Annotated in this window: 46 protein-coding genes (2 of these 46 cut by a window edge); 30 read left to right on the top strand and 16 right to left on the bottom strand. The window is 71.9% G+C overall.

Annotation, left to right across the window (positions count from 1 at the left end; genetic code table 11):
• Positions 1–581, top strand: the end of a protein-coding gene (locus tag ACZ6QO_RS07910; protein ID WP_465848744.1) for an AMP-binding protein. Its footprint begins 1,072 nt before the window's first position; 581 of the gene's 1,653 nt are visible here — the last part of the coding sequence; the start codon falls outside the window, past its left edge; the stop codon is at positions 579–581.
• 11 nt (positions 582–592) lie between these two features.
• Complete coding sequence (locus tag ACZ6QO_RS07915; RefSeq protein WP_465848746.1) at positions 593–1,396, top strand: thioesterase II family protein; 804 nt, start codon at positions 593–595, stop codon at positions 1,394–1,396.
• A gap of 15 nt (positions 1,397–1,411) precedes the next feature.
• Here the strand turns inward: ACZ6QO_RS07915 and ACZ6QO_RS07920 are convergent, their stop codons facing one another.
• The 5 genes from ACZ6QO_RS07920 to ACZ6QO_RS07940 form a co-directional block, all read right to left on the bottom strand.
• A complete protein-coding gene (locus tag ACZ6QO_RS07920; protein ID WP_465848747.1) occupies positions 1,412–1,843 on the bottom strand; it encodes a MerR family transcriptional regulator in 432 nt (143 codons plus the stop codon).
• A 23-nt stretch (positions 1,844–1,866) separates the two neighbouring features.
• Entirely contained in the window at positions 1,867–2,115 is a 249-nt protein-coding gene (locus tag ACZ6QO_RS07925) for a hypothetical protein (RefSeq protein ID WP_465848748.1), read from the bottom strand.
• The gene (gene merB, locus ACZ6QO_RS07930) at positions 2,115–2,831 is read right to left on the bottom strand and encodes an organomercurial lyase (RefSeq protein ID WP_465848750.1); all 717 of its coding nucleotides are present in this window, start codon (positions 2,829–2,831) and stop codon (positions 2,115–2,117) included. Before merB ends, ACZ6QO_RS07925 begins: the two co-directional genes overlap by 1 nt.
• Before the next feature lie 64 nt (positions 2,832–2,895).
• Entirely contained in the window at positions 2,896–4,257 is a 1,362-nt protein-coding gene (locus tag ACZ6QO_RS07935) for an APC family permease (RefSeq protein ID WP_465848752.1), read from the bottom strand.
• 534 nt (positions 4,258–4,791) lie between these two features.
• On the bottom strand, positions 4,792–5,409 hold the full coding sequence (locus ACZ6QO_RS07940) for a MerR family transcriptional regulator (RefSeq protein WP_465848753.1): 618 nt from the start codon (positions 5,407–5,409) through the stop codon (positions 4,792–4,794).
• Positions 5,410–5,578: 169 nt separating this feature from the next.
• Here ACZ6QO_RS07940 and ACZ6QO_RS07945 point away from each other — a divergent pair, with 169 nt between their 5' ends.
• From ACZ6QO_RS07945 to ACZ6QO_RS07970, 6 genes are all read left to right on the top strand, one after another.
• A complete protein-coding gene (locus tag ACZ6QO_RS07945; protein ID WP_465848755.1) occupies positions 5,579–6,316 on the top strand; it encodes a class I SAM-dependent methyltransferase in 738 nt (245 codons plus the stop codon).
• A 97-nt stretch (positions 6,317–6,413) separates the two neighbouring features.
• Complete coding sequence (gene fdxA, locus ACZ6QO_RS07950; protein ID WP_465849174.1) at positions 6,414–6,734, top strand: ferredoxin; 321 nt, start codon at positions 6,414–6,416, stop codon at positions 6,732–6,734.
• Between the two features lie 206 nt (positions 6,735–6,940).
• Positions 6,941–7,270, top strand: coding sequence for a PadR family transcriptional regulator (locus ACZ6QO_RS07955; protein ID WP_465848756.1), 330 nt, complete (start codon positions 6,941–6,943; stop codon positions 7,268–7,270).
• A 2-nt stretch (positions 7,271–7,272) separates the two neighbouring features.
• The gene (locus ACZ6QO_RS07960; RefSeq protein ID WP_465849176.1) at positions 7,273–7,680 is read left to right on the top strand and encodes a DUF1048 domain-containing protein; all 408 of its coding nucleotides are present in this window, start codon (positions 7,273–7,275) and stop codon (positions 7,678–7,680) included.
• Positions 7,680–8,501: an ABC transporter ATP-binding protein gene (locus tag ACZ6QO_RS07965; protein ID WP_465848758.1), complete on the top strand. Its 822-nt coding sequence runs from the start codon at positions 7,680–7,682 to the stop codon at positions 8,499–8,501. Before ACZ6QO_RS07960 ends, ACZ6QO_RS07965 begins: the two co-directional genes overlap by 1 nt.
• Positions 8,498–9,259 (top strand): ABC transporter permease, encoded by a 762-nt coding sequence (locus ACZ6QO_RS07970; protein ID WP_465848760.1) that lies wholly within the window; start codon positions 8,498–8,500, stop codon positions 9,257–9,259. Before ACZ6QO_RS07965 ends, ACZ6QO_RS07970 begins: the two co-directional genes overlap by 4 nt.
• On the opposite strand, the gene ACZ6QO_RS07975 is transcribed toward ACZ6QO_RS07970, so the two are convergent.
• The 3 genes from ACZ6QO_RS07975 to ACZ6QO_RS07985 are packed head-to-tail and all read right to left on the bottom strand — an operon-like array spanning position 9,256 to position 12,676.
• Positions 9,256–9,378: a hypothetical protein gene (locus tag ACZ6QO_RS07975; RefSeq protein ID WP_465848762.1), complete on the bottom strand. Its 123-nt coding sequence runs from the start codon at positions 9,376–9,378 to the stop codon at positions 9,256–9,258. The two genes, ACZ6QO_RS07970 and ACZ6QO_RS07975, sit on opposite strands and share 4 nt — an antisense overlap.
• Positions 9,379–9,430: 52 nt before the next feature.
• Positions 9,431–10,705 (bottom strand): PP2C family protein-serine/threonine phosphatase, encoded by a 1,275-nt coding sequence (locus tag ACZ6QO_RS07980; RefSeq protein WP_465848764.1) that lies wholly within the window; start codon positions 10,703–10,705, stop codon positions 9,431–9,433.
• Between the two features lie 48 nt (positions 10,706–10,753).
• On the bottom strand, positions 10,754–12,676 hold the full coding sequence (locus tag ACZ6QO_RS07985) for a multicopper oxidase family protein (protein WP_465848766.1): 1,923 nt from the start codon (positions 12,674–12,676) through the stop codon (positions 10,754–10,756).
• A gap of 348 nt (positions 12,677–13,024) precedes the next feature.
• Here ACZ6QO_RS07985 and ACZ6QO_RS07990 point away from each other — a divergent pair, with 348 nt between their 5' ends.
• Complete coding sequence (locus ACZ6QO_RS07990; protein WP_465848768.1) at positions 13,025–15,577, top strand: cation-translocating P-type ATPase; 2,553 nt, start codon at positions 13,025–13,027, stop codon at positions 15,575–15,577.
• 54 nt (positions 15,578–15,631) lie between these two features.
• Here the strand turns inward: ACZ6QO_RS07990 and ACZ6QO_RS07995 are convergent, their stop codons facing one another.
• The 5 genes from ACZ6QO_RS07995 to ACZ6QO_RS08015 all read right to left on the bottom strand — a co-directional run bounded on the left by ACZ6QO_RS07995 (position 15,632) and on the right by ACZ6QO_RS08015 (position 21,823).
• Positions 15,632–17,020, bottom strand: coding sequence for an alpha/beta hydrolase family protein (locus ACZ6QO_RS07995; RefSeq protein ID WP_465848770.1), 1,389 nt, complete (start codon positions 17,018–17,020; stop codon positions 15,632–15,634).
• Between the two features lie 183 nt (positions 17,021–17,203).
• Entirely contained in the window at positions 17,204–18,409 is a 1,206-nt protein-coding gene (locus ACZ6QO_RS08000; RefSeq protein WP_465848771.1) for a cytochrome P450, read from the bottom strand.
• 33 nt (positions 18,410–18,442) lie between these two features.
• Positions 18,443–19,984, bottom strand: a complete 1,542-nt coding sequence (phnE, locus tag ACZ6QO_RS08005) for a phosphonate ABC transporter, permease protein PhnE (RefSeq protein ID WP_465849178.1) — start codon at positions 19,982–19,984, stop codon at positions 18,443–18,445.
• Entirely contained in the window at positions 19,966–20,838 is an 873-nt protein-coding gene (locus ACZ6QO_RS08010; protein ID WP_465848773.1) for a phosphonate ABC transporter ATP-binding protein, read from the bottom strand. Before ACZ6QO_RS08010 ends, phnE begins: the two co-directional genes overlap by 19 nt.
• Complete coding sequence (locus ACZ6QO_RS08015; RefSeq protein WP_465848775.1) at positions 20,831–21,823, bottom strand: phosphate/phosphite/phosphonate ABC transporter substrate-binding protein; 993 nt, start codon at positions 21,821–21,823, stop codon at positions 20,831–20,833. The genes ACZ6QO_RS08010 and ACZ6QO_RS08015 overlap by 8 nt, the downstream gene beginning before the upstream one ends.
• Positions 21,824–21,956: 133 nt before the next feature.
• Between ACZ6QO_RS08015 and ACZ6QO_RS08020 the strand changes: the two genes are divergently transcribed.
• From ACZ6QO_RS08020 to ACZ6QO_RS08085, 14 genes are all read left to right on the top strand, one after another.
• Complete coding sequence (locus tag ACZ6QO_RS08020) at positions 21,957–23,423, top strand: hypothetical protein (protein WP_465848777.1); 1,467 nt, start codon at positions 21,957–21,959, stop codon at positions 23,421–23,423.
• Positions 23,424–23,596: 173 nt separating this feature from the next.
• Positions 23,597–24,628, top strand: a complete 1,032-nt coding sequence (locus ACZ6QO_RS08025) for a PaaX family transcriptional regulator (protein ID WP_465848778.1) — start codon at positions 23,597–23,599, stop codon at positions 24,626–24,628.
• A 192-nt stretch (positions 24,629–24,820) separates the two neighbouring features.
• Entirely contained in the window at positions 24,821–25,744 is a 924-nt protein-coding gene (locus ACZ6QO_RS08030; protein WP_465848780.1) for a PaaX family transcriptional regulator, read from the top strand.
• Between the two features lie 170 nt (positions 25,745–25,914).
• The gene (locus ACZ6QO_RS08035) at positions 25,915–26,808 is read left to right on the top strand and encodes a transporter substrate-binding domain-containing protein (protein WP_465848781.1); all 894 of its coding nucleotides are present in this window, start codon (positions 25,915–25,917) and stop codon (positions 26,806–26,808) included.
• Positions 26,805–27,644, top strand: a complete 840-nt coding sequence (locus ACZ6QO_RS08040; RefSeq protein WP_465848783.1) for an amino acid ABC transporter permease — start codon at positions 26,805–26,807, stop codon at positions 27,642–27,644. The genes ACZ6QO_RS08035 and ACZ6QO_RS08040 overlap by 4 nt, the downstream gene beginning before the upstream one ends.
• A 2-nt stretch (positions 27,645–27,646) precedes the next feature.
• On the top strand, positions 27,647–28,462 hold the full coding sequence (locus ACZ6QO_RS08045; protein ID WP_465848785.1) for an amino acid ABC transporter ATP-binding protein: 816 nt from the start codon (positions 27,647–27,649) through the stop codon (positions 28,460–28,462).
• Entirely contained in the window at positions 28,459–29,580 is a 1,122-nt protein-coding gene (locus tag ACZ6QO_RS08050; RefSeq protein ID WP_465848787.1) for a CapA family protein, read from the top strand. Before ACZ6QO_RS08045 ends, ACZ6QO_RS08050 begins: the two co-directional genes overlap by 4 nt.
• Positions 29,573–30,811 (top strand): CaiB/BaiF CoA transferase family protein, encoded by a 1,239-nt coding sequence (locus tag ACZ6QO_RS08055; protein ID WP_465848789.1) that lies wholly within the window; start codon positions 29,573–29,575, stop codon positions 30,809–30,811. Before ACZ6QO_RS08050 ends, ACZ6QO_RS08055 begins: the two co-directional genes overlap by 8 nt.
• Before the next feature lies 1 nt (position 30,812).
• On the top strand, positions 30,813–31,889 hold the full coding sequence (locus tag ACZ6QO_RS08060) for a 2-hydroxyacyl-CoA dehydratase (protein WP_465848791.1): 1,077 nt from the start codon (positions 30,813–30,815) through the stop codon (positions 31,887–31,889).
• Positions 31,877–33,124: a 2-hydroxyacyl-CoA dehydratase gene (locus tag ACZ6QO_RS08065; protein WP_465848793.1), complete on the top strand. Its 1,248-nt coding sequence runs from the start codon at positions 31,877–31,879 to the stop codon at positions 33,122–33,124. The genes ACZ6QO_RS08060 and ACZ6QO_RS08065 overlap by 13 nt, the downstream gene beginning before the upstream one ends.
• A 127-nt stretch (positions 33,125–33,251) precedes the next feature.
• Positions 33,252–34,184: an SDR family oxidoreductase gene (locus ACZ6QO_RS08070; RefSeq protein ID WP_465848795.1), complete on the top strand. Its 933-nt coding sequence runs from the start codon at positions 33,252–33,254 to the stop codon at positions 34,182–34,184.
• Between the two features lie 5 nt (positions 34,185–34,189).
• Positions 34,190–35,080 carry an amidohydrolase family protein gene (locus ACZ6QO_RS08075; protein WP_465849180.1) on the top strand — a complete coding sequence of 297 codons (891 nt, stop codon included), beginning with the start codon at positions 34,190–34,192 and terminating at the stop codon, positions 35,078–35,080.
• Positions 35,077–35,535 (top strand): MaoC family dehydratase, encoded by a 459-nt coding sequence (locus ACZ6QO_RS08080; protein WP_465848796.1) that lies wholly within the window; start codon positions 35,077–35,079, stop codon positions 35,533–35,535. The genes ACZ6QO_RS08075 and ACZ6QO_RS08080 overlap by 4 nt, the downstream gene beginning before the upstream one ends.
• A gap of 38 nt (positions 35,536–35,573) precedes the next feature.
• A complete protein-coding gene (locus ACZ6QO_RS08085) occupies positions 35,574–37,118 on the top strand; it encodes an acyl-CoA synthetase (protein WP_465848797.1) in 1,545 nt (514 codons plus the stop codon).
• Positions 37,119–37,194: 76 nt separating this feature from the next.
• Here the strand turns inward: ACZ6QO_RS08085 and xynC are convergent, their stop codons facing one another.
• A complete protein-coding gene (gene xynC / locus ACZ6QO_RS08090) occupies positions 37,195–38,901 on the bottom strand; it encodes a glucuronoarabinoxylan endo-1,4-beta-xylanase XynC (protein WP_465848799.1) in 1,707 nt (568 codons plus the stop codon).
• Positions 38,902–39,443: 542 nt separating this feature from the next.
• Between xynC and ACZ6QO_RS08095 the strand changes: the two genes are divergently transcribed.
• The 7 genes from ACZ6QO_RS08095 (at position 39,444) to ACZ6QO_RS08125 (ending at position 53,164) form a co-directional block, all read left to right on the top strand.
• Entirely contained in the window at positions 39,444–40,376 is a 933-nt protein-coding gene (locus ACZ6QO_RS08095; protein ID WP_465848800.1) for an ABC transporter ATP-binding protein, read from the top strand.
• Complete coding sequence (locus ACZ6QO_RS08100; RefSeq protein WP_465848802.1) at positions 40,373–41,077, top strand: ABC transporter ATP-binding protein; 705 nt, start codon at positions 40,373–40,375, stop codon at positions 41,075–41,077. The genes ACZ6QO_RS08095 and ACZ6QO_RS08100 overlap by 4 nt, the downstream gene beginning before the upstream one ends.
• 34 nt (positions 41,078–41,111) lie before the next feature.
• Positions 41,112–44,390, top strand: coding sequence for an FtsX-like permease family protein (locus ACZ6QO_RS08105; protein WP_465848804.1), 3,279 nt, complete (start codon positions 41,112–41,114; stop codon positions 44,388–44,390).
• Complete coding sequence (locus tag ACZ6QO_RS08110; RefSeq protein ID WP_465848806.1) at positions 44,387–47,176, top strand: FtsX-like permease family protein; 2,790 nt, start codon at positions 44,387–44,389, stop codon at positions 47,174–47,176. The genes ACZ6QO_RS08105 and ACZ6QO_RS08110 overlap by 4 nt, the downstream gene beginning before the upstream one ends.
• A 558-nt stretch (positions 47,177–47,734) precedes the next feature.
• Entirely contained in the window at positions 47,735–49,195 is a 1,461-nt protein-coding gene (locus ACZ6QO_RS08115) for an arabinofuranosidase catalytic domain-containing protein (RefSeq protein ID WP_465848807.1), read from the top strand.
• Positions 49,196–49,417: 222 nt separating this feature from the next.
• Positions 49,418–50,794: a pectate lyase family protein gene (locus tag ACZ6QO_RS08120; protein ID WP_465848809.1), complete on the top strand. Its 1,377-nt coding sequence runs from the start codon at positions 49,418–49,420 to the stop codon at positions 50,792–50,794.
• Positions 50,795–51,184: 390 nt separating this feature from the next.
• On the top strand, positions 51,185–53,164 hold the full coding sequence (locus ACZ6QO_RS08125) for an alpha-L-fucosidase (RefSeq protein ID WP_465848810.1): 1,980 nt from the start codon (positions 51,185–51,187) through the stop codon (positions 53,162–53,164).
• 251 nt (positions 53,165–53,415) lie between these two features.
• On the opposite strand, the gene ACZ6QO_RS08130 is transcribed toward ACZ6QO_RS08125, so the two are convergent.
• Both ACZ6QO_RS08130 and ACZ6QO_RS08135 read right to left on the bottom strand, forming a co-directional pair.
• Entirely contained in the window at positions 53,416–56,262 is a 2,847-nt protein-coding gene (locus tag ACZ6QO_RS08130) for a glycosyl hydrolase family 95 catalytic domain-containing protein (RefSeq protein WP_465848812.1), read from the bottom strand.
• 190 nt (positions 56,263–56,452) lie between these two features.
• A protein-coding gene (locus tag ACZ6QO_RS08135) for a PQQ-dependent sugar dehydrogenase (RefSeq protein WP_465848814.1) crosses the window boundary here: on the bottom strand, positions 56,453–57,671 show its 3' portion. It continues 1,211 nt past the right edge of the window; 1,219 of the gene's 2,430 nt are visible here — the last part of the coding sequence; its start codon lies off the right edge, out of view; the stop codon is at positions 56,453–56,455.

Below are 57,671 nucleotides of genomic sequence, written 5' to 3' on the forward strand. Positions count from 1 at the left end.
ACTGCGGGACGCCGGTCCTGGACACCACCGTGACCATCACCGATGACGCGGGAAGGCCGCTGCCCGAGGGCCGGGTCGGGTCCATCAGGGTGCGGGGGCCGGGAGTCGTGCCGCAGTACTGGACGCCCGACGGCGGTCCGCACCCGACGCCGATCCTCGACAGCGGTCAGCGGCTCATCACCGGTGACCTGGGCTTCTGCATCGACGGCCGCCTCTACGTCTGCGGCAGGCAGAAGGACATGATCATTGTCGGCGGGCGGAACCTGTATCCCGAGGACTTCGAGTTCACCACGGAACGCATCCCGGGCATCCGGCTGGGCAACGTCATGGCCTTCTCGCTGCCCAGCAGCGAGGACATGGTCGTGGTGGCCGAGACCTCGTTGCGCGACGCCGCCGCACAGGACCTCGCGCTCACCGTACGGGACACCCTGGCCAGCCAGTTGTCCTACACCCCGCGCGACGTGGTGCTGGTGGCGCCCCGCACGCTTCCCAAGACGACGTCCGGGAAGCGGCAGCGGCAGGTGTGCCGGGACCAGTACATGAAGGATTCGCTGGCCGTACGCGCGACCGCCGGCGCGTGAGGGACGCGGAGATGCCGGCAGGCGGGCAGGAGCTCGACTCCGTGGGGCGGAGCGGTCGTGCGGCGCGGGGCGACTGGCTGCTCGACGCGGGCGCGTCCGCCTCGCTGCCCGTCCTGGTCATGTTCCCGCACGCCGGAGCCGGCGCCGCCGCCTACCGGCGACTGGCGCTCTCCCTGCGTGAGACCGTGCGGCCGCTCATCGTCCGCCTTCCCGGCCGGGAGACCCGGCTCGGCGAACCCCTGTTCACCGACGTCCGTCCGCTGATCCGCGCACTGGCGCCCGTCCTGCGCTCGCGGCTCGGCGGCGACTTCGTCCTCTACGGGCACAGCATGGGAGCGCTGATCGCATTCGAGATGGCACGGTTGTTCTCCTTGGCGTACAACATGCCCCCGAGGCGCCTGATCGTCTCGGGCATGGAGGCGCCGCATGAGTGCGTCCGTGGCCGGGGCCGGCACTCGCTGTCCGACCAGACGCTCTGGGACGTCGTCAGCGACATGGGCGGACTCGCACCGGAGATCGCCGGCGACCGGGACATGCGGCAGATGCTGCTACCGGCGTTGCGCGCCGACTTCCAGCTCACCGACGAGTACGTCTTCCGCGCCACACCGCTGCTCAGCTGTCCGATCAGCGCCTATGCCGGCCGGTCCGACCGGGAGCACGCCGCCGGCGCGATGCTGGGCTGGGCCCGGCACACCGCGGGCGATTTCCAGCACACCGTCCTGGAGGGAGGTCACTTCTTCAACCTCGACGACCGTTCCGGCTTCGACGAGTCGCTGCGGCGGCTGCTCACCCCTGATCGGTCGAGCCCCCCTTGATCGGCCCCTGATCGGTCAGGCCGTCGCCGCGGCAGGCGGCTTCCACACTCCGGGCTCGGGATCCGGGCATTCCTGGCTCGGCAGCTGGTTCACCATGTGTTCGAGGTCGGCGAGCAGCGACGACAACCGCTCGATCTCGGTGTGCACCTCGTCCATGCGCTTGCGCAGCAGGACGGCCGCGTCCCCGCACGGACAGGTGCCGGTGTCCCTGATGCTGAGCAGGTCGGCGATGTCGCTCAGTCGCAGCCCCAGCCGTTGCGTGCCCTGGATGAACCGCAGGCGGTCCACCGCGTCCACCCCGTAGCGGCGGTATCCGGCACCGCTGCGAGGCGGGGCGGGCAACAGGCCCACTCGCTCGTAATAGCGGACGGTGTCCGGCGTGGAGCCCGCCGTGCGGGCCAGCGCCGCCACCGTCATTCCCACCGAACCGGGCTGCGTGGATCCCATACTTCTGGAGTCTACGTCGCGGCTCACGATTTACGCCTCACGCTCCTGTGGTAGTCCTTGCCCCGTAGCAGGGCCGGCAGGATGAACACCACGGCCGCCAGCACGATGACCGAGATCTCGACCGGCACCGCCCAGCCGCCCAGCGCCGGGGCCGGCCCACCGCCCACCACGCCCGCGGCGAACAGCAGAGGCGCGGCGCAGCCGACCCCGCACGCGAGGCCGGCCACGGCTCTGGCGACACGTCTTCCGGCGGCCGTCTTCCGCTCGGCCATCAGTGACGGTGGTGGTCCGGTTCGAACGGGCCCTCCGCGTCCGGACCGAGCAGCGGCCCGAACTCGTTGCCCGCGATCGCTATGGCCTCGGCCTGGCTCAGCACCTTGCCCGTGTGTTCGGGGTGGGCGGTCAGATGGCGTTCGGCCAGGGCTCTGGAGGCGTGGAACTCGGTGTGCTGGCAGGCGTAGGCGATGGGCCCGTCGCACTGCGCGGCGGCGAGCAGGACGACGGTCCCTGTGGGGTGCCACGACCACTGCCGGCCATCCCACCTCACCTGGATCTCCTCGCCGGTCAGGGGATCGTGGGAGGTGATGGTCGCGTTCACCCGGCCCATGATCGGGATGCCCAGCGCGTCGACGGCGCACATGGCGGCCAGCCTGGGACCCCCGTCCACGGTGACGCGGTGCGGCGATGTCCGAGCGGACAGCGGATAGGCGATGACGACGTTCTCATGCCGGGAATCCAGGTGGACGAGATCCGCGACCGTGAGCTCGTCGACCACGTACTCGAAATCGAGCCCGGCGTCGCGCGCCAGGTCTCGCACATCGTCCGCGGACGGCGCGCGTCCTGTGCTGAGAAAGCGGCGGAGGATCCGCCGATGTACCTCGCGCAACTCCGGTGGCAACTTGGCCTGGCTGACCGCGATCCCGCCCCTGGCGACCGCGTCGATGCCCTCGGGAAGCACCGTGCTGAACGAGATGACCGGGTCGCCCATGGCGATCTCCTCTCTAGGGGGACGTCGCGTGCCGCGGTCGGAACGGGCACGCGACGCCCGCGCGTCACAGTGGCGTTACCGCCGGGTCCGTCATCGGTGCGACCGCGCCTCGTACGGCGAGGCGCCGGGTGACGAAGGAGATCGGCACGATGAGCAGGCTGACGCAGAGCCCGATGACGGTCACCGACCAGCCCCACTGCAGGCCGCCGAAGACCAGCATCACCAGATTCACCGCCGAGAGCGCCACGGCCACGACGACGAAGAGCTTCCCCAGCCTGAAGCTGCCGGGACGACCTCCCGGATGCCGGCGCAGGACGAGGTACGCGATGGGCATCAGGACGAACACGATCAGGTACCCGAAGTTCGCGGCGGCCACGACGTTCACCACATCGGTGCCGAACACCAGCAGCATGATCCCGATGACGACCGCGTCCCAGGCGATGGACCCCACCGGCGCCCCGCGCTTGTTGATCTTGGCGAATGGGGCGGGCAGATGGCCGTCCTGCGACATCTGGTAGATCGTTCGGGAAGACCCGATGATGAACGTCTCCGCGCCGAGAATGAGGACCGCGGTCAGTCCCAGCTCCACCAGCAACCTGCCGGCCGGCCCCAGGAGGAGGTCGCCGGCGTTGGCGAAGACCTGGAACGGATCGCCCTGTATCCCATCGACCCCGACGAGTCCGAACAGAGCGATGGGCACCGCGGAGAAGGCGACGAAACAGATGATCGCCGACACCGACATCACGCGCTTCATCACCCGTTCCGGCCGCTTGATCTCCGCGCAGACGGTCGACGCCATCTCCGCCGCGTAGGAGGACCACGTGGCGACGAACGCCCATTTCGCGATCAAGGCCAGGTGGTCCGACAGACCGTCCCCGGCGGTGGCCGGCATCTTCGGCGGAAGAACCTGGGCGAGGTCGAACGCCCGCGGCTGGAGCGCCGGCCCGAGCACGATCACGGCGATGACGGCGATGGCCACGACGGCCAGGACGCCGTTGATCACGGTCGACAGCCTGAGGCCCATCGCGGTGACGATGTAGAGCGCCGCGCCGATGGCGAACGCCAGCACCACCGGGGGGACCATCGGAAGGATCAGGTCACTGAGAAAGGTCGCCGCCAGGATGAGGTTCACCGCGATCCCCGGCGTCCAGGCGAACCAGTAACACCATGCGGACAGCGCGCCCAGCGTCGGCGATCCGGCGGGGCGCACACGGAAGGCGTACTGGGCCGTTCCGCCCGCGCGTTCCGGGAACCGCGCGGTTAGTTCGGCGACCAGGAGGCACTGCGCTCCTCCGATGGCGGCCGTCGCCACCCATACCCAGATGGACACATTTCCGATTTCCGTGGCCATGGCCCCGAGAGAGACCACCACCATGAGGGCGCCACCCGTGGCGACGAGAACGGCGGTCAGCCACGACGACGTCACGGGCAGGCGGCTGCGTCCGGGAAATACCGAGATGGCGGAGACTTCCGGACCGGGGCCCGGCAATGCTGCGGAATCATTGCGTAACAATGTCGCACTCCAGTCGATGTTCGTCAGGCACGGCGGCCCGGGATCGACGGCTGTGAACAGCGAGATGATGCGCTGAGGCCGGAAAGGAGAATTGGAAGACCCCTGCCGGCGGACGGCGAATTACCGCCCGTGCGCTAATATTGCCCGGCCTGCAGACGACTCAGTCCGGCACAATCGATGCTGGAGACTGTCCCGTGACGGCGACAAAGGCGCGATAGATCATCAAGATAGAACAGCGCCACGAGTTCCGCAATGGCACGACGCGAGGGCGTCCGACATTTGTTTGAACCCCGTTAAGTCGAGCCGACTCCCGGGTCGACCGGTCACTCAAAGTGAGCGCCCGAGGATCGGGACACCCGATAGACGTACCGGCTACGGCTCATAACGGCGGCCGGCACGGCCGCACACCCTTGGAGTTTCCCAGGGTGCGGACACCTCTGGATGAGGTCAGGCTCCCTGCTGCCAGCTGTGGACCGCCAGGCAGCCGCTGTGCCGGTCATGGTCCGGCGAACCGGCGGCGAGATGTCCCCCGGGTCCCATCTGCGGACAGTCGCACAGCGCCGGACAATCGCATCCGAGAGCGCAGTCGATCAGATCGATCAGCCCCATGAGCTGCTTGATCTGCTTTTCCACCTCGTACTTCTTCGTCAACGCGACCCTGCGCCACGCCCCGTCCAGCGCGAGGTTGCCGTTCAGCAACTCGGCTATTTCGGTCAGGCTGAAGCCGATCTTCTGACAGACCTTGATAACGGACAGCCGGTGCAGTACCGAGGCGGGATAGTGCCGGCGCCCGCCTATCTTCGTACCTGCCGCGATCAGCTCGCACCGTTCGTAGTAGCGAAGAGCCGAGGTCGCCATCCCGGACAGTCTGCCGATCTCGCCAATTGGCATCAACCGATCGTTCACCGATCCCCCAGGGGTTGACTTGAAGCCAACTTCAACGGCAAGACTACTCTCCGTCCAGGAAGACATCCAGTCTCTATCGGGAGAAACGGAGTACACCGCATCGGCGAGCGTGGCGCGGGCGCCGCTGTTCGTCATGCGCGATTCCAGTTCGGAGGCCATGCGAAGCGAACATTCAACCCGGCGCCCGTGATGACGGAGGAGACACGCATCATCGGACGCCCAGGCCGCACACGGTGGAAAGACGCGACGACACCTGACAAAGAAACCCTGCTCGTGCCCCCTGTTCCATGAAGAGGTAGCAATTCAGCGACTATCGCGGAGAAGTGACATGGCAAATGTTCTGAGAAAAGCCTACGACGCCACCTGGGGTAGGTACGTCTTCGCCGGACTGTACGACGCCTTCTTGTCCAAGGTAGAGAGGTACGGTCTCGCGCAGAAGCGAGCGGAGATGCTCGCCCCCGCGTACGGCCGGACGATCGAACTGGGAACGGGTACCGGCCTCAACCTGGCGCACTACCCGGACGCGGTCACCGAACTGGTCCTGACCGAGCCATACCCCCCGATGGTCGCGAAACTCGAAGAGAAGGTCCGCGACTACCCCAAGCGCGTCCAGGTGACCGTCGCCGGCGCGGAACGGCTGCCGTATCCGGACGCCAGCTTCGACACGGTGGCCGCCGCCATGATCCTCTGCACGGTGCGCGACCCCGACGTCGTGCTGAAGGAGATCGAACGGGTGCTCAAGCCCGGCGGGCAGTACCTCTTCCTGGAGCACGTGCGCAACCGGGACCCGCGAATCGCGCGACGTCAGGACATCGTCCAGCTCGGCTGGTACTGGTTCGGCAACGAGTGCCACTGCAACCGGCCCACCATCGACACCCTGAACAAGTCGTCGCTGGACATCGTCGAGCTCAAAGAGGACAAGATGCCCGGCGCCTGGAAGTTCATCGAGGCGATGGCCATCGGCCGCGCCGTGCGGCGGACGGAGCCGGCCGTGGACGCCGGTGCCACGGCCACCGTCGGGAGCACGGTGAAGTCCGGCTCCAAGGATGACCACTGCGAGTGCTGATCTGCCCGTGGGCGGCCGCGATCTTCAAGCGCGCGGCCGTCCACGCTGTGATATCGAGACGTCGGCCGTCGCACGAAGCCAGGAAGCGAAGCGTCCCGTGACCTACATAATCGCCCAGCCTTGTATTGATGTGATGGACAAGGCATGCATCGAAGAGTGTCCCGTCGACTGCATCTACGAAGGGGATCGGATGCTGTACATCCATCCCGAAGAGTGCGTCGACTGCGGTGCGTGCGAGCCGGTCTGCCCGGTCGAGGCCATCTTCTACGAGGACGATGTCCCCGACCAGTGGAAGGACTACATCAAGGCCAACGTCGACTTCTTCGACGAGCTGGGTTCACCGGGCGGCGCATCGAAGGTCGGCAAGGTGAGCGCCGACCCGCAGTGGATCAAAGACCTCCCTCCCCAGGCGGAGTGAGGCACTTCAGACCGGTGACCCCCCGGCCCGTCGTCGCCGGGGAGGTCACCGTTCCGGTTCATGCCCCCTGAAAGAACCGTCCTGCCGATGGTGGCGCCCTGCTCGCTGCCGACGCGCGCCTTAGGTATTCGGTGTTGCTAGGTACCGGTAGTCAGTGTTACTTTGTACCGGTAGCTAGCGACACGGAGTACCTGGAAGGGGTGTTCGTGGGCAAGCAGCTGACGGAGATGCTCAAGGGAACGCTGGAGGGCATCGTCCTGGCGATCCTGGGCGCACGGCCCGCGTACGGCTACGAGATCACGGCGTGGCTGCGCGACCAGGGCTTCTCCGACATCGCCGAGGGCACCATCTACGCGCTGCTGGTAAGGGTCGAGCAGCGCGGCCTGGTCGATGTGCGGAAGGTCCCGTCCGAGAAGGGGCCGCCGCGCAAGGTGTACTCCCTCAACGCTCAAGGGCGGGAGTACCTCGACGAGTTCTGGACGAATTGGAGCTTTCTGGCCGAGAGGCTCGAACAGCTTCGCGAAGGGGGCGAGTGACCATGGCCATGGACGAGCAGAAGAGCCGCTATCCGCGGTATCTGGAGGTGCTCACGGGGTCGCTGGAGGACAAGCGGCGCTACCGGCGGTACAAGGCGCGCATAAAGCGGCTGCCCGAGAACTACCGCATGGCGGTCGAAGGGCTGGAGCGCTACCTGATGCACTTCGGGCCCGCGGACGGCGCCGGCGCGCTGTCGATGTACGAGGACCTCGCCGACCTGTTCGAGCAGAGCGCGGCGGACGGGATCCCGATCCGCGACATCTTCGGGCAGGACCCCGTGGAGTTCGTCGAGGCGTTCATGGCCAACTATCCGCTCGGGCAGTACCGGACCCGCGAGCGGAACCGTTTCTCCAGCACGATCGCGCGAGCGGCCGGCGAGGACACCGCACGAGAAGACGGGACGGCGTGATGACGACACGGCAGGGCCCGGCGATCCAGGTGCAGGGTCTGGAGAAGTCGTACAAGGAACTGCGGGTGCTGCGCGGCGTGGACTTCGAGGTGGCGCGGGGCGGCATCTTCGCCCTGCTCGGGTCGAACGGGGCGGGCAAGACCACGGTCGTGCGAATCCTGTCCACGCTGCTCAGGGCGGACGCGGGGACGGCCCGCGTCAACGGGTTCGACGTCGCCGCGCAGGCCGCGGAGGTGCGGGAGTCGGTCAGCCTCACCGGGCAGTTCGCGGCCGTGGACGAGATCCTCACCGGGCGGGAGAACCTCGTGCTGGTCGCCCGGCTGCGGCACCTGAGGAACCCGGGCGAGATCGCCGATGGCCTGCTGGAGCGCTTCTCGCTGACCGATGCCGGCGCGCGCAGGGTGGCGACGTACTCGGGCGGCATGCGCCGCCGCCTGGACATCGCGATGAGCCTCATCGGCGATCCGCCGGTGATCTTCCTGGACGAGCCGACCACCGGGCTCGACCCCCAGGGGCGCATCGAGGTGTGGCAGGCGGTCAGGGAACTCGCCGGCCAGGGGACGACGGTGCTGCTCACGACGCAGTACCTGGAGGAGGCCGAGCACCTCGCCGACCGCATCGCGATCCTGCACCAGGGGCGGATCATCGTGAACGGCACCCTGGCCGAGCTCAAGCGGCTGCTCCCGCCCGTCAAGGTCGAGTACGTCGAGAAGCAGCCGACCCTGGAGGACGTCTTCCTCACGCTGGTCGGCGCCGGCGACGGGAACGGCGACGCCCGCAATGACCGAAATGTCGGCACAAAGAGTAAGGAACCGCGATGAGCAGGCATTTCCTCGGCGACACCGCCGTGCTGCTGGGGCGATCCCTGCGGCACGTCACCCGCAGCGTGGACACCATCATCACGACCACGATCATGCCGATCGCCATGATGCTGATCTTCGTCTTCGTGTTCGGCGGCGCGATCGACACAGGGTCGGACTCGTATGTGAACTACCTGCTGCCCGGCATCCTGCTCATCACGGTGGCCTCGGGCATCGCCTACACGGCGGTCCGGCTGCTCATGGACATGAAGGGCGGCATCTTCGAACGGTTCCAGTCGATGCCGATCGCACGGTCGTCGGTGCTGTGGGCGCACGTGCTGACCTCGCTGGTCGCCAACGTGATCTCGCTGGTGGTCGTCGTGCTCGTCGCCGTGCTCATGGGGTTCCGCTCGGGGGCCGGAGTGCTCGCCTGGCTGTCGGTCGCCGGCATCCTGATCGTGTTCACCCTGGCGTTGACCTGGCTCGCCGTCATCCCCGGCCTCACCGCCAAGTCCGTGGACGGCGCGAGCGCGTTCTCCTACCCGCTCATCTTCCTGCCGTTCCTCAGCTCGGCGTTCGTGCCGACCGCCACCATGCCCGGCCCGGTGCGCGCCTTCGCCGAGCACCAGCCGGTGACCTCCATCGTCAACGCCATCCGTGCCCTGTTCACCGGGCAGCCGGTCGGCACGGGCATCTGGACGGCCCTGGCCTGGTGCGGCGGCCTCCTCATCGTCGCCTACGCCTTCGCCATGGCCACCTACCGCCGCAAGATCTCCTAGGACGCGACCTGGATGATCGTCTTTCCGGGGGCGCGGCGGGGGCCGTGCGGGTACGGCACGTCGGTCAGGCCGAGGCCACCGGCACCCGCGTCGCGGTCTCGCACGGTGATCGCTCGCATGCTCGGATCCTCTCATCAGGACGGCCGGCTCCCCCGCGACGAACCGCCGCGGCTACCGTCGCCGCGAGTGCTCGGTCTCCACCCGCCGGGGCGGTGCGTCGTCCCCGTCACCGGTCTCTCCGCGCCACTCGATCAAAAGGAGAGTGGCGTCGTCGCTCGTCCGGCCGCGCCGTTCCTTCTTGAGCACCTGGGACAGCCACCGCACCGCCTCCCGGGCCCCCTTCCCCGTCCGTTCCATCCGCTGGACGCAGTCGATAAGCCGTTCCAGGCCGAACGTCCGTCCGCCCGGCTCGTGCTCCTCGACCACGCCGTCGCTGTAGCACAGCACCCGGTCACGGCGTCGCAGCGTGAACTCGCAGACGTGCGGCGGACGTCCGCCGAACCCGATCGGGAGCGTCGTCGGCCCCTCCAACTGGCCGGCGACCCCGCGGTCGCGGATCAGCAGCGGCGCCGGGTGGCCCGCGTTGACCATCTCCACGCGTCCCGTGGCGACGTTCAGGTGCATCATCTGGCCGGTGACGAACTGATCGAGCCCGAACTGGCCGGCGATCGCCTGGTCCAGGAGCGCGTACTTCTCCGCGAGGCCGACGCCGGCCCGCCGGGCATGCCGGAAGACCCCGACGACGACGGCCGCCATCGTCGCGGCGTGCAGGTCATGCCCCATCGCGTCGAACACGGCGACGTGCAGGACGTCCCCGTTGAGGGCGTAGTCGAAGCTGTCCCCCGCGATGTCGTAGGCCGGCTCCAGCGCTCCGGCCACCTCCACCCGCGGAGCGCACATCGCGAGCGGCGGCAGCAGCGACCACTGCATCTCCGCGGCCACGCCCATCGGTTCACGACGGCGCACCTGGAAGAAGCGGTCCGTGTAGGCATGCTTGCCGGCGATCAGGCCGGCGACCACGACGCCCAGCCGGCGCAGCAACCGCCGGGCGTCGTCGTCGACGGCGTCGAGGGTGCACGCCAGCACGCCCATCTGGCCGCTCCCGTCCAGCAACGGCACGTACACCCGCACGCCGCCGGGCCCCGGCACCTCGACACAGGCGGCCCGCGAGAAGGCGGTTCCAGCGGCGGAGTCGTCGATCGGCTGCGGTTCCGTGGCCGACAGCCCGTCTCCCGGCAGCGGCACCAGCCACTCCTGCGTGTAGTCCTGGAGCAGGATCGCGGCCTCGCGACCGCCGAGTTCGCCGACCTGCCCGGCGGCCAGCGGGCCGATCGACTGGGGCGGTAACCGGTGGGTCAGGTCCAGCAGGTCGCCCAGCAGCCGTTCGCCGAACCCTTCGGAACGGTCCGCACCGCCCTCGCCAGGCGACGCTCTCCCGATTCCCACGGCATCGCCCCCCTTCCCTTCGACGGGCCGCGCTCCCGGCCGGAGATGTCAGCCCCGCACGCGGTAGGGGCGCATCATCTCGTTGTCCTCATGTTCGAGGAGGTGGCAGTGCCACACGAACAGGCCCGCCCGGTCGAACGTCGCCCTGATCCGGGTGATCTCGCGGGGACGGGCGACCACCGTGTCCTTGAGCCCCGTCTCCCACCGCTCAGGGGACCGGGCGTCGCCGTTGAACGGCTGCCGGTCGACGACCTGGAACTGAACCTCGTGGACATGGATGGGATGCGCGTCCATCGTCCGGTTGTGGATCTCCCACACCTCGGTGGCGCCCACCGCGGGGGTCTCGGTGATCGGGGCGGACCACATCATCGCCCTCTCTCCTCCGTCGAGGGTGCCGAGCAACGCCATCGTCGGCGGGCCACCGGCGACGGTCCGCGAGACGTGTTCCAGCAGGGCGACCTTGCGCGTCTTCGTCGCGGGGCCGATAGGAGTGAACGCGGGAAGGGTGAGCCGGTCGGGAGGCTCGCTGAGGTCGCCTTCCACCGGTTCGCGCACGACGAACTTCATCACCTGCCCCGTGGTCGCCGGGTCGGCCGGCGCGGCCCCCGGGTCCCCGCGATACGGTCCGTCGGGGCCTTCGTTGATCAGGTAGAGGCCCGCGCCCTCGGGCATGCGGGCGAAGTCGACGATCACGTCGGCCCGCTCGGCCGGAGCGAGCAGCAGCCTGCCGAGTTCGACGGGCTCCGGCAGGAAGCCGCCGTCCGAGCCGATCTGCCAGAAAGGCAGGGACGGGGCCGCAGGGCGCTTCGCGTCGGGCCGCGTGACGATCTTCAGGTCGAGAACCCGCGCGTTGCAGCCGTTGAGGAAGCGGAACCGGTAACGGCGCGGCTCCACTTCCAGGTACGGCCAGGTGCGGCCGTTGACCATCATGGCGGTGCCGAAGAACTCCGGATTCCAGATCGGCGGCACATCGCTGTGCGGGACGTAGGGTCCCGCGATCCGGTCGAACTCTCTGCGGCTCCCCGGATAGTGGAGCGAGCCGTCGGCCAGGAAGGAACGATCTTGGATGACGATCGGGATCTCGTGGTACCGGGTGCCGGCGGAATCGCCCTGCCGCGGCGCCGGCCCCGGCAGCGCCGGAGCCGGCAGGTCTGCCGGACCGCCGCGCAGCAGGTAGAACCCCGCCAGCCCCGCGTACACGTTGAGCCTGGTCACGCCCAGCGCGTGATCGTGATACCACATCGTGGTGGGGGGCTGGTCGTTGTCGTAGTGGAAGACCGCCGTGCCGGGACGCCAGGACGCGCCGCCCCTGGCTTCGAAGCCGCCGGCGAAGGTCGCGTACATGGAGCCTTCGGTCGCATAGCCGCGAGGAATGTTCCTCGCCCGTGGTAGGAACCAGGCCTCCGGATATCCGTCGCTGTCCTCGTGAGTGCGTCCTCCGTGCAGGTGGGTGACGATCGGCACCGGCCCCTCGTAGCGGCCGGGGGTGGAGGTGAAGGCGGGACGCGAATCGCGGCCGAACGCGCCGCCCGGCGGGTTGGCCCAGTGGAGCGTCGGGTCCACCGGCAGCAGGTGTCGCAGGTGATCGCCACGGCCGTCGGTCAGTTCGTTCATCCACGTCACCACGACGGGCCGGTCGACCGTGGCCTCCACGGTGAGCGCGGGAGAGCTGAAGGTCCACGGGTGCCGGACCGACCCGTACCCCCAGACGGTGGTCGCGGGGCTCCCCGGAGGCAGGATCTGCTGCCGGAACCGCCGGACCCCGATGAGGTACCGATCGGCGGGATCGGCGGTCGTGGAGACGGCGGGCATGACGGAAGGTACGGCGAGCGGAGCGACGTACTTGGCGATCGTCACCGGGTCGAGCAGGCCCGCCGGGGTCGCCGCGTATCCCGGGCCGGAGGGCCGCCCCGCGACCAGGAGGAGGGGGCCCGCCGCCCCGGCCCTCAGGAACTCACGTCTCGTGATCACCTCGGCCTCCTCGGACATCGGACGAACATGTCCAGCCTTGGCCGGTCAAGACGCCGTGCGGCGCCCTGTGACCAGAATCCGCGCTCTCCGCTGCGAGAACGACGGATACCTACATCTACCTGCGAATCTACCCCAAACGCTACTCGCGGCACCGAAGGGCGGCGGCGGCCGGGAGGCCTTCGGCGCTGTCCGTGAGCATGGGGCCAGGTCCGTGGTCCTGTGCCGGCCGCGGGGCCGGACCGTGCCGTCGGAGGGGACCTTCGTCCCTGGGAGAGAGCTCACCGCCGTGTGAAGACTGGCCTTGCGGGCCATGACCCGCTCCGACCAGACCGACCAGGAGGGCCGCACATGGCCAGGGAGGATGTCACCGCGACCGCCGTCGTGTCCGGCCTGTCGTCCGCGGAGGCGGCCGCGCGACTGGAACGGGACGGGGCGAACCTGCTTCCCCGGAGACCGCCCGTCCCGCTGTGGCGGCGCGTCGCCGCCCAGCTCCGCGACCCGCTGATCCTCGTCCTGCTCGTGGCGACGGCGCTGACCCTGGCCACGGGCGACTGGACCGACATGGCCGTGATCCTGCTCGTGATCGTGGTCAACACCTCGGTCGGCGTGACCCAGGAACTCCGCGCCGACCGCGCCATCACCGCCCTGTCGGAGCTGACCGCACCGTCCGCGCGGGTGATCCGCGACGGCGCGCAGACGCAGGTCCCGGCGGCCGGCGTCGTCGTCGGTGACGTCGTGGTGCTGGCCGAGGGGGACATCGTCCCGGCCGACGCCGAGGTGGTGGAGTCGGCCGCGCTGCTCATCGACGAGTCGGCCCTGACGGGCGAGTCCGTCCCGGTGGACAAAGGCACCGGGACGGAGGTGTCCGCGGGGACCGTCGTGGTCCGGGGGCGCGGCCAGGCGGTGGTCACCGCGGTCGGGACGGCGGGCGCGACCGGCCGCATAGCGTCCATGATGGGGGAAGGCGCCGGTCTCACTCCGCTCCAGCGACGGCTGACGGACGTCGGCCGCATGCTGGCCGGCGTCACCGTCCTGCTGTGCGTGATCGTGATGGCCCTCGGCCTCGTCCGCGGCCAGCCGGTCGAGCTGATGGTCGTGACCGCCATCAGCCTCGTGGTGGCGGCCGTGCCCGAATCACTGCCCGCGGTCGTGACCTTGAGCCTCGCGCTGGGCGCCCGCCGCATGGCCGCCCGCGACGCGCTCGTGCGCAGGCTGCCCGCGGTCGAGACCCTCGGCTCGGTGACCGTGCTGGCCACCGACAAGACCGGCACGCTGACCGAGGGCATGATGGTCGTCCGAGCGATCTGGACGCCGGCCGGCGAGGCGAGGCTCACCGGCTCCGGCTACGCCCCCGACGGGCAGATCATCACAGACGGGACGCCGGGCACCGAGGCCTTCACCGAGCTGCTGACCGCGGCGGCACTGTGCAACGACGCGCGACTGGCGCAGGACGCCCGCGGGCGGTGGACGGCGCTGGGCGACCCCACCGAGGCCGCCCTGCTCACCGCCGCCGCCAAACTCGGCCTTGACCGGTCGGGGCTGCACCGGCGGTTCCCCCGAGTCGCCGAGCGTCCCTTCGAGAGCGGCCGCAAGCGCATGACCACCGTGCACCGGCTGCCCGGCGGCGGCGCCTGGCTGATCAGCAAGGGCGCGCCCGAGGTGCTGCTCCGTCCCACCGTCCTGGCCGGCGACCCGGCGCTCCTCGACCGCGCCCGCGAACGCGCCGAGCGGCTCGCGCAGGACGGCCACCGGGTGCTGGCCGTCGCCGGCGCCCGCCTGGACGACGTCCCGGTCACCGTCGAGGAGCGCGGGCTGAGGTTGCTGGGCCTGGTCGCGATCCTGGACCCGCCGCGGCCCGCCGCGGCCGCCGCCATCGCCGCCTGCAGGCGCGCCGGGATCAGACCGGTCCTCATCACCGGCGACCATCCCGGCACCGCCCGCGCCATCGCCACCGACCTCGGCATCGTGGAGGCCGGCGGCCGGGTGGTCGACTGCCGGCACACCCGCGATCCGGGCGAGGACCCGGCCACTGTCTACGCCCGGGCCACGCCCGAGCAGAAACTCGGCATCATCCAGAGCATGCGCCGTCGCGGTGAGACGCTCGCGATGACCGGGGACGGCGTCAACGACGGGCCCGCGCTGAGACGCGCCGACATCGGCGTGGCGATGGGCGAGCGCGGCACGGAGGTCGCCCGCCAGGCGGCCGACCTGGTGCTGGCCGACGACAACCTCGACACCGTGGTCGCCGCCGTCGAAGAGGGCCGCCGGGTCTACACCAACATCCGCCGCTTCCTCGTCTACGGGCTGTCCGGCGGCGCGGCCGAGATCGCCGTCATGCTGCTCGGCCCGTTCGCCGGGCTCGCGCTCCCACTGCTGCCCGCCCAGATCCTGTGGATCAACCTGCTCACCCACGGACTGCCGGGCGTGGCCCTGGGCGGCGAACCCGCCGTTCCCGGCTCCATGGCCAGACCGCCCCGGCCGCCCACCCAGAGCATCCTGGGAGCCGGCCTGTGGCAACGCGTGATCCGGATCGCGGTCGTCCTCACCGCCGTCACCCTGGGCGTCGCCATCTGGGGACACCAGACCGGACGCCCGTGGCAGAGCATGGCCTTCTTCGCCCTCGGCGCCACCCAGCTCGGCGTGGCCATCGGCTCCCGCACCCGGCCCGGCTCGACGGCCAACCCCGCGCTGCTGCTCGCGGTCGCCGGAGCCCTCATCCTCCAACTGGCGGGACTCTACCTTCCGCCGCTCCGCGAACTCCTCAGCACCCAGCCGCTCGCCATGGGCGACCTGCTGATCGTCACCGCCCTGTCCACCCTCGGCTACGCCGCCACCCGCCTCGACCGCACCCTGCACCCCTCTCCGGCCGGGACCGAGCGAGGGCGTCCCTCCGTTCGATGAGCGCGGGACGGGCGGTGGCCGCTCGCGGGACGGGCGGCGGCCGCCGCACGCGGGTCAGGCGGGGTAGGGGCGGTTGAACCGGGGCGGGGCGAACGGGATATAGCGCGGGGCGGGGTCGGCTCCGAGCTCGGCCGCGCGGGCGTTCATCGCCGGGGCGGACGTCGCGGGCCAGTGACCGGTCCGCAGCCGGTCGAACATCGTCACCAGCGCCGCCTCCTGCTCCGCCGGCGAGAAGTCGCAGTGGCCGACGGTGCGGGTGTACGTCTGGCGCAGCATGGAGCCGGATCCCGCGCGGCGCGCCTTCTCCTCGTACGACTGCTGCTGGGCGACGGTGGAGATCTGGTCGCCGGTGGCGGACACGGTCAGCACGGGGATCCGCAGGCGGCCGTCCAGGACGAGGCCGTCGGCGAACCGCTTGACGGCCTCGGGGTCCGCCGCGACGCGGGGCGCGGCGGCCAGGTTCCGCAGGTCGGCCCCGAGCTCCAGGCCCGCCGCCTTGTACAGTTCGCGGACCGCGCGCCCGAGGGCGGGCTCGGCCGAGCGCAACTGCTCGGCGTAGTCGACCCCGGTGTTCCAGGACGGGTTGCCGCCGGCCACCGCCATGAGCTGGCGCCGGCTGCCCATCGCCTGGCCGATGTAGGGCAGGGGCCCGCCGGCGAGGGCGAGGTAGGCGCCCTGTTCCAGCGCGGCGGCGTCCCTGGGGTCCGGAGGCGGCGTCGCCGACCCGTCGGGGTTGCGGCCCCAGGCCGGCAGCTGGCCGATCGCGGCCGCCAGCGCGATGCGGGCCCGCCCCTCAGGGGTCCGCTGCGCCGCGGCCAGCGCGTCGATCCATGCCTTCCTGGCCGACTCGACGTCCTCGGGGATGTCGATGACCGGCAGCCCGGGGGCGACCAGGCGTTCGAGCACGAAGACCGTGTCGAGTTTCTGGTTCCACTGGCCGACGGACCCGCCGAGGCCGCCGCACATCGCGACGGCGGCGTCGAAGGCGTCCGGGTGGGTCTGGGCGACGCCGGCCGCGATGAACCCGCCCATCGAGGCCCCGGAGGCGATCGCCTTGCGGGCCGGGCCGTAGGCGGCCTCGAAGCGGGTCAGCGCCTCGGCCTGGTTGGCGATGGCGTCCCGGAGGCGCCAGCCGGTGATCGCCCGGCTCGTCCCGCCGCGGGCCACGCCGCGGGCCAGCAACCGCGCGGTGAGGGGTTCGCCGGGGCCGGTGCCGGCGAAGTCCAGGGCGACCACCACGGTGCCGTTCCAGTGAGCCGGGACGACGAACTCGTAGGGAGTGCCGTCGTCCAGGGTGCCGCTGACGCAGGTGGGGCGGGCGGGGGAATCCGGCAGGCACGGTGTGCCGCCGGGAGGCGCGGCGGGGGCGGCGACGGCGGTTGCGCTCCCGATGGCGGTGGCCAACGCGAGGGCCAGGCACATGGTCACTCCACGGCGGATCACAGCGACAACCCCTTCGACTCGGTCTTGCAGTTGTCATCGGCGCACGGTCCGCAGCGCCAGGTCGCGAATGGCCGGCGGCGCGACCGGCGGCTGTTGCGAGGCAGATTGCATTCTCTAACGGGGACGATCGTTCAGCTTTCTGTCACAGATGTCAATCCCGATCGCCGGACGGCGGAGCCCGGCTCAGCGGCGGGGAACGAGGCGCAGCGGCGCCGACCTGGGCCCGAACTCCAGCCAGTTGAACATCTCCACCTCGCCGTCCGGTTCGACGCGGGCGGTGGCGTCCAGCAGCCCGCCCAGCGCGGCCGTCAGCTCCAGCCGGGCCATCGCCGCGCCGGGGCACCGGTGCGCGCCCCGGCCGAACGCGAGGTGCCGGTTGGGCCGCCGCGCGAGGTCGAGCCGGTCGGCGTCGTCGAACACCGCCTCGTCCCGGTTCGCCGAGGGAAAGATCATGGTGATCGCCTCACCGGCGCGCACCGTGCGGCCGCCGACCTCGGTGTCCCGGGTGGCGGTGCGGGCGAACACCCGATAAGGGGCGTACAGCCGCAGCAGCTCCTCGATCGCCGCCGGCAGCAGCCCGGGGTCGGCGCGCAGCCGGTCCTGCAGGTCAGGGTCGCGGGACAGGTGCACGGCGGCGCTGCCGAGCACGGCGTGCGGCGCCCCGATGCCGGCCACGATGGTCTGCCGGACGGTGGCCACGACCAGGTCGTACGGGATGGGCCGCTCCGGGTCGCCGGACGCCCGCAGCAGGCTGGTCACCAGGTCCTCGTCCGGGTCGCGCGGGTCGGCGCGGCGGTCCTCGACGATGGCGCGGGCGATCGCGTACAGCTCTTCGCTGGCCGCCATGACCCGGGCCCGGTCCATCTCCTGGATGGCGAAGCTGTACTCGACGCCGATCCGGCGGATGCCCAGCACCTGGTCGACCGGCAGGCCGAGGAAGACCGCGAAGCACTGCGCCGCGTACGGCAGCGCGAACTCCTTGGAGTAGTCGCCGCCGCCGCGGGCCAGCAGCGGCTCCAGCAGCTCGCGCGCCGCCCGCGCGAAGGCCGGTTCGAGCCGCCGTACCACGCTGCGGCGCAGCACCCGGTCCATCGGAGCGCGGTAGATCTCATGCTCGGGCGGGTCGAAGTGCAGCGGCGGCCGGCGCTGGGCGCGCGGCACGTGCGGGACGACGTTCTGCACCGCGGTGCTGAACGTCTCGCTGTCCCTGGCCACCCGCACCACGTCCGAGTAGCGGGTGGCGGCCCAGAAGCCGCCGAAGGCGTCGCTCCACGGCACCGGGCAGCGTCGCCGCAGCTCGGCGTAGACCTCGTGCGAGCTGTCGAAGGTCTCAGGCGCGGCGGGGTCCCAGTCGGAGGCGCGCCCGGGGCCGTCGGCGGTGGTGGTCATGATGAAGTCCCTTCCCGTCATGGTCCGGCCCGCTCACAGCAGGTGCCTGCGCGCGACCCGGGCGAGCGTCTCGATGGCGTACACGACGACGGCGATCGCGATGACGATCGCGGCGGTGGTGTCGTAGCGCAGGGTGGCGATCGACTCCTGCATCAGGTAGCCGACGCCGCCCGCGCCGACGACGCCGAGCACGACCGACTCGCGCAGCGCCAGGTCGGCCACGAACAGGCCGTTGCCGGTGAACGACGGCACGAACTGCGGCCAGATCGCGGCGGCGAACGCCTGCCACCGCCGGGCGCCGACCGAGGTCAGCGCCTCGTGCGGCAGCGGGTCGAGCCCTTCCAGGGAGTCGGCGAAGAACTTGGCCGCCAGCGCCGTGCAGGAGATCCACAGCGCCAGGAAGCCGGCGAACGGGCCGAGCCCCAGCGCGGCCACGAACAGCAGCGCGTACACCAGGTCGGGGATGCCCCTGACCACCACCAGCAGCACCCGGACCACCGCGGACAGCGGCCGCCAGGGGGTGGTGTTCACGGCGGTGAGCAGGGCCAGGAGCAGCCCGCAGGCGGCGCCCGTCGCGGCGGCGCCCAACGCCATGAGCAGGCTCTCCAGCACCGCCATGAGCAGGTCGCCGGAGAACGCGGGCGGCCACATGCCGGTGAGCATGCCGCGCAGGTTCGGCCACGCGCCGGCCAGCCGGCCGGGATCGGGGACCACCGACCACAGCGACCCGAGGAAGACCGCCCCGGCGGCGACGGCGGCGGCCACCCGCAGCACCCGGCCGCGGTCCCAGCCGACGTCGTGCGGGGCGCGCCCGGCGGGCAGCGCGGCCGCGCCCCCCTTCTCCCTCGCGGACCGGCCGGCCGTGATGCGGCGGCGGACCGCCACCGACAGCAGTTCCAGCAGCAGCACCAGGACGACGATCACGCAGATGATCCCCGCCGCCCGGCGGTAGTTCAGGCTGCCCAGCGCGGTCTGCAGCGCCACGCCGATGCCGCCGGCTCCGACGACGCCGAGCACGGCCGAGGCCCGGATGTTGATGTCGAGGCGGTACAGCACGATGGCGGTCAGCGCGGGGAACACGCGGGGCAGCACGCTGGAGACGGCCACCTGCGCCTCGCCGGCCCCGCAGGCGCGGGCCGCCTCGGCGGGGACGGGGTCGGCCTCCTCGACTGCGTCGGCCAGCAGCTTGGCGATCATGCCGACCGAGTGCACGGCGACGGCGAGCACGCCGGCCGGCGGGCCCAGGCCGAAGATCCGGACGAACACGATCGCGAAGGCCAGCGTCGGCACGGCCCTGGTCAGGACGAGCACCACCCGGGCGGCCGACCGCGCCCAGCGGGGGCCGTGGTGGGTGCGCGCGGCGGTCAGGGCCAGCGGCACCGAGGCCAGCGCCGCCAGGCCGGTGCCCGCCACCGCGATGAGCAGCGTCTCGGCGACCATCGAGGCGACGGCGCCCGCGCCGGGCAGGTCCGGCGGCCACATCCGGCGCAGCAGCCGCCCGGTGTCGTCCAGCCCGGCGGCCAGCGAGGACGGGGACAGGCCGATCCACCAGAACGTCACCCAGACGACGGCCACGGCCGCGACGAGCAGCCCCAGCGCGATGAGGACGCGGGCGCTCCACGGCGGCCTCGGCGGGCCCGGGTGGACCGGGGCCCGCGCGGCGGGAGCGGTGCTAACCATCGCGCGTCCCCGCCGTGTCGTAGACACCCCGCAGCCGCTCGGCGGACAGGCCGGCCGCCGCGCAGCGCCACGACCCGGTCGGCGGTGGCGAGCGCGAACTCGATCTGGTGCAGGCTGCACACCACGGAGATGCCGTCCTCGGCGCTGATCCGTTTCAGGGTCTCCAGCACCAGCACGCTCGCCGCCGGGTCGAGCGAGGCGACCGGCTCGTCGGCGAGGATCAGCTCGGGGCTCTGCAGCAGGGTCCGGGCCACCGCGACCCGCTGCTGCTGCCCGCCGGAGAGCGTGTCGCAGCGCTGGAACCGCCGGTCCGCCAGCCCGACCCGGTCCAGGTGCTCCACGGCGCGGGCGCGCAGCGCGCGCGGGTAGCTCATCACCCCGTACCTGGGCAGCCGCAGAGTGGCCAGCGACCCCATCAGCACGTTCTCCAGCGCGGACAGCCGCCCGACGAGGCCGAACTGCTGGAAGACGAACCCGACCCTGGCCCGCAGCGCGCGCAGCCGGCGCCGGGAGCAGGCGGCCGGGTCCTCCCCCAGGGTGCGCACGGTGCCGCTGTCCGGCAGGTGCATGCCGTTGACCAGCCGCAGCAGCGTGGACTTCCCGGCCCCGGACGGGCCGACGAGGGCGACGAACTGCCCCTGCGGGACGTCCAGCGAGATGCCGTCGAGCACGGTGGCGCCGTGGAAGCCCTTGGCGACCTGCGACAGCCGCAGCACGGGGTCGCCGGCCACGGCGGGTTCCTCAGCCACCGGACGTGCAGACCTCGGACTTGGTGATCTCGCAGATGCGCGCGATCGGCTGGTAGGTGGCGTCGGCGGCCTTGACGAACGTCCAGGCGGTGGAGGCGCCGAGGGTGCAGGCCGTGGCGCCGGCGTACTGACCCCAGTTCTTCGGGCCCTTGATCTGGGTGCCCTCGCACAGTCCGGCGGAGGCGGCGCCGGTGGCGGTAAGGCCGGTCACGGTCTTGGCGATCCTGTCGCGGATGTCCTGCGGAAGCCACCTGCCGACCACGACCGGCGGCCCAGGGATGAGCGGCGAGGTCCACACCTTGTTCACCTGCCCCGGCTTGAGCTGGCCGCGGGCGGGGAGCAGCTGGTCGATGAACACGTCGCCGACGAAGGCGATGTCGCAGTCGCCGGCCAGCAGCGAGGCGACCGCCGTGTCGTGCCCGTGGGTGAAGACCTTTTCGACGTCCTTGTCCACATCGACGCCCGCTTCCCGCAGCGAGGCGAGCGGCTGCAGGTAGCCGGTGGTGGAGCCCGGGTCGGTGAAGCAGACGTCCTTGCCCGCGACGTCCTTGAGCGAGGCGATGCTCTTGTCGTCGCCGCGGGTCACCCCGTAGGCGTAGGCGCCGGGTTCGCCGCCCGGGGCGGCCAGCGGGACGGCGACGGGCTCGACGTCGGCCCGGGTGCGGGCCAGGTAGTAGCTGAAGGCCCCGTAGACGGCGACGTCCACCCGCTTGGCGACCTGCGCCTCGACGACGGCCGCGTTGCTGGTGACGGCCTGGAACCGCACCGGGATGCCGAGGTCCTTCTGCAGCGCGGAGACGATCGGCGCGAACGACGCCGCAAGGTCGTCGCTCTGCTCCGAGGGGATGGCGGCGAAGACCAGCTCGTCGGGCCGGCCACCGTCGGCGGGCGCGCTGCGGGCGGCGCCGGGGCCGGCGCCGCAGGCGGACGACACGGCGATCGCGGCACCCGCCGCGATGGTGCCCAGAGCTGACTTTCGGAACATCGAGGCTCCTCATACGCGGGTGGTCGAGCCAAAGTAAGCAGGCCCGAAGTCATTGTCAACAGTTCTGTGACGACCGTAGGATTACTGTCAAACATAATTAACGGCGGAATTCGGATGACCGTTCTCTGAACTGTTGTACATCTCGCGTCGCAGCGGCTTCCCACTCATGGAGGCGAACATCAATCCCCGTTCCACGTCCAATCGGCCGGCCCGTGCCGTGGCGGTGCTCACGGCGACGGCTCTCACGTTCGCCCTCTCCCCTGCCGCCGGCCTGCCGCGCGCCTCGGCGGCGTCCGGGCACAACGGCCCCATCAGCGTCTCCGGCGTCCACCCGAGCGGCGCCACCTACGCGATCGAGGTGCCGCGGGGCTGGAACGGCACCGTGCTGTCCTACAGTCCGGGCTACGGCCAGGGCGCCGGACCGCAGCACCTGCCCGCCGACCTCGGCGGCAACACCGCCGCGCAGGGCTGGCTGCTGGCGCACGGGTACGCCCTGGCCGGCACCCGGCCCTACGGGGACGGCTGGGCCGTCGAGGAGACCCTGCGGGACTCCGGCGACACGCTCGCCGAGTTCGCCAAGGTCGCGGGCAGGCCCGCGACCACCCTGGCCTGGGGCGCCTCGATGGGCGGCGCCATCGCGGCCGGCCTGGCGGAACGCCGGCCCGACCTCATCGACGGCGCGCTGCCGTACTGCGCCTCGGTCGCCGGGCCGGTGGCGATGCTCAACCAGTCGCTCGACGCGGCTTTCGCGTTCAAGACGCTGCTCGCCCCCGGCGAGGACGCCGTGAAGCTCGTCCGGCCGGCCTCGGCCGAGGAGGAGGCGCGGAGCAACGCCGCCGCCCGCGCCGTCCTGGACGCCGCTCAGCAGACGCCGGCCGGCCGGGCCCGCATCGCCCTGGCCGCGTCCTTCGCCCAGGTCTCCACCTGGTCGGCGCCCGGCACCGCGGAACCCGCGCCGCGCGACTGGGCGGCGCAGCAGGCCCAGGAGTACGCGGCGTTCATGCCGACCGTATTCTCCCCTCGCCATCCGCTGGAACAGCGGGCCGGCGGGAACTTCTCCTGGAACACCGGCGTGGACTACCGCCGGCAACTGCACGACTCCGGGCGCTTCGCGCAGGTGCGCGCCCTGTACGACGGCGCCGGGCTGGACCTCGACGACGACCTCGCGGCCCTGGCGGCGGCGCCGCGCGTCTCCGCCGACCCCGGCGCCGTCGCCTACATGGAGGACTACTTCACCCCTCGCGGCGCGCTCGGCGTCCCCGTGCTGACGATGCACGAGCGCGGCGACAACTACCCGACCGTCACCCAGGCCCGCGCCTACTCCGACGTGGTGCGGCGCGCGAGGAAGGGCGAGATGCTGCGCCAGGCGTTCGTCGACCGGCCCGGCCACTGCCGCTACACCGGAGCCGAGCTCGTCGCCGCGGTGCAGACCCTGAGAAGCCGGGTCGTCACCGGCCGCTGGACCGGCGTCGACGCCCACCGGCTCAACACGCTGGCCGCGCGCCTGGCCGCGCGGGACCCGGACCTCGGCGCCGCGGAGTTCGTCCACTACACGCCGGGCCGTTTCCTGCGCCCGCACGTCCCCCGCTCCGGGCGGTGAGGGAACATCCCACGTGACCGCGGTCCCGGCGCGGCGCCGCGGACCGAGATCACCGGTAACACCCCGGACGCCGAGCCCGGTGGCGTAGGATTCACGCAGGTCGAACCCGGTAAGCCCGTTCGTTCCCTGGACGTGGCCGACCGGGGCGCCTACACCGGCCGAGGAGTCTGACGATGGAGGCACGCCGGGTGACCGCGTCGCCCGAGCCCGGCTCCCTGCCCAGGGCCCGGCAGGGGGCCGAACCGCAGCGGCTGCTGACCACGCTGCTGGGTGACTACTGGTTCTGGCGGCAGGAGCACATCCCGTCCGCGGCGCTGGTCCGGCTGCTGGAGGAGTTCGGCATCAGCGCGACCAGCGCCCGCGCCGCCCTGCGGCGGGTCGCCGCGCGAGGGCTGCTGGACAGCTCGCGCAGCGGCCGCACCACCGCGTACGGGCTGCCGCCCCGGGCGTACGACGTGATCGTGGCGCACATGCGGCGGCTGCTGACGTTCGGCGCCGCCATGCCGTACTGGGACGGGCAGTGGACGGTCGTCACGTTCTCGGTGCCCGAGGACCAGCGGGACACCCGCCGGGCGCTGCGCGACGGGCTGCGGCTGCTGCACTTCGGCATGATCTTCGACGCGGTGTGGGTGTCCCCGCACGACAGGACGGGCGAGGTCGTCGAACTCGTGCGGAGGCTCGGCCTGCGCGGGGCGGTGGTGTTCCGGGCGCGCAAGGTCGCCGACGACGAGCTGGACCCCGTGCTCGACCGCGCCTTCGACATCGACGCGCTGCGCGAACGCTACCTGCGCTTCATCGGCGCCCACCGGCCGGTCGCCGAGCGGCTGGCGACCTCGGTCCCGTGCCCCGCCGAGGCGCTGCGGCTGCGCACCGCGATCATGACCGACTGGCGGGTGTTCCCCACGCTCGACCCCGACCTTCCCGCCGAGCTGTTACCCGAGGGCTGGCCGCGCGACGAGGCCAGGCGGCTGTGCATGCGGATCTACGACTCGCTCGGGGAGCCCGCGGAGCGGCGGTTCCGCGAGATCCTCGCCGAGTTCGACCCCGAGCTGGCGCGGCTGGCCGCGCACCACACCTTCGCGCAGGTGTCCGCCCTGGAGTCGCCGGCGACCCGCCGTCACACGAGGTTCGACGAGACGACCGACCGCGACCGGCTGAACCTGCTCGCCGGCCGCCGCGGCGAAGGCCGGCGCGAACAGCGCTGACCCCGGCGCGCCCGCTGGATTCGCGACGCCGTGCACCCGATGGATTCGCGACGCCGGCGGCCCTGACGGCCCGTGGCCCGCGCGTGACGGGACGATAGCGGAGACGTATTCCAGTGCGGTCTGGGAGCGGCCGAGAAAGCATGACATTCTGGTAACGAGCGCGCACTCAAGCGTTGTCAATATACTCTTGCCGTGAATGATCGTGAGAGACCCGAGGCAGAGGACGTCGATTTTCCGCGCTACCAGGTGGGCGCGCCCCCGCAGCACGTGATCACGACGCTTCTCGGCGACTACTGGATCAGCCGGCCCGAGCAGCTGCCGTCCGCGGCCCTGGTGCGGCTGGCCGAGGAGTTCGGCGTCTCCGCCGTGGCCGCCCGGGCCGCGCTCAGCCGCCTGACCAGGCGCGATCTGCTGGAGTCCTCCAAGGTGGGGCGGCGCACCTACTACCGGCTGACCGACCGGGCCGCCGCGGTGATGCTGGAGGGGCGGCAGCGCATCATGTCCTTCGGCCTGGAGCAGGGCGCGTGGGACGGACGATGGGTGATGGCGGCGTTCTCCATCTCCGAGGAGCAGCGCGACCTGCGCCACGCGCTGCGCGCGAGGCTGCGCTGGCTCGGCTTCGCCCCGCTCTACGACGGGCTGTGGGTCTCGCCCACGGCGAACGCCGACAGCGCGGCCGCGGTGCTCGCCGAGCTGGAGATCCCCATGTCGACGATCTTCCGCGCCGAGGCCGTGGACTCCGCCGGCATGCGCGCCCCGCAGGCGGCCTGGGACTTCGACCAGCTCCGGCGCACCTACGAGGAGTTCGTGGCGCAGTACTCGCCCCTGCTGGAACGCGTGCGCAAGGGCGTGGTCGGCGCGTCCGAGGCGCTGGTGGCGCGTACGGGGATCATGGACACCTGGCGGAGGTTCCCCAACCACGACCCCGATCTGCCGGCGGAGCTGCTGCCCGCCGCCTGGCCGCGCGCCGCGGCCAGAGACCTCTTCGTCGAGGTCTACGACACCCTCGGGCCGCTCGCCGAGTTCCGCGTCAAGCAGATCGTCGCGGAGTTCGAGCCCGCGCTGGCCGAGCTGGTCGCCCACCATCGGACCAGCTCCATCCTGGCGCTCACCTGATCGCCGCCGCGACGGGGCGGCGTTCCGGCCCGCCCCTCGCCCGCCTCCGGCCGACCCGCTACCTCCATCTGCACGATCACACCTTGACAGTTGTGCATCCGTAGGTGTGACATTTGTCAGCACGACCGCAAGATTAAGTGCAGCATTATCGGGTCGCGGGAAGGACCACCATGAGATTGCCCAAGACCATCCTTGCGAGTGCGGCGGTGCTGGCCCTCGCCACCGTCGCGGCCTGCGGCGGAGAAGGCGGCGAGACGCAGCGGCCGGCCGGTGCGACGGCCCTCTACGACGCCCTGCCCGACGGCATCAAGGAAGCGGGCGTCATCCGGTTCGCCGGTGACTCGCACCCGCCGTATCGGATCGTCGCCAACGACGGCAAGACCGTCACGGGCATCGACAAGGACCTGCAGGACGCCCTCGGCAAGGTACTGGGGGTCCGCACCGAGATCTCGATCGTCAACGGCCTGCCCGCGGCGCTCTCCGGGATGCTCTCCTCCAGGTACGACGCGTTCAACGGCCCGGTCAAGGACACCCCCGAACGCGAGAAGCAGTTCGACGCGCTCGTGTGGATGGTCACCAGGACCTCCTACCTCATCCCCAAGGAGGGGTCCGCGTCCATCACGAGCTCGGGCGACCTGTGCGGCAAGCGCGTCGCCGGCACCGCGGGCAGCATCACCGAGGACCAGGCCAAGCGCCTGACCGAATGGTGCGCCAAGCAGGGCAGGCCGGCGCTGGAGTTCATCGGCTTCGCCGACACGAACGGCACCATCCTCGCCGCCAAGTCCGGCCGCGCCGACGCCGCGGGCATGACCGAGAGCGCGGCGCTCGACGTGATCGGCAAGGACAAGGACGCCTTCACGTACGTGACGCAGACCGACGAGCAGGGCGCCGGCGTCGACCAGCTCGCGATGCTCGTGCCCAAGTCCGGCAAGCTCGGCCCGGTCATGCTCGACGCGTTCAAGGAGATCTTCAAGAACGGCGAGTACAAGAAGATCATGGACAAGTACGGGCTCCAGAAGGTGGCGGTGGAGGAACCCAAGATGAACACAGCGACGACGCAGTGAGCGTGGCACAGCAGGTCGTGGACGTCGCCGCCGCCCGTCCTCGCGTCCGCCCCCTGCGCTGGGTGGCCGGAGCCGTGCTGCTGGTGCTCGTCGCGCAGTTCGCCTGGTTCCTCGTCACCAACCCGCGGTTCGAATGGGCGGTGGCCGGCCAGTACCTGTTCGACCCGAACATCCTGCGCGGCCTCGGCATGTCACTGCTGCTCACCGTCATCGGGATGGTGCTGGGCAGCGTGCTCGGGGTGCTGCTGGCGGCGGGCAGGCTCAGCGGCTTCTCTCCGGTCGTCTGGGCCTGCACCGTCTACGTCGCGGTCTTCCGCGGCATCCCGCCGCTGGTCCAGCTGATCTTCTGGTTCAACCTCGGGTACCTGCTGCCGCGGATCTCGCTCGGCGTCCCCTTCGGTCCGACGTTCGTCTCGCTGCCGACCAACTCCGTGATCAGCTCGCTGACCGCGGCCATCATCGGGCTCACCCTGCACGAGGCCGCCTACATGGCCGAGATCGTCCGGGCCGGCATCATCGCCGTGGACGGCGGCCAGCGCGACGCGGCCCGCGCGATGGGCTTCACGGCCGGGCAGAGCTTCGTCAGGGTCGTGCTCCCGCAGGCGATGCGGGTGATCGTCCCGCCCACCGGCAGCCAGTTCATCAGCCTGCTCAAGGGCACCTCACTGGTCAGCGTGATCGCGATGGCCGACCTGCTGTACTCGGTGCAGGTGATCTACAACAGGACCTACGAGATCGTCCCGCTGCTGATCGTCGCCTGCGCGTGGTACCTGGCGGTGGTCACCGTTCTGTCGCTCGGCCAGCGGCGCCTGGAGCGGCACTTCGGAAAGGGGTAGCGATGAGCGACACACCGGTCCTGCGCGTCCGTGACGTGCGCAAGCAGTTCGGCGGCAACGTGGTGCTCGACGAGTTCAGCCTCGACGTGCACGAGGGCGAGGTCGTCACGGTGATCGGCCCGTCCGGGTCGGGCAAGTCCACCCTGGTCCGCTGCGTCCACCAACTGGAGAGCATCGACGGCGGGGCCATGTACCTCGACGGGGAACTGCTCGGCTACGAGACCCACCGGGGCCACCTGCGCCCGCTGCCCGACCGGCGCGTGGCCGCCCAGCGCGGCCGCATGGGCATGGTCTTCCAGCAGTTCAACCTGTTCCCGCACTGGAACGTGCTACGCAACGTCACCGAGGCGCAGGTGCTGGTCCACCGCCGTGACCCCGGCGAGGCGCGCGAGGAGGCGCTGAGGCTGCTGGACCGCGTGGGGCTCGCCGACAAGGCGGACGCCCATCCCCGGACGCTCTCGGGCGGCCAGCAGCAGCGCGTCGCCATCGCCCGCGCCCTGGCCACCAACCCGCGGATCATGCTGTTCGACGAGCCCACCAGCGCTCTGGATCCCGAGCTGGTGGACGAGGTGCTGGGCGTCGTGCGCGACCTGGCACGCGGCGGCATGACGATGATCATCGTGACGCACGAGATGAGCTTCGCCCGCGAGGTGGCCGACCGGTGCGTCTTCATGGAGAAGGGCCGGGTGATCGAGGCCGGCACCCCGGAGGAGATCTTCGACAAGCCCGCCTCGCCCCGCCTCCGAGCCTTCCTGTCGCGCTTCTCCGCGGCGCAGAACTCCCACGAAAGCATGCTTGAGGAGGAGACCACCTCTTGAGTCTCACGGTAATGGCCGTCGGCGACCTCATCGTCGACGAGCCCGGCCCCGCGTCCTTCTTCGCCCCGGCCCGCGCGACCCTGGGCCGGGGCGACGTGGTGATCGGCCACGTCGAGGTGCCCCACAGCACGTCCACCGCCCAGGTGAGCACCGACGTCCCCGCCCCGCCCGCCGACCCCGCCGCGCTCTCCGCGGTCGCCGAAGCCGGCTTCCACGTGGTGACGCTCGCGGGCAACCACGTCTACGACGTCGGCGACCAGGGGGTGGCCGACACGATCAAGTACGCGTCCGAGGCCGGGATGGCCACCGCGGGCGCCGGCATGACCCTCGGCGAGGCCCGCCGTCCCGCCGTCGTGGAACGCGACGGCATGCGGATCGGCGTGCTGAGCTACAACTGCGTCGGCCCGCGCGAGTCCTGGGCGACCAGCCGCAAGCCCGGCTGCGCGTACATCAAGGTGCTGACGCACTACGAGCTCGACCACGCCAGCCCCGGCGGGCCGCCCGCCGTCTACACCTTCGCCGACCCCGCCGCGCTGGAGCGGATGGCCGAGGACGTGGCGGCCCTGGCCGCCGAGGCCGACGTCGTGCTGGTGTCACTGCACAAGGGCGTCGGGCACACGCCCGCCGTGCTGGCGATGTACGAGCGGCCGGTCGCCCACGCCGTCATCGACGCGGGCGCGCACGCCGTCTTCGCCCACCACGCCCACATCATGCGGGGCGTCGAGATGTACCGCGGCAGGCCGATCTATCACGGGCTGGGCAACTTCGTGACCGTCACCCGCGCGTTGACGCCCGCGACGGGCGACGAAGGCGAACGGGCCGCGTGGGCGCGCCGCAGAGTCGAGCTGTACGGCTTCGCCCCCGACCCGGACATGCCGTACTACCCCTTCCATCCCGAGAGCCGGAACACCGCCATCGCGGTCTGCCGGTTCGACCGCGACGGCCTGGTCTCGGCGGGCATCGTGCCCTGCCGGATCGACGACGCGGGCCGGCCGGTGCCGCTCGGCGACGACGAGGAAGGGCGGCGGGTCGTGTCGTACATCCAGGACATCACGCGACGGGCGGGCCTGGCGACAGAGTTCCGCTGGGAGGGCGAGGAGGTGGTGCTGCGTGGCTGACCGTCCGCTCGCCGGCCGCACGGTGATCGATCTGACCACCGCGCTGTCCGGCCCGTACGCGACCCTGCTGCTGGCCGGTCTCGGCGCCCGCGTGATCAAGGTGGAGAATCCGCTGACCGGCGGCGACGCCTCGCGCAACAACGCCCCCTACCTCGGCGCCGAGGGGCTGACGCTGGCCCGCCACGGGGACGACGACATGTCGGTGTCGATGCTCCTGCGCGGCCGCAACAAGCAGAGCGTCACGCTCAACCTCAAGCATCCGAAGGCCCGCGAGATCCTGGCCGGTCTGGTGCGGACCGCGGACGTCATGATCGACAACTACAGCGCCGGCGTCATGGCGCGGCTCGGCATCGGCCACGACTGGGCGAGCGCGATCAACCCGCGCATCGTGTGCACGTCGATCAGCGGTTTCGGCGCGCAGGGCGGTCCCGGCTCTGGCAAGGCGATGGACACCATCATCCAGGCGCTCAGCGGCGTGATGATGACCGCGGGCGCGCCCGGCGAGCCGCCCGTCCGCTTCGGGTTGCCGGTGGGCGACCTGGTCGCGCCGCTGTACGCGGTGATCGGCACGCTCGCCGCGGTGCTGCGGGCCGACGCGACCGGCCAGGGCCAGCACGTGGACGTGTCCATGCTGGGGGCGCTGACCTCGATGGTCGCGTGCGAGCCGTTCGACGCCTACGAGAAGCTCGGCCTGCCCATGCGCACGGGGACGACCGTGCCCAGGCTGGCGCCGTTCGGCACCTTCCCCGCCGCGGACGGCTGGTTCGCGCTGTGCGGCCCCACCGACGCGTTCGCCCGCGGCCTGTTCGCGGCGATGGGGCGCGACGAGCTGGCCGCGGACCCGCGGTTCGCCACCCGGGACGCGCGCGTGGCCAACGCCGGCGAGCTGCACGGGCTGGTGGCCTCGTGGGCGGCCGGCCTCCCGCTCGCCGTGCTCCTCGACCTGCTCACCAGGAACGGCGTGCCCGCCGCCGAGGTACGCGACCCCGGCGCCGCCGTGCGCGACCCGCTCGTGCTCGAACGCGAGGAGGTCGTGCCGCTGGAGCATCCGCGCCACGGCCGCCACGAGGACCTGTACGGGACCGGCGTGCCGATCCGCTTCTCCGCCTCCGAGGCGGCGCTCGACCGGCCGGCGCCCGATCTCGGCGAGAACAACGCCGACATCTACGGCGGCCTGCTCGGCTACTCCGGCGACGAGCTCAAGGCGCTGGCCGAGGAAGGGGTGATCTGACATGCCCGCGGCACTGGCCACGCTGGAGGAGGCCTACTCCCGGCGCGGCGCACCCTTCGAGGGCCCGGCGCCGGTCGTCGGCTACGTCGGGGCCGACGTGCCGGTCGAGCTGCTGACCGCCGCGGGGCTCCGCGCGTTCCGCCTCACGGGCGACCCGGAGGCCGATTCCGCGCTCGGCGACCGGTACCTGGGCACCGGGGTGGATCCGGCCGCCCGCTCGGTGCTCGCCCGGCTGCTCGACGGGTCCTTCGGCGACCTCGACCGCGTGGTGGTCTCGCACGACTGCGAGGCGTCCCTGCGGCTGTTCTACGCGCTGCGCGAGCTGCGTCGCGTGCAGCCCGGCACGGCGCTGCCCGAGGCGTACCTGGTGGACATCCTGCACCTGCCGCACCGCACGACCGCCCGTTACAACCGCCGCAGGATCGGCGAGTTCGCCGCCAGGCTCGAAGCCTGGACCGGCCGCCCCCTCCGCCTGGCCGAGGCGGTGGCGGCGCACGACGAGCGGCGCCGCCTGCTGGCCGCCGTCGCCGAGCTGCGCTGGGCGGTGCCCGCCCGCCTGACGGGGCGGCAGTTCCTCGCGGTGGCCAATGCGGCGCTGCCCGTGGCGGAGCACATCGCGCTGCTGGAACGGCTGCTGGCCGAGGCCGGAGAGCTCGCGGAGCACCCCGGGCGGCGGGTCTTCCTCAGCGGCAGCGACCACGACACGCCGCACGTGTACGAGGCCGTCGAGTCCGAGGGCCATGTGATCGTCGGTGAGGACCACTCCTTCGGCGGCCCCCTCTCCGAGGAGCCGGTCGGTGCGGGCGGCCTGGACGCGCTGGCCGAGCACTACCACCACAGCGGCCCGACCGCGCACCGGGCCACGGCGGGCGAGCGCGCCGCGCACGTGGCGACGGCCGTACGGCGCTGCCGGGCCGAGCTTCTGGTCGCCTATTCCAGAGCCGGTGACGAGGCCCCCGCGTGGGACTTCCCCGCGCAGCGCGCGGCGATCGACATCCCGGCCGTCGCGCTGGAGCGCCAGGAGTACGGGCGTGCCGACCTGACCGCCCTGCGGAAGGAAGATCCATGCGCAGTGTGAAATCCCTCGCCACGGCGGCCGAGGCGGGCGCGCACCAGCGCGAATGGTTCGCCGGCCTGCGCCGGCGGGTCGACGCGCGCGAGCCGTTCGCGCTGCTGAACGCGGACGTCCCACACGAGATCTTCCGCACGATGGACATCCCGTACGCGGTCAGCCAGTGGTGGGCGTCGCTGGTGACCGCCAAGCAGCGCTCGGGGCACTACCTGGATCTGGTGCGGGGGCGCGGCTACCCCGACTACTCCGAGCAGTACAACTCGGTCACTCTGGGCTCCGCCTTCGACCCGGAACCGGAGTCCGGGCCGTGGGGCGGCCTGCCCAGGCCGGACATCATCGTCGGCGACGCCTCCGGCGACGTCACCCGCAAGATCTTCGACATCTGGGGCCAGGAGCCCGGGGTCACCTTCTACCCGCTGGAGAGCGCCGCCGAGAACGAGGTCCCGGTCAACTGGTGGGAGCTCATGCCGCACAGGTGGGAGCAGGCCGTCGGCACGGCGAGGCTGGACCTGCTCACCGCGGAGCTGGAGAACCTCGTCAGGTTCCTGGAGACCACCACCGGCAGGCGGTTCCGCGAGTCCCGCCTCCGCGAGGTGATGGCGCTGGTCAACGAGCAGGAGGAGTGGAACAGGAAGACGCGCGACCTCATCGCCCGCGCCCGCCCCGCACCGCTCAGCGTCGTCGACAGCATCCCTAGCGTCATGCTCCCGCAGTGGCACCGCGGCACCGAGTGGGCCAGGGACATCGCCAGGCGCTTCTACGAGGAGGTGCGCGACCGGGTGGACGCCGGCCATGGCGTGTGCGAGGGCGAGCGGGCCCGGCTGATGTGGATCGGCCGCGGCCTCTGGTACGACATGGGCTTCTACCAGCGCTTCCAGGAGAAGTACGGCGCGGTCTTCGTCTGGTCGATGTACCTCGCCATCGCCGCCGACGGCTACGCGCGTTACGGCGACGACCCCATGCGGGCGCTGGCGGCGCGCTTCGCCGCCTTCACCGACCAGCTCTACACCCCGCCGTGGTCCAGCGAGTGGTACGTGAAGGAGGCCCGCCTGCACGGCATCGACGGCGTGGTCCACCTGGTCTCCGACGACCCTCGGGGCAGCTACTTCACCGCCGCCGCGCTGGAGGCGGCCGGGATCCCGGTGATCGAGATCCACGCCGACAACGTCGACACGCGCACCTTCGACGACGAGGTGGCCGAGCGCGTCGGCCGGTGGCTGGAGGACGTCGTCCTGGCCTGATTTTCAGCTTTCCGAAACCGCGATCGCCGCGTGCGCCAGGTGCGCACAAATGCTGAACAGTTTTTTGACGATCGTCAAGAATGTGACTTATATTCGCATCATCGCCGTACAACTCAGGGGGAGCCCCATGGATCTATCCGGCAAGGTCGCCGTTGTCACAGGCGCGGGCCGCGGGCTCGGCCGCGCGTACGCCGAGGCGCTGGCCGCGGCCGGGGCGGCGGTCGTCGTCAACGACGTGGACGGCGAAGCGGCCGCGGCGGTCGTCGACGCCATCACCGCCGGCGGCGGCAGGGCGCGCGGCGTCGCCGCCCCGGTCGGATCCGCCGAGGTGGCCGACCGGCTGGTCGCCACCGCGGTCGAGGAGTTCGGCCGGCTGGACGTGATGGTCACCAACGCGGGCATCCTGCGCGACCGCGTCCTGTGGAAGATGTCGGACGACGACTTCGACGCCGTGATCGACGTGCACCTGCGCGGGACGTTCACCTGCGCGCGGGCCGCGGCGGTGCGGATGCGCGAGCAGGGGACCGGCGGCCGGCTGGTCCTGGTCTCCTCGCCGGCGGGCCAGCGCGGGAACTTCGGCCAGACCAACTACGCGGCGGCCAAGGCCGGCATCGTGGCGATGGCCAGGACCTGGGCGATGGAGCTCGCCAGGGCGGACATCACGGTCAACGCCGTCGTCCCGGTGGCGGCCACGGAGATGACCAGGACCATTCCCGCGTTCGCGCCGATCATCGAGGAGGCGGAGCGCACCGCGAGCCCGTTCCCCGACTGGCTGCGCAAGGACGAGGGGCTGGGCACGGTCGAGGACGTGGCGGGCCTGGTCGTGTTCCTCGCCTCGGACGCCTCCGCCGGCGTGACCGGCCAGGCGATCGGCATCGGCGGCGACCGCCTCGCGCTGTGGTCGCACCCGGCGGAGAAGGCCGTCGCGTTCGCCGACGGAGGCTGGTCGGCCGAGGCCATCGCCGCCTCCTGGCGGTCGGGCGTCGGCGCCGAGCCCGAGACGTACGGGATCCCCGCCCCCAAGGTCCCCGCCCCGGAGGCGCAAGGGGGCCCGGCATGACCGCCATGAACGTCGCCGAGCTGGTCGCGATCGACGTGCACACCCACGCGGAGATCTCCAAGGACGGGCACGGCTCGCTGAGCCCTGAGCTGTTCGGGCCCTCGGAGGACTACTTCAAGGCCCACGGGCACCGGCAGCCGACCATCGCCGAGATGGCCGCGTACTACCGCGAGCGGAAGATGGCCGCGGTGGTGTTCACCGTGGACGCCGAGCACGCCACCGGGCACCCGCGCATCTCGAACGAGGAGGTCGCGGAGAGCTGCGCCGAGCACGCCGACACGCTGATCCCGTTCGCCAGCGTCGACCCCTGGAAGGGCAGGGCGGGCGCGCGCGAGGCGCGGCGGCTGGTCGCGGAGCACGGCGTGCGCGGGTTCAAGTTCCACCCGAGCATCCAGGGCATCGCCCCCAACGACCCGGTGGCCTACCCGCTGTACGAGGCGATCGAGGAGCTGGGCGTCCCCGCGCTGTTCCACACCGGGCAGACCGGCATCGGGGCCGGCGTCCCCGGCGGGGGCGGCATCCGGCTCAAGTACGGCAACCCGATGCTGGTGGACGACGTGGCCGTGGACTTCCCCGAGCTGCGGATCATCCTCGCCCACCCGTCGTTCCCCTGGCAGGACGAGGCGCTGGCCGTCGCCACGCACAAGCCGTACGTCTACATCGACCTGTCGGGGTGGTCGCCGAAGTACTTCCCCCCGCAGCTCGTGCGGTACGCCAACACGCTGCTGAAGGACAAGGTGCTCTTCGGCTCCGACTACCCCGTGATCACCCCGGACCGCTGGCTGGCCGACTTCGGCAAGCTGGAGATCAAGCCCGAGGTCCGCCCGAAGATTCTGAAGGACAACGCCGTACGCCTGCTCGGCCTCGGCGACCAGGAGAGGACGACAGGCGTATGACCACCACGGCGAACGGGCTCGACGAGATCAGGGCGCTGGCCGGCAGGGATCTCGGCCACAGCGGCTGGCTGGAGATCACCCAGGACCGGGTGAACACCTTCGCCGACGCCACCGACGACCACCAGTGGATCCACGTCGACCCCGACCGGGCCAAGGACGGGCCGTTCGGCGGCACCATCGCCCACGGGTACCTGACCCTGGCCCTGGTCATCCCGCTGTTCAACGAACTGCTCGACATCCAGGGCGTGAAGATGAGCGTCAACTACGGCCTGGAGAAGGTCCGCTTCCCCAGCCCGGTGAAGGTGGGCGCCAAGATCCGCATGACCGCCACCGTCGGCGCGGTCGAGGACGTCCCCGGCGACGGCGTGCAGATGCAGCTCGACTGCACCGTCGAGATCGAAGGCGCGAGCAAGCCGGCCTGCGTCGCCCGCGCCATCTACCGGCACTACGCCTGACCCGCGACCGGGCCCGGCTCACAGAAGGTCGAACACCCATGCGCAACGCCGGACTGGGAGGGTGGCCCGCCCGCCGGGCCCAGATGTCGCCGGACCGGACCGCGTTCATCTTCGCGGACCGGTCCGTCACCTACGCCGAGATCCACGAGCGGACGACGCGGCTGGCGTCGCGGCTGCGCGCCGCGGGCGTGCGGGCCGGCGACCGGGTCGCCTACCTCGGCCGCAACCACGTCGCCTTCGCCGAGACGATGTTCGCCGCGCACCTGCTCGGGGCGATCTTCGTGCCGCTGAACTTCCGCCTGGCCGCCCCCGAGATCGGGTACATGCTGGACCACTCGGGCGCCGAGGTCCTGATCTACGCGCCCGAGTGCGCCGAGGTGGTCCGGGCCCTGCCGGACGCCACGGCTCCCCTGCGGGTGGCCCTCGGCGAACCGGGGCCGGGGGAACCGCATTACGACACCTGGCTCGCAGAGGGGGAGACCACCCCGATCGACACGCCCGTGCGGCTGGAGGACACCGCGCTCATCCTCTACACCTCGGGGACGACCGGGCGGCCCAAGGGCGCGACGCTCACCCACGGCAACCTCGTGTGGAACTGTTTCAACCTCCTGCCCGGCGTCGACGTCACCAGCGACGAGGTGACGCTGATCAGCGCGCCGCTCTTCCACGTCGCCGCCCTGAACCAGACCCTGCTGCCGACCTTCCTCAAGGGCGGCCGCTCGGTGATCATGCCGTCGTGGGACGTGGACGAGTGCTACGACCTCATGGAGAAGCACGGTGTCACCTGGATGTTCGGGGTCACCACCATGTTCGCCGCGTTCGCCAGGTCGCCCAGGTGGGCCCGCGCGGACCTGTCGTCGCTGCGCCTCCTCATGGCCGGGGGCGCGGCGGTCCCCGCCGCGCTGATCCGCACCTACCAGGAACGGGGCCTGGTGTTCTGCCAGGGGTACGGGCTCACCGAGACCGCTCCCGGCGCCACCTTCCTGGAGGCCGGCGAGAGCGTGCGCAAGGTGGGCTCTGCGGGGGTGCCGGTGTTCTTCGCCAACGTGCGGGTCGTCCGGCCCGACGGCACGGACGCGGCGGCGGGCGAACCGGGCGAGGTGCTCATCCAGGGGCCGAACGTGACCCCCGGCTACTGGCGCGACCCGGACGCGACCGCGGCCGCGTTCTCCGAGGACGGCTGGTTCCGCTCCGGCGACGTCGCCGTCCTGGACGAGGACGGCCACCTGTACATCGTGGACCGGGTCAAGGACATGTACATCTCGGGCGGGGAGAACGTCTACCCGGCCGAGGTCGAGGCCGTGCTCTTCGAGCATCCGGCCATCGCCGAGGTCGCCGTGATCGGCGTGCCCGACGCCGAGTGGGGCGAGGTGGGCCGCGCGTTCGCGGTGCTGCGCCCCGGCGCGAGCGTCACCGCCGGCGAGCTGCGCGACTGGCTCCGCCCGCGCCTGGCCAAGTACAAGATCCCCTTCTATTTCGACATCACGGACGGCCTGCCGAAGACGGGCTCTGGAAAGATCCAGAAACCCCGGCTGCGGGGCCTCCCGCTGCCGGACGCCGGCGCCTCGGCCGCTTCCCCATGACCGGCCGGTACGGCCCCTCCGGCGCGGGAGGGGCCGCACCCGTCATTCACCGGGGGGCCTTCGGGGAGGTCGCCGGTCAGACCACGGTGCAGGGGACGCCGTTGAGGGTGAAGGCGGTCGGTTCGGCGGTGTTGCCGGTGTGGGTGGCCTGGAAGCCGATGTCGGCGGTGGCCCCGGGGGCGAGCGTGCCGTTGAAGGCGGCGTTGCGGGCGCTCACCTGGCCGCTGGAGGGCGAGTAGGTGGCGTTCCAGCCCGAGGTGATCGACTGGCCGGAGGGCAGGGTGAAGACCAGCGTCCAGCCGTTGATCGTCGAGTTCGTGGTGTTGGTGATGCTGATGGCCGCGGTGAAGCCGTTGTTCCAGGCGTTCATCGTGTAGGAGACCCGGGGGCCCGTCCCGCCGGTCGGCGTCGGCGTGGGCGTCGGGGTCGGGGTGGGGGTGGGAGTGGGCGTCGGGGTGGGCGAGGGCGAGGGGCCCGTGCCCACGCTCGCCACGAAGGTCGTCACGCTTCGGGCGGGGAGTGTGACGTTGAGGGAGCCGTTCGACACGCTGGTGGCCCCCTGGGGCGCGACGTTCCTGCTCGCGTCGGTCACCCAGGACGATGCGGTGGTCACGGCGCTGTTCGCCACGGTGAACTGCTGGCTCACCGCGGAGGTGTTCTTGTTGACGGCGACGATGACGATCTGCGAGTCGCCGCCCTTGTACGCGGAGACGTAGACGTTCGACGCCGGGTTCGCCGTCGCGTCGATCCGCACGTATCCGGGGCGGACGAACCTGGCGAAGTGCGCCATCATCGCGCCGCGCTTGCTGATCTGGCCGTCTTCGCGCATGGGGCCGTAGCTGCGCCGGATGTACCACCAGATGTACGCCTGGAACTCGGCGTCCACCATGGCGTGGTGGATGTGCTCACCCACGTCGAGCGCCTGGGGCCACGAGTCCGCCGAGTCGGTGCTGTTGGGGTAGTAGACCTCGGTCATCCAGAGCTCTTTGCCCGCGCCCTTCTGCTTGAACAGGGGGTAGGGGAAGTTCGAGTACGACGTGCCGTAGAGGTGGGCGCCGATGATGTCGGTGTTGGCGAGCGCCGCCGAGTCGTTGAGGATCGGGTCCGACATGCTCTTCACATACTGGAAGGACTCTGGCGCGATGACCCTGGTGCTGATCGAGCCGGCGTTCTCCCGCAGGAACCGCACCATCTCCGTGGAGGTCCACCATGTCCACTCGGACGCGTAGTCGGGCTCGTTCTGCACCGAGATGCCGTACAGGTTGACCCCGTTGTTCCGCATGTAGGCGGTGAAGTCGTTCAGGTACTGGGCATAGGCGCCGTACGAGCTGTACCGGAGGCGCCTCGCGTTGGTCTGGCCGCCGCGGGTGAAGGTCTCGATCATGCTGCTGGGGGGGTTCCACGGCGAGGCGATGACGCTCGCGCCGAGCTCGACCGCGCGCTTCGCCGTCGCCAGGTCACGGCCCCAGTCCCCCTGGGTCTCGTAGACGGGGATCCGCAGCACGGAGAACCCCAGCCGGCCCTCGCCGGTGCCGAACGCCGTCTCCCGCTGGGCGGCCGTCAGGTCGCCGATCCAGCCCGCGTGGGCCATGCCGCCGAAGCCCCGGATCGTCTGCCGCGGCGCCGACGGGTTGATGACCGCCGTCGCGGCCGCGGCCTCCGTGGCCCCGGCGACCGTCGTCGCGGCCGCGACGACCGACAGAGTCCCCATCGTCGTCAGGACGGCTCTCCGGCTCGGCATCCTGTGCTCGCCGCTCACCGGCTCGTTCCTGTCTTCCGTCATGTCTTCTCCTCTTGGCGGTCGGCCCTTGATCCGCGCCTTCTCGGTCCCGTCGGCCGGTCGGCGCCGATCGCCGGCGTCGCCACTCGGATGGACCTTGATCGTGTCGTCGCCGACACGTTCGGCTTTGATCGACCCTTGCGGTTGTTAGCGCTAACATCACCTCTCGCGGACCCGCACGCTAATGCGACGGAGATGCGGACCGCCCAGGTGGCCGCGCGAAGGGGTGACGCTCCAGCGGAGTGTGGTTCCGCCGTCGGCGGGGGGTCAAGCACGAGACGGGCCCGCGAACCGGCGAACTGTACGAATGCCGCGCCGCACGCTGAAAATTTCAGCTCGGGAACCCGCGGCGGCCGGGCCGCCCACGGCGCTGACCATGCCTGAGCGGCGCGGACGACGGTCCGGGCACGCGGGCACGACCCCCGCCCCGTCCCTGAGGACGCCGCCCTCCCGGAAACCGCCGTCCGTCCTCGCCTTCATCTGAGGCGCACGGGGCTATAGAGTCTGCACGAATTCTCCCTGATTGCCGGGGCCGAAGGAGGGGGATGGCCGCCACACCGCTGTCCCTTCCGCAACCGCCCCCGCGGGCGCCCGAGTTCGGGCGGGACGCGCTCATCGCGTGCGAGAGCCTCGTGCGCATCTACCAGTCCGGGTCGATCGAGGTGCAGGCGCTGCAGGGGCTCGACCTGGTGGTGGACGCCGGCGAGATGGTCGCCGTCGTCGGGGCGTCCGGTTCCGGCAAGTCGACGCTGCTGTCCATCCTCGCCGGCATCGACGCCCCCACCGCCGGCCGGGCGCGCGTCGACCGGTGGGACCTGCTGTCGATGTCCCGCGCCGACCGCGTGCGCTACCGGCGGCACACCGTCGGGTTCGTCCGGCAGCAGACGGCGGCCAACCTCGTGCCCTACCTGACCGCGCGGCAGATGGTCGACCTGCCGATGACGGCGGCCCGCACGCCGGCCCGCGCCCGCCGCGCGCGCGCCACCGAGCTGCTGGACGCCCTCGGCGTCGCCGACTGCGCCGACCGGCGTCCCGCGCAGCTGTCCGGCGGGCAGCAGATGCGCGTCGCCATCGCCGTGGCCCTCGCCAACGAACCCCGCGTCCTGCTGGCGGACGAGCCGACCGGCGAACTGGACACCGCCGCCTCCGCCCAGGTCTTCGAGACGTTACGGGACGTCAACCTGCGGCTCGGGGTCACCGTCGTCATCGTGACCCACGACCCGGAGGTCAGCGGCCAGGTCGAGCGCACCGTGTCGATCCGCGACGGGCGCACCAGCAGCGAGGTGCTGCGCCGCACCACCGCCGACGCCGACGGTGGCGCCCAGGTCGTCGCCGAGGAGTACGCCGTGATGGACCGCGCCGGGCGGATCCAGGTCCCGCGCGACTACCGCGAGGCGCTGGCGCTGACCCGGCGCGTCCGCCTGGCACTGGAGTCCGACCACGTCGCGATCCGCCCCGACCAGGGAGAGCGCTTATGAGCGCGGGACCGGACGGCGCGCCGCTGCTGTCGGTGCGGGGCGTCCACCGCACCTTCGGCGCCGGCCCGGCGGCCGTCCACGCCCTGCGCGAGGTGTCGTTCGACCTGGCCGCCGGCACCATGACCGCCCTCGTCGGCCGGTCGGGCTCCGGCAAGACCACCCTGCTCAACGTCATCGGCGGTCTGGACCGCCCCGACGCCGGCACCGTCCGGCTCGACGGCGACGACATCACCGCCCTCGACGAGGACGGCCTGTCACGCCTGCGGCGCGAGAAGGTCGCCTACGTGTTCCAGACGTTCGGGCTGATCCCGGTGCTGTCGGCCGCCGAGAACGTCGGGGCCCCGCTGCGGCTGGCCCGCGTCCCGCAGCCGGAACGCGAGCGCCGCGTCGAGCTGTTGCTGGAGCTGGTGGGCCTGGCCGGCCACGCCCGGCAGCGTCCGGGCGAGCTGTCGGGAGGCCAGCAGCAGCGGGTGGCGATCGCGAGGGCCCTCGCCGCCTCGCCCCGGCTGCTGATCGCCGACGAGCCGACCGGGCAGCTCGACGCCGAGACCGGTCTGTCGGTGATGGCGCTGCTGCGCGGAGTGGTGGAGTCCGAGGGCGTCACGGTGCTGGTGTCCACGCACGACCCTGTGATGATCGCGCTGGCGGACCGGGTCATCCGGATCTCCGACGGCCGGCTGCACGAACAGGGAGCCGCGTGACCCACCCGCCCCGCCCCGCCGTCTGGAGCGGTCTGTGCTGAGGTTGCTCGGGCGGCGTGCTCGTGTGCAGTGGCCGTTGCTGGCCGCGCTTCTCGCCGTCGTCGTGGCCGGGCCCACTCTGCTCGGCGTCTGCGCTCTTCTGGTCACCCGTACCGCCGAGCGGGCGCTGGAGGTCGCCGCGTCGCGCGCCGACCCCGGCGACGTCGACGTCACCGCCTACACCGTCACCATCCGCGGCGCCGACGCGCGTTCCGTCGTCGACGACACCCGCGACGTGCTCACCTCGGCGCTCGCCCCGTTCGCCGCGACGACGGCCGCGCGCGCGTCGTCGACGATGCGGTCGCTGCCCGGAGCGCGCCCCGGCGGGAACGGCGTTCCGGCGAGCGCCTATCTGTCCGCCGTGGAGAACCTGCCGGCCCGCGCCCGGCTGACCGCCGGCCGCTGGCCGCGCGCCGCGTCCGGCGCCGCCCGGCCCGCCGCGCCGCTGGAGGCCCTCGTCCTGGAGCCCACCGCGCGGCTGCTCGGCCTCACTCCCGGCAGCCGCGTCCGCCTCGGCGCTGAGCTGTCCGTCGACGCGCGCCCACCGGTCGAGCTGACCGTCGTCGGCGTCGCGCGCCCGCGGCCGGGCACCGGCTGGGACCGCGACCCGCTCGCCGGCGCCGGCTACGACCTCGACTACAACGACGGCCGCTCCCACGCCTACGGGCCGTTCATCGTCGACCTCGCCGACCTGATCGCCAGTGGCTCCAACCTCACACAGCTGGAGATCACCGCCCATCCGGACCTGTCCGCCCCCGCCCTCCGTGACCTCGACACCGTCACCGGGGCCGTCATCGGCGCCGACCACCGGCTGGAAATCAGCCTCGGCGACCGGGTACAGCTCCAACGCGTCGCCTCACGGCTGCCGGCGACCCTGCTGTCCGCCCGCGACCAGCAGCGGGTCACCACGGCGGGCGTGCTCACCGTCGCCGTCCTCGGCATCGTCCTCACCGCGACCGCCCTCGCCCTCGCGGCCCGGCTCACGGCCGGTGTGCGGGCGGACGAGACCGCGCTGCTGTCCGCTCTCGGCCTCGGCCGCGGCCGGCTCGCGGTCACCGCGGCCGTCGAGGCCGGCGCGCTCGCCGCGCTCGCCACCGCGCTCGCGATCCCCGCGTCCTCTCTCCTGCACGCCGGCCTCACGCGCCTGCCGCCGACGGCGCGGGCCGGGCTGGCCGGCCCGCCGGTCGTGACCGGCGCCCAGGTGCTCGCCGTCGCCGGCGGCGCGCTGGCGCTCGCGGCGGTGCTCGTCGTGCTGCAGGCACGGCCCGCCTCGGTGGCCGGCGAGCGCCTCGGCCGGCGCGAGCTGCTGGCCCGCTCCGGCGCCGACCTGCTGCTCGTGGCGTTCGCCGTCGCCGGCTGGTGGCAGCTGGACGCTCAGCCCGGCGGGGCCGGGTCGCGCGCCGACGTCGTCCGCGTGCTCGCTCCCGCGCTGTTGCTCACCGCCGGCGCCGCGCTGGCGCTGCGCTTGGTGCCGCCCGCGCTGCGCGGCGCCGACCGGCTGGCGCGCCGCGCCCGCGGGCTGGTGCTTCCGCTCACCGCGTTCGAAGCCGCCCGCCGGCCGCAGGCGGTCGCCGCGGGCCTGCTGATCGGGCTGGCGTGCGCGGCCGGCATGTTCGGCGTCGCCTTCGACGCCACCTGGCAGCGTTCGCAGCACGACCAGGCCGACCTGTCCGTCGGCACCGACCTCGCCCTCAGTCTCACCGCTCCGCCGGCCGCCGGGCAGGGCGCGGCCGTCGCCGCGGCCACCGGGGGAACGGTGCGCCCGGCCACCGACCGCGGCGTCGCCGTCGGGCAGTGGCTCGGCAGCGCGGGGGACGCGACGCGGCTGGTCGCCGTCGACACCACTCGCGCCGAGACCCTGCTGCGCGGCCAGGTCGGCGACGGCCGCTCCTGGCGGGACGTGGGGGCCTCTCTCGCACCGCCGGCCCGGGTCGTCGGCGTCGCCGTCCCGGCCGGCGCGGCGCTCACCCTGACCGGGACGGCGTCCGGCGCCATCCCGATCAGCGTGACCCCGAAGCTGCTGGTGCAGGACGACGTGACGGGCCTGCGCACGTCCTGTGTCGGCGCGGCCGTCCCGCTCGACGGCAGGGCGCACCCGCTGCCGCCGTGCGCGACGGCCGCGGGGCTCCGCCTGGTCGCGGTCTCCCTCCCGTTCACGGCCGACGCCGTACCGGCGCCGGCCGACCGCGACGCCGGCTCCGCTGACTCCCCCGACGCTACCGACGCCTCCGGCTCCCCCGACGCCTCCGACGCCGCTTCGGCGAACCCCGCGGACAGCCGCGTCGCCGTCACCATCACGGTGCCGGGCTCACCGGCCCCGGCCGGCGAACCGCCCGGGTCGGGCTGGACCGCCACCTCCGCCGCACCCGCCCCCGGGCTGCTCGCCCGGCCGGCCGTCGCCCTGACCCGGACCGCCGAGGGCGCCGGGCTGCGGATGACGACGACCGTCAAGCTCGTCGGACCGCAGGACGCCGCGCGGAACCTGATCGCCACCGCCTTCCCCGACCCGGTGACGGTGCCCGTCGCCGTCTCGGGCCGCTTCGCCGACGAGGTCGGCGCCCGGCCCGGCTCGCTGCTCAGCCTCACCCTCGGCACCACGGACGTCCCGATCAGCGTCACCGAGGTGCTGCCCACCGTCCCGTCCGCGCCCGGCGACGCCGCGCTCCTGACCGACCTGGACATGCTGTCCCGCGCCCTCGCCGTCAGCGGCGACCTGACCTCGCCCGTCGACGCCTGGTGGGTCGGCCACCCTGCCCAGGGCGCCGTGACGCGGGTCGCCGCCCTCGACCTCGGCACCACGACCAGCCGGGAGACCGAGATCACCCGCCTCACCGGGGGCCCGCTGCGCGCGGGGCTGCCCGCCGCGCTCCGCCTGCTCGTGCCCGCCGCGGTGCTGCTGCTGTTCGTCGGCGTCGTCCTGCACGTGACCTGCGACCTGCACCTGCGTGCCCTGGAGGTGGCGCGGCTGCGGGGCATCGGGATGACCCGGCGCGAGATCCGCACCGTGCTGCTCGGTCAGCACGTCGGTGTCCTGCTGCCGCTTCTCGCGGCGGGCGCGGCCATCGGCGCGCTCGCCACCCGCCTCGTCGCGCCTCTGCTCATCCGCTCCGACACCGGTGCCGCGCCCGTCCCTGCGGCCCTGCCCGTCTGGCCGTGGGCCGCGGAAGCCGTCCTGTTCGCCCTGCTGGCGGCCGGGTGCGCGCTCGCGGTGACCGCCGTGGTCGCCGTCCAGACCCGCCGCGCCGACGCCGCCCACCTGCGGGTGGCGTCGTGACGGGACGCCCCGGCCGCCGGTGGGCGCTCGCCTCGCGGTGGCGGCCCGCCCCGCACTGGCCGAGCGTCCGCGGGCGCGCCGCCGCCGACACCGGGCCCCTGCTGCTGGCCGCCGCCGTCGTCGCGGTGGTCACCCTGCTCGCCGGCGCGATGCCGCCGATGCTGCGCGCCACCGCCGACCTCGCCGTCCAGGACGCGGTCGCACGTACCGGCGGCGACGACGTCGTGGTCCAGGCCGGCTGGGAGCCCGACGGCGGACCCAGAGGGGGGCGTCTACGCCTTCCCCGCCTCGCGGAGGACGTCGACGACTTCCGCGACCGGGCCCTGCAGGCCCTCGACCCCGGCATGCGCGCCGCGCTGCGCGCGCCCGTCGCCACCGTCACCAGCGACCCCCTCAAGGTCATGGACGGTAGCGTGCTGCGCACCTTGCAGCTCCTCTACTTCGCGAGCGGCGAAGGCGGCGGCCCGCGCGTGACCTGGCTCACCGGCGGCCCGCCCCGCGCCCCCGCGAACACGGTGGGCGGCCGGATCGAGATCCCGTTCGGGACGGCGCCATGGCCGGTGCAGGCCGGCCTGTCCGAGGCGAACGCCGCCGCGATGAACGTGCGTCCCGGCGCCCGGATCCCGCTCGCGGACAGCGAGGGCAACAGCAAGATCGTCCAGGTCAGCGGCATCTTCCGTCCGGTGGACGGCGGCGACCCCCTCTGGCGGTCCCATCCCTGGCTGCTGCGTCCCGTCGCCGGCGCGGACGGCGCCGGCTCCACGCGGCTCGCCGGACTGCTGTCGGCGGAGTCGCTGCCCGACGCCCGCCTCGCCCTCGACGATGAACAGTTGCGGCGCACCGTCCGGTTCAGCGCCGACCCGGCGAAGCTCACCTCGGACTCGGCCCAGGCGGTGGCCAAGGCAGCGGTCGCGCTGAAGGCGGGCTCCGGCTCCTCCGGCGCGCGCAACAGCACCCTGAAGTGGGAGACGCGGCTCGACGCCGTGCTGCGGGACGTCCAGACCCAGGTGGGCGCCGCGTCCGCCCAGGCGTCCGTCATGCTCGCCGGCGTGCTGACCGTCGCCATCCTGGTTCTGCTGCTCGCCGCCGACCTGCTGGTCCGCCGCCGCGCCCCCGCGCTGGCCGCCGCCCGGCGGCGCGGCGCGGCCCTGCCCGACCTCACGACCGAACTGCTGCTGGAGTCCGCCGTGGTCGCGCTGTCGGCCGCCGCGGCCGGGCTCGCGACGGCCCAGGTGGTGGCCTCGGGCGCCTCGCTGGGGTGGACGGTCCCCGTGGTCCTGGCCGCCGTCGCCGCCGGCCCGGCGTTCGGCACGCTCGCCGCGGCGCGCGCCACCCGCGACCGGCGGGTCCCCGCCAACCGGTCCGCGCGCCGCTGGGCCGGCCAGACCGACCGGCTGCGCCGCGCGACCGTCGAGACCGCGGTGCTGGTCGCCGCGGTCATCGCCCTCGTCGCGTTGCACCAGCGCGGAATCCTCCCCGCCGCCGGCGACGCGACCCGTCCGGCGGGCGGACTGGACGGCGGCGGGGCGCTGCCCGCGAGCGCGCCCGCGCTGGGTGTCATCGCCGGGGCGCTCATCGTGCTGCGGCTGCTGCCGGCCGGGACGCGCCTGGTGCTGCGGCGCGCGCTCGGCTCCCGCCGCCCGCTGGCGGTGTTCGGCGCCGCGCGCGCGGTCGCGACGTCCGCGCGGGCGCTGCCGCTGCTGGTGCTGGTGACCTCCACCGCGCTGGCGTCGTTCGCGCTCGTGGTCGACGCCACCGCCCGCCAGGGCCTGGAGGACGGCGCGTGGCGCACCGTCGGCGCCGACGCCCGCGTGGACGTCGCGCCCGCCGCCGCGTCCGCCACCCCCGAGCTCGCCCGGCGGATCACCGGCGCACCGGGGGTGCGGCAGGTCGTCACCGCGCAGGTCAGCGACGCGACGCGGGTCGTCGCCGACACCCAGATCGTCCCCTCGCGCCTGGTGATAGTGGACGCCTCGGCGTTCCGGCGGCTGCTCGCCTCCACCCCGCTGCCGGACGTGCCCGCGCTCGCCCGCCTCGGGGCGGCCGGCCGGGGCGAGGTCCCCGCGCTGGTGCGCTCCGCCGGCGGCGCCCTGCGGCCGGGCATGCGGCTGGAGCTGCATCGCGACGGCGCCCCGTCCATCCGGATCACCGCCGTCGGCACGGCGCCTCCCGTCGGCGACGCCGCCGACATCGTCCTGATGGACGCCGCCACGCTCGCCGCCGCCGGCATGGCCGCCGTCCCGAACACGGTGTGGGTGGCCGGCCCCGGGGCGGCACGGGCGGTGGCCGCGAGCCCGGTCGCGGCGGACGTCGTGGTGCGCGCGGACGTCCTTCGCGCGCGCGGCGGAGCGCCGCTGGCCTCGGGGCTGCTGCGGCTGGCGTGGGCCTCGGCCGCGATGCTGCTGGTGCTCGGGCTGCTGGGCCTCGCTCTCGGCGCGGCCGCGAGCGCGCCGGACCGGTGGCAGACCCTGACCCGGCTGCGCACCCTCGGCCTGCGACCCCGGGACGCCCGCTGGGTCGCCGCGGGAGAGCTGCTGCCGTCCGCGCTGGTGGCGGCCGTGTGCGGCCCGCTGCTCGGGGTGCTGCTCGCGCGCCTGACGTTCGGGCCGCTCGCGTTGCGGCTGCTCACGGGGCAGGACGCCGATCCGGCCCCGGTGTCGCCGTGGTGGATGCTCGCCCTGGTGGCCGTCGCGCTGCCGGCGGCGGTCGCCGTGGTGGTACCCGCCGAGTCGGCGCTGCGCCGCCGCCGGCGGCTGGGCGAGGTCCTGCGGGCGGGCGGCGGATAGCGGGGCCCGGTTCACCCGCACCGCTTGCCGCGCCGGCCCGGCGGCCGGGATCCGCCGAACATGTCCGCACATATCTTCGGCAATAGGTTGAAAGTTTCAACTTATTCGCCGCGCCGCACGACGCTCGTACCTCGATAAAAGCAGATGAACCGGGCGGGATGACGAGGGCGACCCGACCGGCGCTTGACGGGACCTGGGCGCGTCGCATTTGCTCCTCTTCATCGGACACCGCCCACAGAAGAAGGTTCGACTCCGGCAGAAGAAATGTTAGCGCTAACAGCAAATGTGACACCGGCGTCGTGCGCCGATATGGCAGGCCTGCCATCAGGCACGACGAGCAGCCGGATCGCATTCCGCCCATGCCTTCCCGCCGAGGGCATGGGCGTCGAATGGCGCGCACGCCCGCGGGCGGGAGCGCATATGTGCGAGCACGCGCGGCATCGAGAATGACGGCGCGGAGACACGCCGGCCCCATCTCTGGTTATCCGCCCGGATGGACCGAATACCACGCGTTAGCGCTAACAACGGCTTCTCGCGGAATCACGTCTGGAGTGCTCAATGAAGATTCCTCGCCTGCGGCTCTGGCTGGCCGCCGGAGTCGCCACCGCGGTCGCCGCGATCGGCGCGGTCGCGGCCCCCAACGCCCAGGCCGCCACCGGATGCCGCGTCGACTACAAGGTGACCAACCAGTGGCAGGGCGGTTTCGGAGCGAACGTGGACATCACCAACCTCGGTGATGCGATCAACGGGTGGCGGCTGACCTGGTCCTTCGGCGCCGGGCAGACCATCAGCCAGTTGTGGAACGGCTCGGTGACGCAGTCGGGCGCCCAGGTCACCGTCACCAACGCGAGCTACAACGGGACGCTGGGCACCGGCGCCACCACCAACTTCGGCTTCAACGGCACCTGGAACGGCAGCAACCCGGTGCCGGGGTCCTTCGCCCTCAACGGCGTGACCTGCACCGGAGTGACCGGTTCGCCCACCCCGTCCCCGACGCCCACCCCCACCCCCACCCCGACGCCGACGCCGACGCCGACGCCGACCCCGACGCCGACACCGCAGCCGCAGGATCTGCCGTGTGACATCTACGGCGCGGGCGGCACCCCGTGCGTCGCGGCGCACAGTACCGTGCGAGCGCTCTACCGCACGTACAACGGCAACCTCTACCAGGTCAGGCGCTCGTCGGACAACAGCACCAGGAACATCGGCGTCGTGACGGCGGGAGGCGTGGCCAACGCCTCGGCCCATGACTCGTTCTGCGCCGGCACCTCCTGCGTCACCACCATCGTCTACGACCAGTCCGGGCGGGGTAACAACCTGACCTACCAGGGATCCGGCGGCATCGGCGGCGCCGCGAGCCCCGCCAACGCCAGCACGGAGTCGCTGACGGTCGGCGGCGGCAAGGTCTACTCGCTCTACATCAACCCGGGCAACAGCTACTGGCGCGACGGCCACCTGACCGGCATCCCCACCGGCAGCGCGCCGGAAGGCATGTACATGGTCACCAGCGGCACGCACGTCAACAGCGGATGCTGCTTCGACTACGGCAACAGCGAGACGACCAGAAGAGCCGACGGCGCCGGGGCCATGGACGCGATCTACTTCGGCACCAGCTGCTGGTTCGGCGGCTGCTCGGGATCGGGCCCCTGGGTGCAGGCCGACCTCGAATACGGGCTCTACCCCGGAGGCAGCCAGTCCTGGAACCCCAACCAGAGGGCGTTCACCAGCAGGTACGTCACGGCGATGCTCAAGAACAACGGGACGTCGCGGTTCGCCATCAAGGGCGCCAACGCCCAGTCGGGCGGCCTGACCACCCTCTGGGACGGCTCCCTCCCCCGGGGCTACAGCCCCATGCGCAAGCAGGGGGCCATCATCCTCGGCAGCGGCGGTGACTGCTGCATCGACAACAGGAACCAGAGCCAGGGGACGTTCTACGAGGGGGCCATGGTCTCGGGCTACCCGTCCGACGCCACAGAGAACGCCATCCAGGCCAACATCATCGCCGCCGGATACCGCTGAGAGAGCCGGTGCGGCCCGCCGCCGGCGTGCGTGACGGCGGCGGGCCGCGCCTCCCACTCACCGCGAGCGCCACGTCGGCGGCCCGCGGGACGAAGACCGACGAAGACCCCGGCGCCCGACCTGGTCGTCCGGGGCGGCACGGCCCGGCTCGCCGCCGGAGAGGCCGGGCGTAAGGCGAGCGTGTTCTCCGCCCACGGGCGAGACCGACAAAGGAGCGCGACGATGTTCACACGACGGCGATGGCACGCGATGCTCACCGGGGCGGCCGCCGCTCTCCTGCTGGTGGCGGGGTTCACGGCGACGCGCGCCTCGGCCGCCGCCGGCTGCCGGGTCTCCTACACCGTGGAGTCTCAGTGGGGCGGCGGGTTCAGCGCGGCCGTCGCCATCACCAACGTGGGCGACGCGATCAACGGCTGGCAGCTGCAGTGGTCGTTCACCGCCGGGCAGACCGTGACGCAGGGCTGGAACGCGGTCTACACCCAGAGCGGGAGCACGGTCACGGCCGTCAACGAGTCCTACAACGGCGCCCTGGCGACCGGCGCCGGCACCACGATCGGCTTCAACGGCAGCTGGACCGGCGCCAACCCGATCCCCTCCTCGTTCACCCTCAACGGGGTCACCTGCACCGGCTCGGTCACCGGCTCCCCGTCACCCAGCCCGTCACCCAGCCCGTCGCCCAGCGCCACGCCCACCCCGTCCCCCAGTCCCACGCCCAGCCCGTCGCCCTCGACTACCCCGCCGCCGGCCACCGGCCTGGTGGGATGGGCCACCCAGGGCGGCGGCACGACCGGAGGCGGCACCGCCGGCGCCACCACGGTGACCAACTCCTCCGCGCTGAGCAGCGCGGTGAGCGGCAGCGGCTCCGCCGTGGTCCGGGTGTCCGGCACCATCTCGTGCTCGGGAATGATCTCCGTCGGTTCGAACAAGACCATCATCGGCAACTCCGGCGCGGTGATCGCCGGCTGCGGGCTGAACGTCTCGCGCGCGTCCAACGTCATCATCAGGAACCTGACCTTCCGCGACTGGAGCGACGACGCGATCAACGTCCAGTACTCCACCCGGGTGTGGATCGACCACAACACCCTGTCCAACGGCTACGACGGCGCGGTCGACATCAAGCGGGCCAGCAACTACGTGACCGTCTCGTGGAACCGGGTGTACAGCCACAACAAGGTCATGCTGCTCGGCCACGACGACGACAACGGCGCTGAGGACAGCGGCAAGCTGAAGGTCACCTACCACCACAACTACTTCGACGGCACCACCCAGCGCCACCCCCGGGTGCGCTTCGGCAACCCCGTGCACGTCTACAACAACTACTACCGCAGCGTGGGCGGCTACGGCGTGGCCTCGACGCAGGGGGCGGGCGTGCTGGTCGAGGGCAACTACTTCGAGAACACCAAGGACCCGTTCCACCTGGGCGAAGCCGACTCCGGCCCCGGCACCCTGGTCGCCCGCGACAACTACTTCACCGGCTCCGGCAGCGGCCAGCAGGGCGGCTCGGTGGCCGCGATCCCGTACTCCTACAGCAAGGACCCGGCGGCCAACATCAAGTCCATCGTCACCGCGGGCGCCGGCGCGGGCAAGATCCAGCTCTGAATCCGGGGGGACGGCCGGCGACGCACCTGCTCGAAGGCTCGCGCGCGGCCGTTCCCGCCCCTCATCTCCGATCGTCCCCCGGCGCTGGCCGAGCCGGGGGACGATCGGTCTGCGGCGGCCGAGTTATCCACAGTTTCCACAGACTCGTACACAGGTTCGAATATGATCTCCGTACGATCCGGCGGGCGCCGGGCCGGCACGGGAGCCGGGCGATGAAACATCCACAGACATCCCATGTCGCCAGGGCGGGACCTCGACATATTCGCTGGCCGAGCGAGAAGGCTGGACTTGTGCTCCATTCCGACTTACAAAGACATCCAATGTCTCAATAGTCGAGCTCTCTTCATGTGAGCCGGGAGAGGGCTCTCCTCGTCCCCGAAAGGCGCTCCCATGTCTTCGTCCTCCTACCGGTTCGGCCGCCGCGCTCTCCTGTCCGGAGCGGGGGGTGTGGCGGCCGCCGGTCTGCTCGGGGTCCGCACCGCGTGGGCCACCGACGGCCCCCAGAGCTACACCGCGAGCTGGTCGTCGGTCGACCAGCACCCGCCGGCGCACGAGTGGTTCCAGGACGCGAAGTTCGGCATCTACTACCACTGGGGCGTCTTCAGCGTCCCGGCGTTCGCCAACGAGTGGTACCCGCGCAACATGTACAACAACGGATCCAGCGAGAACAACCACCACCGCAGCGTCTACGGCGACCCGGCCTCCTGGCCGTACCACAACTTCATCAACGGCGCCCGGGACCGGGCCGGCAACTGGGTGCAGTTCGCCCCCAAGCTGAAGTCCGCGGGCGGCAACTTCGACCCCGGCGAGTGGGCGCAGCTGTTCGCGGACGCCGGCGCCCGGTTCGCCGGCCCGGTGGCCGAGCACCACGACGGCTACTCCATGTGGAACAGCCAGGTGAACGAGTGGAACTCGGTCGCCACCGGCCCCAGGCTCGACCTGCTGCGGCTGCACGCCGACGCCATCCGCGCCAAGGGCCTCAAGCTGCTGACCGCCCTGCACCACGCCTACAACTTCACCGGCTTCTACCAGTGGGCGCCCGGGCAGTCCACCACCAGCCTGCGCAAACTGTACGGCCAGCTCGACACCGGCACCGAGTACCAGCTCTGGTACGACAAGCTCAGAGAGGTCATCGACGGCTACCAGCCCGACGTCATCTGGCAGGACTTCAACCTCAGCCGCATCCCGGAGAACCAGCGGCTGAACTTCCTGTCGTACTACTACAACCGCGCGGTCGGCTGGAACAAGGACGTCGTCGCCACCTACAAGGACGGCTTCAACACCCGCGGCGAGGTCGTCGACTACGAGCGCGGCGGGCCGGCCGGCATCCAGACGCCGTACTGGCTGACCGACGACAGCATCTCAAGCTCCAGCTGGTGCTACACCAACGGCATCGGCTACTACTCCCTCAACGCCATGCTGCACTCCCTCATCGACCGGGTCAGCAAGAACGGCAACATGCTGCTGAACATCGCGCCGATGGCCGACGGCACCATCCCCTCGGGGCAGCGGTCGATCCTGCTGGGCATCGGCGACTACCTGCGGCGCTTCGGCGAGTCCATCTACGCCACCCGGGCCTGGGCGACGTTCGGCGAGGGGCCGACGCAGATGGGCGGCGGCTCCTTCGTCACCCCGCGCGCCGGGACCAACCGCGACATCCGGTTCACCCGCAGCAAGGACAACCGGGTGCTGTACGCGACCGTGATGGGCTGGCCGGGCGGCACACTCGACATCACGACCCTGGGCGCCAACCGCATCAGTCTGAGCGGCCTGGTCTCGGTGCAGCTGCTGGGCTCCACGGCCGGCCAGTACACCGACCTGCCCGCCCGCACCCAGGACGGCACGGCCCTGCACATCACCATGCCTTCCACCAACGCCCCCTTCAGCGCCCCCGCCTACGTGGTCAAACTGACCTTCTCCGGCGCGATCCCCTCCCCCGGCACGGGTCCCACCCCGACCGGCTGGGTGAGGATCACCAACGTCGCCGACAACCTCGTCCTCGACAGCGGCGGCAACGTCGCCTCCGGTTCGGCGCTGAAGCAGTGGAGCTACGACGGCAGCACCAACCTGCAGTGGCAGCTCGTCGACCTCGGCAGCGGCTGGTACCGCATCATGAACCGCACCAACGGCATGGCCGCCGACAGCTGGGGCAACTCCGCCAACGGCGCTCTGTGCATGCAGGCGGCCTGGAACGGCGGCAACAACCAGCAGTGGCGGCTCAACGACACGGGCGGCGGCCGCTACCAGATCATCAACCGGGGCACCGGCACCGCGCTCGACAACGGCGGCGTCAGCACGTCCGGATCGAACGTGAAGCTGTGGACGCCGAACACGAACAACAACAACCTGTGGACGATCACCGCGGTGTGACCGTCAGCGCACGCCGCAGGGGTCCAGATCGAACGTGCAGCCGCGGACGCCGGACATCCACAAGCTGTGGACGACCACCGCGGTGTGGCCGTCAGCGCGCACGGCGGAGGTGCGCAGGAGAGCGTCCGTGCCCGGCGCCCGGCCTGCGGCGGCGCTGAACGGCTCCGAACGGCATCGGCGCCCCCCGCGACCGACGATCGGTCGCGGGGGGCGCCGGAGTGCGATAGGGCTTCGTCACGGGCCGCCGGTGGTCAGACGTTCGTGATCGTCCACAGGTTGTTCCCGTTGGTGTTCGGCGTCCACATGCACACGGTGGAGCCGGCAGTGCGGTTGCCCATGCCGTCGAGGGCCGTGCCGGTGCCCCGGTTGATGATCTGGTAGCGGCCGTTCCCTGTGTCGTTGAGCCGCCACTGCTGGTTGTTGCCGCCACCCCAGGCGGCCTGCCGGGCGTTGGCGCCGTTGGCGGAGTTGCCCCAGCTGTCGATGACCATGCCGTTGGTGCGGTTGACGATGCGGTACCAGCCGCTGCCCAGGTCGACGAGCTGCCACTGCAGGTTGGTGCTGCCGTCGTAGTTCCACTGCTTGACGTTGGACCCGGAGGCGACGTTGCCGCCGCTGTCCAGGACCAGCCCGGTGGCGACGTTGGCGACGCGGACGTAGGTCGTCGGAGCCGGTTCGTTCGGCTGGCCGGTCAGGCGGTAGGTGCGCCCGGCCTCGCCGGTGAGCCTGACGACGTCGGACTCCGGCTTGGTGACGGTCACGGCGCCGCCGGTCGAGGTGTCGACGACCTCGTAGGTTCCGGTGAAGATCCGGTTGCGCACGTTCACGGTGCCGGCGCGGTCGAACTTGACCAGGATCTCACTGGCCGTGCCGGAGCTCCACGTCGTGTCCACGGTGTAGCCGCCGCGGCCGCGCAGCCCCTGGACCTTTCCGCTCGGCCAGGCGGACGGCAGCGCGGGCAGTACGTGCAGCTCGCCGTTGTGGCTCTGCAGGAGCATCTCGGCGATGCCGGACGTGGCGCCGAAGTTGCCGTCGATCTGGAACGGCGGGTGCAGGTCGAACATGTTCGGCGCGAGCCGGGACGTCGACACCAGCAGGCGGATCAGGGTGTGCGCCCGGGCGCCCTCCTCCATCCGCGCCCAGTAGTTGATCTTCCAGGCGAGCGACCAGCCGGTGCCGTCGTCGCCGCGCAGCTCCAGGGTGCGCCGGGCGGCGTTGTACAGCGAGGGGGTGCCGCGCTTGGTGATCTGGTTGCTGGGGTGCAGGCCGTACAGGTGGGAGATGTGCCGGTGGTTCTGCTCGGTCTCCACCCAGTCGTACAGCCACTCCTGGATGTTGCCGCGCGAGCCGACCTTCATCGGAGGCAGCCGGTCGCGGGCCGCCAGCACCCGCGTGCGGAAATCGGAGTCCACCCCGAGCACCTGGCTCGCCTGCGCGCAGCCGTTGAACAGGTCCCGCAGGATCTGGTTGTCCATCGTCGGGCCGGCGCACACGCTCACGCCCGAGTGGTGCGGCAGCTCCGGGGAGTTCGACGGGTTGGTGACGAGGTACCCCAGGCTCGGCTCGTTCACCAGGGTGTCGAGGAAGAACTGCGCGGCGCCCTTCATCGCGGGGTAGTACGTCTGCAGGAACGCCAGGTCGCCGGTGAACTGGTAGTGCTCCCAGATCAGCGTCGACAGCCACGCGCCGCCGGTCTGCCACATGCCCCACAGCGCGCCGTCGACGACGGACGTGGCCCGCCAGGCGTCGGTGTTGTGGTGGGTGACCCAGCCGCCCGCGTTGTACTGCACCCGCGCCGTGCGGGCGCCGGTGACCGTGAGGTCGTTGATCATCTTGAACACCGGCTCGTAGCACTCCGACAGGTTCGTCGTGTTGGCGGGCCAGTAGTTCATCGGCAGGTTGGCGTTGATGGTGTACTTCGAGTCCCACGACGGGGTCAGCGAGTCGTTCCAGATGCCCTGCAGGTTCGCCGGCTGGGTCCCGGGTCGCGAGGAGGAGATCAGCAGGTACCGGCCGAACTGGAACAGCAGCGCCGAGAACTGCGGGTCGTTGGTGCTGTTGTGCTGCGCGATGCGCACGTCGGTCGGCTGGTCGGCCGCCGACGTACGGCCGAGGTCGAGCGTCGTGCGCCCGAACAACTGCTGGTAGTCGGCCACGTGCCGCGAGCGCAGGTCGTCATAGGTCCTGGCGACGGCGGCGTTGAGGTGGTTGCGGGCGATGCCCTGGTAGTCGCCGCCGACGTTCTGGTAGTTGACGTAGCTGGAGCCGATGGAGATCAGCAGCGTCACACTGTTGGCGTTGCGCACCTGGAGCGTGCCGCCGGAACTGCTGACGGTGCCGCCGTCGGCGACGGCCTTGGCCAGCGCCAGGAACCGGACCGAGCCGGTCTTGCCCTCGAAGTTGCCCGAGATGCCGTCCAGGCCCACCGACGTGCCGTCGGGGCTGGTGCGGGTGACGCGCTGCGGGCTGTCGAACGTCGCCGAGAAGGTGATCGATCCGGCCCGGTCGGCGGTCAGGCGGATGGCGATGACCTGGTCGGGCGCGCTGGCGAACGTCTCACGCCGGTAGTTGACGCCGTTCTGCGAGTACGTCGTCGCCGTGGTGGCCGTGGTCAGGTCCAGCAGCCGGTTGTACCCCGAGACTCCGCTGGAGCCGCCGCTGAAGGTGAGCCGCAGGTTGCCCACGGTCTGGTAGGCGAGCTGGCCCGCCGGGCTGCCCAGCATGTTCTGGTCGATCAGGCTCTGGGCCTGGCTCCACTGGTTCTGGAAGACCAGCTGCCGGATCTGCCCCAGCGCCCCGGCGCCGCGCGTGTTGCTCTGGTCGTACGGCCCGCCCGCCCAGACGGTGTCCTCGTTCAGCTGGAGCCGCTCGACGTCGACGTTGCCGAACACCATGGCGCCGAGGCGCCCGTTGCCGATCGGCAGCGCGCGCAGCCAGTCGGTCCCGGCGCTCTCGTCGTACCACAACGCCAGGTCGTTCGCCGCCAGCACCTGCGCGGGCGCCACCGACGCCGCCCGGGCGGCCGCCGTCCACTGCAGCGGCAACAGCGCGGCCCCGGCCCCTGCCACTCCGAACCTCAGCACTTGCCTTCGCGACATATCGGACATCTCAGGTCTCCATCCTGAAGGGGGTTACGGACAGGGCTGCGGCCCGGCGGACGACGCCGGGAGTCATGGGCACGGTCATCCGGGCATGGTGAGGGTGCCGATGCGCTCGCTTACGGTGCGGCGTCCCGGCGTCCCGGCGTCCCGGCGCGGCGGCGCGGGGCCGCCGCGCCGGGACATCACGTCACTTGGTGAGGGTGAAGCTGTCGAGGTCGAACAGGGAGGAGCCCCAGCCGGTCGAGCGGAAGACGAGATACAGCGTGGTCGGCGAGGCCGGCCCGCCGGACAGGGTCGCGGTGGCGTTCGCGAAGGTGTCCCGGCTGCCGGTGACCGGCACGGTCACCGTGCCGAGCAGCGTGCCGGTCGCCGACCCGGCCCGCACCTCGATCCGGCCCCCGCCGCGCGTGGCGGACACTCGTGCGGTGATGCCGGTGGCGCCCGACAGCGAGTACGTCGGGAAGGAGATCCAGTCGCCGTTGTCGATGTTGCCCACGGTCTTGCCGCCCTCGGCGCTGGTGCGCGAGGCCGTCTGGACGCCCTGCTGGGCGCCGAAGTGCTCGGCCTGCCGGTGCCGCGGCTGCAGGGTGCGGGTGCTGGTGGCGGTCAGGCCGCCGCGGTCGGTGTAGGACGCCACGAACACCCCGTACAGGTTGGCCGCGGCGTCGTGCTCGCCGTCGGCCGGCACCGTGATCGAGCCGCTGCAGCTTCCCGTCTTGCCGGTGATCTGGTGGCTGTGGCTGTCATGGCCGAGGAAGTAGGTGACCGTGACCTTCGAGCAGTCCAGCGCGCCGTCCTCGGCGTCGCTGCCGGTCACCTGGAAGGGGACCGTGTCGCCGAAGGAGAACAGCTGTCCGTCACCCGGCTGCGACAGCGTGATCGACGGTGCGGTGTTGCCGACGTTCACGATGACGCTCGCGCTGCCGGTCAGGCCCTGGGGGTCGCGGACGGTGAGCGTGGCGGTGTAGGTGCCGTTGGTGGTGTAGGTCTTGGTCGGGTTGGCGGCGGTGGAGGAGGTGCCGTCGCCGAAGTTCCACGAGTAGGTCAGCGTCCCGCCCTCGGGGTCGGAGCTGCCGGAGGAGGAGAAGTTCACCGTCAGCGGGCTCGCGCCGGAGGTCTTGTCCGCCGAGGCCTTGGCGATCGGGTTGCGGTTGGCGGCGCTGCCGATGTACTCGATGCGGAACAGCGCCTGGTTGTTGCTCCCGGTGCCGTAGTCCAGCACGTACAGGGCGCCGTCGGGCCCGAAGGCCATGTCCATCACCTGCGTGCCCGACCACGGGAACGCCGAGATCTCGCCGTAGCCGCCGTCGCTCTTGACCTCGATGGCCTTGATCCACCGCCGGCCGTACTCACCCGCGAAGTACCGCCCGTCGAGCGACTGCGGGAACTTGACGCTGGAGTTCAGC

The organism is Sphaerisporangium sp. NPDC049457 (assembly GCF_055586705.1).

Bases quoted from the DNA above. Each gene is read 5' to 3' on its own strand.
- ACZ6QO_RS08075 (WP_465849180.1), top strand. From the start codon at position 34,190: ATGAACGTCGCCGAGCTGGTCGCGATCGACGTGCACACCCACGCGGAG.
- ACZ6QO_RS08015 (WP_465848775.1), bottom strand. From the start codon at position 21,823: ATGTTCCGAAAGTCAGCTCTGGGCACCATCGCGGCGGGTGCCGCGATC.
- ACZ6QO_RS08125 (WP_465848810.1), top strand. From the start codon at position 51,185: ATGTCTTCGTCCTCCTACCGGTTCGGCCGCCGCGCTCTCCTGTCCGGA.
- ACZ6QO_RS08025 (WP_465848778.1), top strand. From the start codon at position 23,597: ATGGAGGCACGCCGGGTGACCGCGTCGCCCGAGCCCGGCTCCCTGCCC.
- ACZ6QO_RS07960 (WP_465849176.1), top strand. From the start codon at position 7,273: ATGGCCATGGACGAGCAGAAGAGCCGCTATCCGCGGTATCTGGAGGTG.
- ACZ6QO_RS07990 (WP_465848768.1), top strand. From the start codon at position 13,025: ATGGCCAGGGAGGATGTCACCGCGACCGCCGTCGTGTCCGGCCTGTCG.
- ACZ6QO_RS08070 (WP_465848795.1), top strand. From the start codon at position 33,252: ATGGATCTATCCGGCAAGGTCGCCGTTGTCACAGGCGCGGGCCGCGGG.
- ACZ6QO_RS08035 (WP_465848781.1), top strand. From the start codon at position 25,915: ATGAGATTGCCCAAGACCATCCTTGCGAGTGCGGCGGTGCTGGCCCTC.
- merB (WP_465848750.1), bottom strand. From the start codon at position 2,831: ATGGGCGACCCGGTCATCTCGTTCAGCACGGTGCTTCCCGAGGGCATC.
- ACZ6QO_RS07975 (WP_465848762.1), bottom strand. From the start codon at position 9,378: ATGCGAGCGATCACCGTGCGAGACCGCGACGCGGGTGCCGGTGGCCTC.
- ACZ6QO_RS08085 (WP_465848797.1), top strand. From the start codon at position 35,574: ATGCGCAACGCCGGACTGGGAGGGTGGCCCGCCCGCCGGGCCCAGATG.
- ACZ6QO_RS08100 (WP_465848802.1), top strand. From the start codon at position 40,373: ATGAGCGCGGGACCGGACGGCGCGCCGCTGCTGTCGGTGCGGGGCGTC.
- ACZ6QO_RS08120 (WP_465848809.1), top strand. From the start codon at position 49,418: ATGTTCACACGACGGCGATGGCACGCGATGCTCACCGGGGCGGCCGCC.
- ACZ6QO_RS07940 (WP_465848753.1), bottom strand. From the start codon at position 5,409: ATGGCCTCCGAACTGGAATCGCGCATGACGAACAGCGGCGCCCGCGCC.
- ACZ6QO_RS07970 (WP_465848760.1), top strand. From the start codon at position 8,498: ATGAGCAGGCATTTCCTCGGCGACACCGCCGTGCTGCTGGGGCGATCC.
- ACZ6QO_RS07920 (WP_465848747.1), bottom strand. From the start codon at position 1,843: ATGGGATCCACGCAGCCCGGTTCGGTGGGAATGACGGTGGCGGCGCTG.
- xynC (WP_465848799.1), bottom strand. From the start codon at position 38,901: ATGACGGAAGACAGGAACGAGCCGGTGAGCGGCGAGCACAGGATGCCG.
- ACZ6QO_RS08065 (WP_465848793.1), top strand. From the start codon at position 31,877: ATGCGCAGTGTGAAATCCCTCGCCACGGCGGCCGAGGCGGGCGCGCAC.
- ACZ6QO_RS08000 (WP_465848771.1), bottom strand. From the start codon at position 18,409: ATGACCACCACCGCCGACGGCCCCGGGCGCGCCTCCGACTGGGACCCC.
- ACZ6QO_RS08115 (WP_465848807.1), top strand. From the start codon at position 47,735: ATGAAGATTCCTCGCCTGCGGCTCTGGCTGGCCGCCGGAGTCGCCACC.
- ACZ6QO_RS08095 (WP_465848800.1), top strand. From the start codon at position 39,444: ATGGCCGCCACACCGCTGTCCCTTCCGCAACCGCCCCCGCGGGCGCCC.
- ACZ6QO_RS08060 (WP_465848791.1), top strand. From the start codon at position 30,813: ATGCCCGCGGCACTGGCCACGCTGGAGGAGGCCTACTCCCGGCGCGGC.
- ACZ6QO_RS08130 (WP_465848812.1), bottom strand. From the start codon at position 56,262: ATGTCGCGAAGGCAAGTGCTGAGGTTCGGAGTGGCAGGGGCCGGGGCC.
- ACZ6QO_RS08045 (WP_465848785.1), top strand. From the start codon at position 27,647: ATGAGCGACACACCGGTCCTGCGCGTCCGTGACGTGCGCAAGCAGTTC.
- ACZ6QO_RS07945 (WP_465848755.1), top strand. From the start codon at position 5,579: ATGGCAAATGTTCTGAGAAAAGCCTACGACGCCACCTGGGGTAGGTAC.
- ACZ6QO_RS07915 (WP_465848746.1), top strand. From the start codon at position 593: ATGCCGGCAGGCGGGCAGGAGCTCGACTCCGTGGGGCGGAGCGGTCGT.
- ACZ6QO_RS07965 (WP_465848758.1), top strand. From the start codon at position 7,680: ATGACGACACGGCAGGGCCCGGCGATCCAGGTGCAGGGTCTGGAGAAG.
- ACZ6QO_RS08080 (WP_465848796.1), top strand. From the start codon at position 35,077: ATGACCACCACGGCGAACGGGCTCGACGAGATCAGGGCGCTGGCCGGC.
- ACZ6QO_RS07925 (WP_465848748.1), bottom strand. From the start codon at position 2,115: ATGGCCGAGCGGAAGACGGCCGCCGGAAGACGTGTCGCCAGAGCCGTG.